The sequence below is a fragment of the Aeromonas sp. MTB genome (assembly GCF_056632455.1).
In genome coordinates this window covers 3,582,343-3,639,842 of sequence record NZ_CP147026.1, presented here as the reverse complement: position 1 = coordinate 3,639,842, position 57,500 = coordinate 3,582,343, and the positions used below count along the sequence as shown (strand labels likewise).

The 57,500-nt window shown below is 56.5% G+C and carries 52 protein-coding genes, 2 tRNA genes and 3 pseudogenes (2 of these 57 only partly in view); 28 read left to right on the top strand and 29 right to left on the bottom strand.

The window, feature by feature from the left end; genetic code table 11:
• The 12 genes from glmM to pnp form a co-directional block, all read left to right on the top strand.
• Nucleotides 1–89 carry the final stretch of a phosphoglucosamine mutase gene (gene glmM, locus WBR25_RS16545; protein ID WP_005338823.1) on the top strand. 1,246 nt of this gene lie to the left of the window's left edge, so the window shows 89 of its 1,335 coding nt (coding positions 1,247–1,335); the start codon falls outside the window, past its left edge; the stop codon is at nt 87–89.
• A gap of 131 nt (nt 90–220) precedes the next feature.
• A complete protein-coding gene (gene tpiA, locus WBR25_RS16540; RefSeq protein WP_139443145.1) occupies nt 221–985 on the top strand; it encodes a triose-phosphate isomerase in 765 nt (254 codons plus the stop codon).
• Nucleotides 986–1,312: a preprotein translocase subunit SecG gene (secG, locus tag WBR25_RS16535; protein ID WP_005338811.1), complete on the top strand. Its 327-nt coding sequence runs from the start codon at nt 986–988 to the stop codon at nt 1,310–1,312.
• A 7-nt stretch (nt 1,313–1,319) separates the two neighbouring features.
• A tRNA-Leu gene (locus tag WBR25_RS16530) sits at nt 1,320–1,404 on the top strand.
• 92 nt (nt 1,405–1,496) lie between these two features.
• Nucleotides 1,497–1,573, top strand: a tRNA-Met gene (locus tag WBR25_RS16525).
• Between the two features lie 166 nt (nt 1,574–1,739).
• Nucleotides 1,740–2,198 (top strand): ribosome maturation factor RimP, encoded by a 459-nt coding sequence (rimP, locus tag WBR25_RS16520; protein ID WP_005338809.1) that lies wholly within the window; start codon nt 1,740–1,742, stop codon nt 2,196–2,198.
• 14 nt (nt 2,199–2,212) lie between these two features.
• On the top strand, nt 2,213–3,715 hold the full coding sequence (gene nusA / locus WBR25_RS16515; RefSeq protein ID WP_005338808.1) for a transcription termination factor NusA: 1,503 nt from the start codon (nt 2,213–2,215) through the stop codon (nt 3,713–3,715).
• 20 nt (nt 3,716–3,735) lie between these two features.
• Nucleotides 3,736–6,429, top strand: a complete 2,694-nt coding sequence (gene infB / locus WBR25_RS16510) for a translation initiation factor IF-2 (RefSeq protein WP_005338806.1) — start codon at nt 3,736–3,738, stop codon at nt 6,427–6,429.
• A gap of 55 nt (nt 6,430–6,484) precedes the next feature.
• Complete coding sequence (gene rbfA / locus WBR25_RS16505; RefSeq protein WP_005338799.1) at nt 6,485–6,922, top strand: 30S ribosome-binding factor RbfA; 438 nt, start codon at nt 6,485–6,487, stop codon at nt 6,920–6,922.
• Between the two features lies 1 nt (nt 6,923).
• Nucleotides 6,924–7,874 (top strand): tRNA pseudouridine(55) synthase TruB, encoded by a 951-nt coding sequence (gene truB / locus WBR25_RS16500; RefSeq protein WP_005338798.1) that lies wholly within the window; start codon nt 6,924–6,926, stop codon nt 7,872–7,874.
• A gap of 144 nt (nt 7,875–8,018) precedes the next feature.
• On the top strand, nt 8,019–8,288 hold the full coding sequence (rpsO, locus tag WBR25_RS16495; RefSeq protein WP_005338797.1) for a 30S ribosomal protein S15: 270 nt from the start codon (nt 8,019–8,021) through the stop codon (nt 8,286–8,288).
• A 167-nt stretch (nt 8,289–8,455) separates the two neighbouring features.
• Entirely contained in the window at nt 8,456–10,603 is a 2,148-nt protein-coding gene (gene pnp, locus WBR25_RS16490; protein ID WP_005338796.1) for a polyribonucleotide nucleotidyltransferase, read from the top strand.
• A gap of 98 nt (nt 10,604–10,701) precedes the next feature.
• Here the strand turns inward: pnp and WBR25_RS16485 are convergent, their stop codons facing one another.
• The 11 genes from WBR25_RS16485 to WBR25_RS16435 all read right to left on the bottom strand — a co-directional run bounded on the left by WBR25_RS16485 (nt 10,702) and on the right by WBR25_RS16435 (nt 22,935).
• Complete coding sequence (locus tag WBR25_RS16485) at nt 10,702–11,760, bottom strand: protein-glutamate methylesterase/protein-glutamine glutaminase (RefSeq protein WP_005338795.1); 1,059 nt, start codon at nt 11,758–11,760, stop codon at nt 10,702–10,704.
• A complete protein-coding gene (cheD, locus tag WBR25_RS16480) occupies nt 11,757–12,248 on the bottom strand; it encodes a chemoreceptor glutamine deamidase CheD (protein WP_058059429.1) in 492 nt (163 codons plus the stop codon). The genes WBR25_RS16485 and cheD overlap by 4 nt, the downstream gene beginning before the upstream one ends.
• A gap of 3 nt (nt 12,249–12,251) precedes the next feature.
• A complete protein-coding gene (locus tag WBR25_RS16475; protein ID WP_479748645.1) occupies nt 12,252–13,055 on the bottom strand; it encodes a CheR family methyltransferase in 804 nt (267 codons plus the stop codon).
• A gap of 56 nt (nt 13,056–13,111) precedes the next feature.
• Nucleotides 13,112–14,866, bottom strand: coding sequence for a methyl-accepting chemotaxis protein (locus WBR25_RS16470; protein ID WP_479748643.1), 1,755 nt, complete (start codon nt 14,864–14,866; stop codon nt 13,112–13,114).
• A 43-nt stretch (nt 14,867–14,909) separates the two neighbouring features.
• Complete coding sequence (locus tag WBR25_RS16465; RefSeq protein WP_043822812.1) at nt 14,910–15,479, bottom strand: chemotaxis protein CheW; 570 nt, start codon at nt 15,477–15,479, stop codon at nt 14,910–14,912.
• A gap of 12 nt (nt 15,480–15,491) precedes the next feature.
• Nucleotides 15,492–17,417, bottom strand: coding sequence for a HAMP domain-containing methyl-accepting chemotaxis protein (locus WBR25_RS16460; protein WP_227095913.1), 1,926 nt, complete (start codon nt 17,415–17,417; stop codon nt 15,492–15,494).
• Between the two features lie 10 nt (nt 17,418–17,427).
• Nucleotides 17,428–19,638: a chemotaxis protein CheA gene (locus tag WBR25_RS16455; protein WP_479748640.1), complete on the bottom strand. Its 2,211-nt coding sequence runs from the start codon at nt 19,636–19,638 to the stop codon at nt 17,428–17,430.
• Nucleotides 19,639–19,660: 22 nt separating this feature from the next.
• Nucleotides 19,661–19,987, bottom strand: coding sequence for an STAS domain-containing protein (locus WBR25_RS16450; RefSeq protein ID WP_005349569.1), 327 nt, complete (start codon nt 19,985–19,987; stop codon nt 19,661–19,663).
• A 13-nt stretch (nt 19,988–20,000) separates the two neighbouring features.
• Nucleotides 20,001–20,369, bottom strand: coding sequence for a response regulator (locus WBR25_RS16445; protein WP_005338778.1), 369 nt, complete (start codon nt 20,367–20,369; stop codon nt 20,001–20,003).
• Between the two features lie 9 nt (nt 20,370–20,378).
• Nucleotides 20,379–21,593, bottom strand: a complete 1,215-nt coding sequence (locus WBR25_RS16440; protein ID WP_479748637.1) for a methyl-accepting chemotaxis protein — start codon at nt 21,591–21,593, stop codon at nt 20,379–20,381.
• Nucleotides 21,594–21,846: 253 nt separating this feature from the next.
• On the bottom strand, nt 21,847–22,935 hold the full coding sequence (locus WBR25_RS16435) for a ketoacyl-ACP synthase III (RefSeq protein ID WP_201937368.1): 1,089 nt from the start codon (nt 22,933–22,935) through the stop codon (nt 21,847–21,849).
• A gap of 226 nt (nt 22,936–23,161) precedes the next feature.
• On the opposite strand from WBR25_RS16435, the gene WBR25_RS16430 reads away from it, so the two are divergent.
• The 3 genes from WBR25_RS16430 (at nt 23,162) to WBR25_RS16420 (ending at nt 26,795) form a co-directional block, all read left to right on the top strand.
• Nucleotides 23,162–24,103 carry a LysR family transcriptional regulator gene (locus tag WBR25_RS16430; protein WP_479748636.1) on the top strand — a complete coding sequence of 314 codons (942 nt, stop codon included), beginning with the start codon at nt 23,162–23,164 and terminating at the stop codon, nt 24,101–24,103.
• 126 nt (nt 24,104–24,229) lie between these two features.
• Nucleotides 24,230–24,838, top strand: a complete 609-nt coding sequence (locus WBR25_RS16425) for a LysE family translocator (protein WP_041207998.1) — start codon at nt 24,230–24,232, stop codon at nt 24,836–24,838.
• Between the two features lie 97 nt (nt 24,839–24,935).
• On the top strand, nt 24,936–26,795 hold the full coding sequence (locus tag WBR25_RS16420; protein ID WP_479748634.1) for a peptidase U32 family protein: 1,860 nt from the start codon (nt 24,936–24,938) through the stop codon (nt 26,793–26,795).
• 66 nt (nt 26,796–26,861) lie between these two features.
• Here WBR25_RS16420 and WBR25_RS16415 read toward each other — a convergent pair whose 3' ends face one another.
• Both WBR25_RS16415 and WBR25_RS16410 read right to left on the bottom strand, forming a co-directional pair.
• Nucleotides 26,862–27,335: a methylated-DNA--[protein]-cysteine S-methyltransferase gene (locus WBR25_RS16415; RefSeq protein WP_259583976.1), complete on the bottom strand. Its 474-nt coding sequence runs from the start codon at nt 27,333–27,335 to the stop codon at nt 26,862–26,864.
• Complete coding sequence (locus WBR25_RS16410; protein ID WP_479748632.1) at nt 27,332–28,870, bottom strand: AlkA N-terminal domain-containing protein; 1,539 nt, start codon at nt 28,868–28,870, stop codon at nt 27,332–27,334. Before WBR25_RS16410 ends, WBR25_RS16415 begins: the two co-directional genes overlap by 4 nt.
• Before the next feature lie 408 nt (nt 28,871–29,278).
• Here WBR25_RS16410 and WBR25_RS16405 point away from each other — a divergent pair, with 408 nt between their 5' ends.
• The 5 genes from WBR25_RS16405 to WBR25_RS16385 are packed head-to-tail and all read left to right on the top strand — an operon-like array spanning nt 29,279 to nt 32,648.
• Nucleotides 29,279–29,668: a type IV pilin protein gene (locus WBR25_RS16405; protein WP_005343572.1), complete on the top strand. Its 390-nt coding sequence runs from the start codon at nt 29,279–29,281 to the stop codon at nt 29,666–29,668.
• Nucleotide 29,669: 1 nt separating this feature from the next.
• Complete coding sequence (locus tag WBR25_RS16400; RefSeq protein WP_106842326.1) at nt 29,670–30,089, top strand: GspH/FimT family pseudopilin; 420 nt, start codon at nt 29,670–29,672, stop codon at nt 30,087–30,089.
• A complete protein-coding gene (locus WBR25_RS16395) occupies nt 30,086–30,478 on the top strand; it encodes a type IV pilus modification PilV family protein (protein WP_120414906.1) in 393 nt (130 codons plus the stop codon). The genes WBR25_RS16400 and WBR25_RS16395 overlap by 4 nt, the downstream gene beginning before the upstream one ends.
• Entirely contained in the window at nt 30,472–31,032 is a 561-nt protein-coding gene (locus WBR25_RS16390; protein WP_064337178.1) for a PilW family protein, read from the top strand. Before WBR25_RS16395 ends, WBR25_RS16390 begins: the two co-directional genes overlap by 7 nt.
• A complete protein-coding gene (locus tag WBR25_RS16385; protein ID WP_479748629.1) occupies nt 31,029–32,648 on the top strand; it encodes a DUF7305 domain-containing protein in 1,620 nt (539 codons plus the stop codon). Before WBR25_RS16390 ends, WBR25_RS16385 begins: the two co-directional genes overlap by 4 nt.
• A 13-nt stretch (nt 32,649–32,661) precedes the next feature.
• Here the strand turns inward: WBR25_RS16385 and WBR25_RS16380 are convergent, their stop codons facing one another.
• Nucleotides 32,662–32,895, bottom strand: coding sequence for a hypothetical protein (locus WBR25_RS16380; RefSeq protein WP_479749923.1), 234 nt, complete (start codon nt 32,893–32,895; stop codon nt 32,662–32,664).
• On the opposite strand from WBR25_RS16380, the pseudogene WBR25_RS16375 reads away from it, so the two are divergent.
• Nucleotides 32,794–33,143: pseudogene (locus WBR25_RS16375) on the top strand (VOC family protein). The gene WBR25_RS16380 and the pseudogene WBR25_RS16375 sit on opposite strands and share 102 nt — an antisense overlap.
• 131 nt (nt 33,144–33,274) lie before the next feature.
• Here WBR25_RS16375 and WBR25_RS16370 read toward each other — a convergent pair.
• From WBR25_RS16370 to WBR25_RS16355, 4 genes and pseudogenes are all read right to left on the bottom strand, one after another.
• Nucleotides 33,275–34,753, bottom strand: coding sequence for a carboxypeptidase M32 (locus WBR25_RS16370; protein WP_479748627.1), 1,479 nt, complete (start codon nt 34,751–34,753; stop codon nt 33,275–33,277).
• Between the two features lie 138 nt (nt 34,754–34,891).
• Nucleotides 34,892–35,473, bottom strand: coding sequence for a DNA endonuclease SmrA (smrA, locus tag WBR25_RS16365; RefSeq protein WP_005338734.1), 582 nt, complete (start codon nt 35,471–35,473; stop codon nt 34,892–34,894).
• Between the two features lie 187 nt (nt 35,474–35,660).
• Entirely contained in the window at nt 35,661–35,840 is a 180-nt protein-coding gene (locus WBR25_RS16360) for a DUF3149 domain-containing protein (protein ID WP_005338733.1), read from the bottom strand.
• A 121-nt stretch (nt 35,841–35,961) separates the two neighbouring features.
• A pseudogene (locus WBR25_RS16355) lies at nt 35,962–36,863 on the bottom strand (TraB/GumN family protein).
• 88 nt (nt 36,864–36,951) lie between these two features.
• On the opposite strand from WBR25_RS16355, the gene WBR25_RS16350 reads away from it, so the two are divergent.
• Nucleotides 36,952–37,284: a DUF1904 family protein gene (locus WBR25_RS16350; protein ID WP_021230350.1), complete on the top strand. Its 333-nt coding sequence runs from the start codon at nt 36,952–36,954 to the stop codon at nt 37,282–37,284.
• A gap of 91 nt (nt 37,285–37,375) precedes the next feature.
• On the opposite strand, the gene WBR25_RS16345 is transcribed toward WBR25_RS16350, so the two are convergent.
• From WBR25_RS16345 to WBR25_RS16330, 4 genes are all read right to left on the bottom strand, one after another.
• Nucleotides 37,376–38,203, bottom strand: a complete 828-nt coding sequence (locus WBR25_RS16345) for an SDR family oxidoreductase (RefSeq protein ID WP_021230349.1) — start codon at nt 38,201–38,203, stop codon at nt 37,376–37,378.
• 141 nt (nt 38,204–38,344) lie between these two features.
• Entirely contained in the window at nt 38,345–39,793 is a 1,449-nt protein-coding gene (locus tag WBR25_RS16340; RefSeq protein WP_005338723.1) for an OprD family outer membrane porin, read from the bottom strand.
• A gap of 499 nt (nt 39,794–40,292) precedes the next feature.
• Nucleotides 40,293–42,230, bottom strand: coding sequence for a methyl-accepting chemotaxis protein (locus tag WBR25_RS16335; RefSeq protein ID WP_479748625.1), 1,938 nt, complete (start codon nt 42,228–42,230; stop codon nt 40,293–40,295).
• A 105-nt stretch (nt 42,231–42,335) separates the two neighbouring features.
• A complete protein-coding gene (locus WBR25_RS16330; RefSeq protein ID WP_479748623.1) occupies nt 42,336–43,220 on the bottom strand; it encodes a DMT family transporter in 885 nt (294 codons plus the stop codon).
• A 388-nt stretch (nt 43,221–43,608) separates the two neighbouring features.
• Between WBR25_RS16330 and WBR25_RS16325 the strand changes: the two genes are divergently transcribed.
• Complete coding sequence (locus tag WBR25_RS16325; RefSeq protein ID WP_081396153.1) at nt 43,609–44,934, top strand: tyrosine-type recombinase/integrase; 1,326 nt, start codon at nt 43,609–43,611, stop codon at nt 44,932–44,934.
• Between the two features lie 58 nt (nt 44,935–44,992).
• Here WBR25_RS16325 and WBR25_RS16320 read toward each other — a convergent pair whose 3' ends face one another.
• Complete coding sequence (locus tag WBR25_RS16320; RefSeq protein ID WP_144713878.1) at nt 44,993–45,961, bottom strand: hypothetical protein; 969 nt, start codon at nt 45,959–45,961, stop codon at nt 44,993–44,995.
• A gap of 296 nt (nt 45,962–46,257) precedes the next feature.
• On the opposite strand from WBR25_RS16320, the gene WBR25_RS16315 reads away from it, so the two are divergent.
• The 3 genes and pseudogenes from WBR25_RS16315 to WBR25_RS16305 form a co-directional block, all read left to right on the top strand.
• Nucleotides 46,258–46,434, top strand: coding sequence for a helix-turn-helix transcriptional regulator (locus tag WBR25_RS16315; RefSeq protein WP_076362302.1), 177 nt, complete (start codon nt 46,258–46,260; stop codon nt 46,432–46,434).
• A 496-nt stretch (nt 46,435–46,930) separates the two neighbouring features.
• On the top strand, nt 46,931–47,614 hold the full coding sequence (locus tag WBR25_RS16310) for an inovirus Gp2 family protein (protein WP_100654395.1): 684 nt from the start codon (nt 46,931–46,933) through the stop codon (nt 47,612–47,614).
• 693 nt (nt 47,615–48,307) lie between these two features.
• A pseudogene (locus tag WBR25_RS16305) lies at nt 48,308–48,558 on the top strand (transposase); the annotation flags it as partial.
• 302 nt (nt 48,559–48,860) lie between these two features.
• Here WBR25_RS16305 and galK read toward each other — a convergent pair.
• From galK to galE, 3 genes are read right to left on the bottom strand one after another with little or no spacing between them, the layout of a single operon-like run.
• Nucleotides 48,861–50,018: a galactokinase gene (galK, locus tag WBR25_RS16300; RefSeq protein ID WP_100654394.1), complete on the bottom strand. Its 1,158-nt coding sequence runs from the start codon at nt 50,016–50,018 to the stop codon at nt 48,861–48,863.
• A 9-nt stretch (nt 50,019–50,027) separates the two neighbouring features.
• Nucleotides 50,028–51,068, bottom strand: coding sequence for a galactose-1-phosphate uridylyltransferase (galT, locus tag WBR25_RS16295; RefSeq protein ID WP_100654393.1), 1,041 nt, complete (start codon nt 51,066–51,068; stop codon nt 50,028–50,030).
• A 26-nt stretch (nt 51,069–51,094) separates the two neighbouring features.
• A complete protein-coding gene (gene galE, locus WBR25_RS16290) occupies nt 51,095–52,114 on the bottom strand; it encodes a UDP-glucose 4-epimerase GalE (protein ID WP_041215920.1) in 1,020 nt (339 codons plus the stop codon).
• Between the two features lie 312 nt (nt 52,115–52,426).
• Here galE and galR point away from each other — a divergent pair, with 312 nt between their 5' ends.
• On the top strand, nt 52,427–53,428 hold the full coding sequence (gene galR, locus WBR25_RS16285) for an HTH-type transcriptional regulator GalR (RefSeq protein WP_100654392.1): 1,002 nt from the start codon (nt 52,427–52,429) through the stop codon (nt 53,426–53,428).
• Nucleotides 53,429–53,892: 464 nt separating this feature from the next.
• Nucleotides 53,893–55,179 carry a maltoporin gene (locus WBR25_RS16280; RefSeq protein ID WP_100654853.1) on the top strand — a complete coding sequence of 429 codons (1,287 nt, stop codon included), beginning with the start codon at nt 53,893–53,895 and terminating at the stop codon, nt 55,177–55,179.
• Nucleotides 55,180–55,489: 310 nt separating this feature from the next.
• On the opposite strand, the gene WBR25_RS16275 is transcribed toward WBR25_RS16280, so the two are convergent.
• The 3 genes from WBR25_RS16275 to WBR25_RS16265 form a co-directional block, all read right to left on the bottom strand.
• A complete protein-coding gene (locus tag WBR25_RS16275; RefSeq protein ID WP_100654391.1) occupies nt 55,490–56,494 on the bottom strand; it encodes a glycoside hydrolase family 53 protein in 1,005 nt (334 codons plus the stop codon).
• A 123-nt stretch (nt 56,495–56,617) separates the two neighbouring features.
• Entirely contained in the window at nt 56,618–57,037 is a 420-nt protein-coding gene (locus WBR25_RS16270; protein WP_041212954.1) for an early set domain-containing protein, read from the bottom strand.
• A gap of 25 nt (nt 57,038–57,062) precedes the next feature.
• Nucleotides 57,063–57,500, bottom strand: the final stretch of a protein-coding gene (locus WBR25_RS16265; RefSeq protein WP_100654390.1) for a methyl-accepting chemotaxis protein. The gene runs 1,605 nt beyond the window's last position; 438 of the gene's 2,043 nt are visible here — the last part of the coding sequence; its start codon lies beyond the right edge, outside the window; the stop codon is at nt 57,063–57,065.

Genomic DNA, 57,500 nt, shown 5'->3' with positions numbered 1-57,500 from the left:
TGATCCGGGTCATGGTCGAAGGGGAGCATGAACAGCAGGTGCGTGACATGGCTCAGCGCATAGCCAAGCAGGTCGAATCGGCGTTTTAATGAACAACCAGGGCGGCTTTTTAGCCGCCCTGGTTGTATCTTGTTCAAACGATTCAAAAATTTAAAAATAGCACTTGTCAGCTGAGCATCCTCTGGATATTATCAGCCCCGCTTTCGCAAGGGAGTTGCCGATGGGACATCGCAAGCCGTTTGTAGCAGCCAACTGGAAGTTGCACGGTAGTAGGTCGCAGTTAGAGCAGTTTACGAGTCAGTGCCTAAATGGCGTTGACGGAAAAGTAGATGTGGTTCTATGTCCTTCCCATGTGCATCTCGATTTTAGCGCTTTACTGCTCAATGAGCAGAAGGTAATAAAGTTGGGGGCTCAGAATGTGAGTCAGCACGCTACTGGCGCTTACACTGGAGAAATCTCGTGTCAGATGCTGGTTGAGGCAGGGTGTCGTTACGTATTGGTAGGGCACTCCGAGCGCAGGCGTCTCTTTGGTGAGACCAGTTTTATCGTCGCAGAGAAGTTTGCGGCAGCCAGAGCGGCAGGCTTGATTCCCATCCTCTGTTTAGGTGAATCAGGTGCGGCGAGGCAGGCGAGAAGAGCCTTCGAGGTGATCGCTGAAGAGCTGGATATCGTCATAGAGAAAAATGGCGCGATGGCTTTCGATAATGCTATCATCGCCTACGAGCCGATTTGGGCTGTAGGTACAGGTAAATGCGCCACACCCGAGCAGGCACAAGAGGTTCATTCCTTTATACGTGGTCGCTTGGCGGAGGATACTCCGGTAATAGGTGAGAAAGTTAGAATCATCTATGGTGGGAGCGTAACGCCGAGCAACGCGAGAGATTTGTTTGCACAGCCCGACATTGATGGCGGACTGATTGGCGGAGCAAGCCTCGATAGCGATGCGTTTTTAGGAATTGTTGAAGCGGCAAAGGGTGCAAGTTAAATGTACGAGATTCTTTTAGTCGTTTATCTGCTGGTTTCACTGGCTCTGATTGGTCTGGTGATGATTCAGCAAGGTAAAGGGGCTGATATGGGCGCCTCCTTCGGCGCAGGGGCATCGAACACAGTATTCGGCTCCGGTGGTTCAGGCAGTTTCTTGACCCGAACAACAGCAATTTTGGCTACTCTGTTTTTCGTTATCAGCCTGGTGCTTGGATCTATGTCCAGCAACAAGGTCAAGCAGGGTAGTGAATGGGAAAATCTGCAACAAACCCAACAGGTTGAGCAGACCAAAGCGCCAGTGAAGAAAGATACTGACGTTCCCGAGTAAGAGTTTTGCCGTGGTGGTGGAATTGGTAGACACGCTATCTTGAGGGGGTAGTGCTCTAGGGTGTGCGGGTTCGAGTCCCGCCCACGGCACCAATTAAGCAGTGAGCTCGGGAAACCGAGTGTATTATAGCCAGTCAGTCTTGTATCGAGAGAGTGAAGTGGCTATAATCTCGCACGATTTCGGACGCGGGGTGGAGCAGCATGGTAGCTCGTCGGGCTCATAACCCGAAGGTCGTCGGTTCAAATCCGGCCCCCGCAACCAAATTTCACGCATTTCCTACGCTCAGGAAGGCGGTCGCTGCGAGGCGACAATCAGGGTAAAGCGCCAAGCCCCGATTTGACATCGGGGCTTTTTGTTATGTGCAATTTACTCTGAATCGATATCTATCTGGGCTTTATGCCCTTTTTTTGTTTTTCGGAGGGTGACTTTGGCTACGTTGGAACAACGTTTGACCGATCTGCTCGAGGCTCCGGTCGTTGCCTTGGGTTTTGAACTTTGGGGTATTGAGTTTATCCGCGCGGGTAAACACTCCACCTTGCGTGTCTATATCGACGGCGAGCAGGGTGTGACTGTCGAGAACTGTGCTGAGGTCAGCCATCAGGTTGGCGCCATCATGGACGTCGAAGATCCCATCACCGAGGAGTATTACCTCGAGGTATCCTCCCCCGGCCTGGATCGTCCCCTGTTCAAGGTTGCCCATTTCGAAAAATACGTTGGCCAAGAGGCGGCGGTAACGCTTCGGATGGCAACAAACAACCGCCGCAAGTTCAAAGGCGTAATCAAAGCTGTGCAAGGCGACATGATCACCCTGACAGTAGATGGTAAGGACGACGTGTTGGCTTTCACCAATATCCAAAAAGCGAACATAGTGCCGAACTTTGGTTAACGAGGCTATCGGATATGAATAAAGAGATTTTGCTGGTCGTTGACGCTGTATCCAACGAGAAAGCGGTACCCCGTGAGAAGATCTTCCAGGCTCTGGAAACCGCGCTGGCGACTGCGACCAAGAAGAAATATGAAGGCGAGATTGAAGTTCGGGTCGAAATCGATCGCAAGACCGGTGACTACGACACTTATCGCCGCTGGGTAGTCATTGCGGATCAAGCCGCGATGGAGAACCCCTATGCTGAAATCACCCTGGAAGCGGCGCAGATCGATCAGCCGGAAATCCAGATCGGTGAGTATGTTGAAGACCAGATCGACTCTGTAACCTTCGACCGTATCACTACCCAGACCGCCAAGCAGGTTATCGTGCAAAAAGTGCGCGAAGCCGAGCGTTCACAAGTAGTTGATCAGTTTAAAGATAAAGAAGGCACCATCATCAGTGGTGTGGTCAAGAAGAGCAACCGCGACAACGTCATCCTGGATCTGGGCAGCAATGCTGAAGCCGTGATCTTCCGTGATGACATGCTGCCGCGTGAAACCTTCCGCCCGGGCGACCGTGTCCGTGGCCTGCTCTATGCAGTGCGTCCGGAAGCCCGTGGTTCCCAGCTGTTTGTCAGCCGTTCCAGCCCGGACTTCCTGAAAGAGCTGTTCCGTATCGAAGTACCGGAGATCGGTGAAGAGATGATCGAAATCATGGGCGCTGCCCGTGATCCGGGTTCCCGCGCCAAGATCGCGGTGAAGACCAATGATCGTCGTATCGACCCGATCGGTGCCTGTATCGGTATGCGTGGCGCCCGTGTGCAAGCTGTCTCCGCCGAGCTGAGCGGTGAGCGCGCCGACATCGTGCTGTACGATGACAACCCGGCCCAGTACGTGATCAATGCCATGGCACCTGCCGATGTGGCCTCCATCATCGTTGATGAAGACAACCACACCATGGATATCGCCGTGGAAGCTGCCAACCTGGCGCAGGCCATCGGTCGCAATGGTCAGAACGTGCGTCTGGCCTCCCAGCTGACCGGTTGGGAGCTGAACGTGATGACCGTTGAGGACATGCGTGCCAAGCACCAGGCCGAAAACGACCGCATCATGAACCTGTTCACCAGCACCCTGGATATCGATGACGATTTCGCCGGTCTGCTGATGGAAGAGGGCTTCTCTACCCTGGAAGAGATCGCCTTTGTACCGGTCAACGAGCTGCTGGCTATCGACGGTCTGGATGAAGACATGGTCGAAGAGCTGCGCAAGCGCGCCAAAGATGCCCTGACTACCAAGGCACTGGCCAAAGAAGAGTCTTTCGATGGCGTTGAGCCGTCCGAAGAGCTGCTCAATCTGAACGGTCTGAGCCGCGAACTGGCTTACGCTCTGGCGGGCCGTGGCGTGGGCACCCTGGAAGATTTGGCTGAGCAAGGTATCGATGACCTTGCTGATATTGAAGGGCTGACTGCCGAGAAGGCAGGTGAGCTCATTATGGCTGCTCGTAATATCTGTTGGTTCGGAGAAGAGCAGTCCGAGTAAGATCAAACGGAGGAAAATGAATGGCAGAAGTATCAGTCAAACAACTTGCCACTGACATCGACACACCGGTTGATCGTCTTCTCCAGCAGTTTGTCGATGCCGGTATCAGCAAGAGCAAGGCCGACGACATGGTCAGCGAGTCTGAGAAACAGGCTCTGCTGGCACACCTGAAGAAACAGCATGGAGGTGACGAGGTCGCCGCTCCTGCCCGCATGACCTTGCAGCGCAAGACCAAGAGCACCATCAGTGTTCAGGGGACTGGCGGCAAGAACAAGGAAGTGCAGGTAGAAGTGCGCAAGTCTCGCACCTATGTAAGACGCTCGGCGCTGGAAGATGAACAGCGTCAGGCGGAAGCCGAGGAAACAGCGCGTTTGGAAGCAGAAGAAAAAGCTCGTCGCGAGGCCGAAGAGAAGGCTCGCCTCGAAGCTGAAGAGAAGGCTCGCCGTGAGGCTGAGCAAGCTCGTCGTGAAGCTGAGGAAAAGGCGCGGATCGAGGCACAATCAAAGGCTCGACAGGCTTCACAGCCCGCCAAAGCAGCCAGTAGCACAGCTCAGCAAGAGGCAGAAAAGATGGCCAAGCGCGAAGCAGAAGAACTGAAGCGCCAACAGGAACAAACAGCTTTGAAAAAAGCTGAAGAACTCGCCGCGAAGAAAGCCGAAGAGGCTCGTCTCATGGCGGAACAGAACGCAGCCCGCTGGGCTGAAGAAGAGGCCGCTCGCGCCAAAGAGAGCAGCGACTACCATCTGACCACCAACAAGCATGCGCAAGCCGCAGAAGACGAGTTGGATCGGAAAGAAGAGACCAGCCGCCGCACTGCCGCAGCTGCCAAGGCACCGAAGAAAGCCGGTCGCCGTGAAGATGATCGCGACTCTCGCAACCCGCGTGCCCGCAAAGGCAAGCGCGGCAAGGTCGCCATGCCGAACGCCATGAAGCACGGCTTCAACAAGCCGGCTGCCGTGGTGAACCGCGACGTCGTCATCGGCGAGACCATCACTGTGGCCGAGCTGGCCAACAAGATGGCCGTCAAGGGCGTTGAAGTCATCAAGGTGATGATGAAGATGGGTGCCATGGCCACCATCAACCAGGTGATCGACCAGGAGACCGCTCAGCTGGTCGCCGAGGAGATGGGTCACAAGGTTGTGCTGCGTCGTGAGAACGAGCTGGAAGAGGCGGTACTGTCCGATCGTGACGAGACCTCCGAAGCCAAGCCGCGCGCACCGGTCGTTACCATCATGGGTCACGTTGACCACGGTAAGACCTCGCTGCTCGACTACATTCGTAAAGCCAAGGTTGCTGCTGGCGAAGCCGGTGGTATTACCCAGCATATCGGTGCTTACCACGTCCAGACTGACAGTGGCATGATCACCTTCCTAGATACTCCGGGTCACGCGGCGTTTACCTCCATGCGTGCTCGTGGTGCCAAGGCGACCGATATCGTTGTTCTGGTTGTTGCAGCTGACGACGGCGTGATGCCGCAAACCATCGAAGCTATCCAGCACGCCAAGGCTGCCGGTGTGCCGCTGGTTGTTGCGGTCAACAAGATCGACAAGCCGGAAGCGGATCCGGATCGCGTCAAGACCGAACTGGCCCGTTACAACGTCATGTCCGAAGATTGGGGTGGAGACTGCCAGTTCGTGCACGTATCCGCCAAGTCTGGCGAAGGCATCGACGACCTGCTGGAAGCCATCCTCATCCAGGCCGAAGTACTGGAGCTGAAAGCGGTAGTTGACGGCATGGCCAACGGCGTCGTGATCGAATCCTTCCTGGATAAAGGTCGTGGTCCGGTTGCTACCGTACTGGTACAAGAAGGTACTCTGCGTCAGGGCGACATCGTTCTGTGTGGTCTCGAGTACGGCCGTGTTCGCGCCATGCGTGACGAACTGGGTCGCGAGATCAAGGAAGCGGGTCCGTCCCTGCCGGTGGAAATTCTGGGTCTGTCCGGCGTTCCCTCTGCCGGTGACGAAGCCACCGTTGTCCGTGACGAGAAGAAAGCCCGTGAAGTGGCGCTCTATCGTCAGGGCAAGTTCCGCGAAGTCAAGCTGGCTCGCCAGCAGAAGGCCAAGCTGGAAAACATGTTCGCCAACATGACCGAGGGCGAAGTGTCCGAAGTGAACGTGGTGATCAAGGCCGACGTACAAGGTTCTGTGGAAGCGATCTGCGATGCGCTGGTCAAACTCTCCACCGACGAAGTGAAGGTGAAGATCGTGGGTTCCGGCGTAGGTGGTATCACCGAAACCGACGCGACCCTGGCTGCTGCTTCCAGCGCCATCCTGGTTGGTTTCAACGTCCGTGCCGACGCATCTGCGCGCAAGGTCATCGAATCCGAGAGCCTGGATCTGCGTTACTACTCCGTCATCTATGACCTGATCGACGAAGTGAAGCAGGCCATGAGCGGCAAGCTGGCCCCTGAGTATCGTCAGGAAATCATCGGTCTGGCTGAAGTGCGTAGCGTCTTCAAGTCTCCGAAGTTCGGCGCTGTTGCCGGCTGTATGGTTACCGAAGGTGTGGTCAAGCGTTCCAACCGTATCCGCGTTCTGCGTGACAACGTGGTTATCTATGAAGGCGAGCTGGAATCCCTGCGCCGCTTCAAGGATGACGTCAACGAAGTTCGCAACGGCTACGAGTGTGGTATCGCGGTCAAGAACTACAACGACGTGCGCGAAGGCGACCAGATCGAAGTTTACGAGACTGTTGAAATCCAACGGACTCTGTAAGCCGAGAGTTAGACAAAATAGGGGGCCGCGGCCCCCTTTTATCGCAGGATAGAATATGGCCAGAGAATTCAGCCGGACCCGTCGGGTCGGACAGCAGATCCAGCGTGAAATCGCGCTGATCCTGCAGCGCGAGGTGAAAGACCCGCGCATCGGCATGGTGACTGTTTCCGATGTGGAAGTGTCCCGTGACCTCAACTATGCCAAGATTTACGTCACCTTCTTGCAGCTGGAAAATGATGCCGAGCGCATCAAGGAAGGCTTGCAGGGACTGACCGAAGCAGCCGGATATATCCGTAGTCTGCTGGGCAGTGCCATGCGTCTGCGCGTGGTGCCCGAGCTGCGTTTCTACTACGACCAGACCCTGGTCGAGGGGATGCGTCTCTCCAACCTGGTGACCAACACTGTGCGTGAAGACAAGCGTCGCATGGCCGAATCCGGCCGTGATGAAGAAGCTGAATCCGCACCGGATGACACGACTGAGGATAAAGCCTGAGATGACCCGAAGACGTCGTTTCAAGGGCCGTGATGTGCACGGCATTCTGCTGCTGGACAAGCCGACCGGCCTGACCTCCAACGATGTGTTGCAGAAGGTCAAGCGCATCTACAACGCCGCCAAGGCCGGTCACACCGGCGCACTGGATCCGCTGGCGACCGGCATGCTGCCGATCTGCCTCGGCGAGGCCACCAAGTTCTCCCAGTATTTGCTGGAAGCGGACAAGCGCTATGAGGTGACCGCCAAACTGGGCGAGCGCACCAACACCAGCGACTCTGATGGTGAGGTGGTCTCCACCCGTCCGGTGAACGTGGCTGTCGGTACCCTGATCGAGGCGCTGGACCAGTTCCGCGGCCCCATCATGCAGGTGCCGTCCATGTACTCCGCGCTCAAGCACAACGGCCGTCCGCTCTACGAATATGCCCGCGAAGGCATCGAGATCGAGCGAGAAGCCCGTCCCATCACCGTATTCGAGCTCAAACTGCTGAGCTTTGAAGGTGATGAAGTACGCCTTGAAGTGCACTGCAGCAAGGGCACCTACATCCGCTCTCTGGTGGATGATCTGGGTGAAGTGCTGGGCTGTGGCGCCCACGTGACCCAGTTGCGCCGTACCCAGGTGGCCAGCTATCCGTACGAGCGGATGCTGACCCTGGAGCAACTCGAGTGCATCTTCGAGCAGGCCAAGGCCGAGAGCATCCCGCCGCGCGAGCAGCTGGATCCGCTGCTGCTGCCGATGGACACCGCCGTAGCAAGCTTGCCCGAGGTGAACATGCTGGCGGTTGTGGCTGCCTATGTGAATCAGGGCCAGGCCGTGCAGGTGGCAGGTGCGCCGCAAAGCGGTCAGGTTCGCATGACGGTCGGCCCGGAGCGCGAGTTCATCGGGGTTGGCGAGATTGATGATGATGGCCGCGTCGCTCCCAAGCGACTGGTGCGTTATCACGACGAGGAGTGATCCTCAGGCGGTATCAGCGCGTCTTTCCCGTTTCGCCTCTTTATCGTTGCGAAAAGGGGCGGGGACGATTATGATACCGCCCTCATTTCACGGCTGAATTAGAGATTGGCTGTGAACCTTTAAACACTCTACTGGAGTATTACCATGTCTCTAAATGCTGAGATCAAAGCTCAAATCGTTGCTGACAACGCTCGTTGCGCCAACGACACCGGTTCCCCCGAAGTGCAAGTTGCCCTGCTGACTGCCCAGATTAACCATCTGCAAGGTCACTTCAAAGAGCACTCCAAGGACCACCACGGTCGTCGCGGTCTGCTGCGCATGGTTTCCCAGCGTCGTAAGCTGCTGGACTACCTGAAGCGTAAAGATTCCGAGCGTTATGCAGCTCTGATCGCCAAGCTGGGTCTGCGTCGTTAATCGACCATCAGATTTCGCGAAAAAGGGGAACCGTCAGGTTCCCCTTTTTTATTGCTCTTCAAGCCGTTGCCTGCCTCACAGAATTTGCGTCGCCGCTTACCTTTTGCATCGAATCAAGTATACTTGTGCGCGAATTTAAAGAGCCAAATTGTAAAAAGGAAATTCACGTGAATCCTATTGTAAAGTCATTCCAGTACGGTCAACACACCGTCACTCTGGAAACCGGTGTGATGGCCCGTCAAGCCACTGCGGCCGTTATGGTCAGCATGGACGATACCTGCGTATTTGTGACCGTAGTCGGCAAGAAAGAGGCCGATCACGGCCGTGATTTCTTCCCGCTGACTGTCAACTACCAGGAGCGTACCTATGCTGCTGGTCGTATCCCGGGTGGTTTCTTCCGTCGTGAAGGCCGTCCGAGCGAAGGCGAGACCCTCATCTCCCGTCTGATCGACCGTCCTATTCGTCCGCTGTTCCCGGAAGGCTTCCTCAATGAGGTTCAGGTCGTTGCGACAGTAATGTCCGTGAATCCGGCCGTATCCCCCGACATCGTTGCCATGATCGGTGCCTCTGCTGCACTGGCCATCTCCGGTATCCCGTTTGGCGGCCCGATCGGTGCTGCTCGCGTGGGTTACATGAACGGTCAGTATGTGCTGAACCCGACCACCACCGAACTGCCGCAGAGCGATCTGGATCTGGTAGTTGCCGGTACTGCCAATGCCGTGCTGATGGTTGAGTCCGAAGCGGCCATCCTTTCCGAAGAAGTGATGCTGGGCGCCGTGGTATACGGTCACGAGCAGATGCAGACCGTGATCAATGCGATCAACGAGTTTGCCGCTGCCGTCGGCACCAAGCCGTGGGACTGGACTCCGCCTGCCGTCAACGAAGCGCTGAAAGCCAAGGTTGCCGAGCTGGCGAGCGCCGAGCTGGGTGAAGCCTACCGCATCACCGAGAAGGCTGTTCGTTACGAAACCATCGCGGCCATCAAGGGTCGTGTGGTTGAGCAAGTTATCGCTTCCGGTGTGGAAGAAGATGCCAAGAAGATCGGCGAAGAGTTCCACAGCCTGGAAAGCCGCATCGTTCGTGGTCGCGTAGTACGTGGTGAGCCGCGCATCGATGGTCGCGATCCGGAAATGATCCGCGCCCTGAGCGTAGGTACCGGTATTCTGCCCCGTGCCCACGGTTCTGCCCTGTTCACCCGTGGTGAAACTCAGGCCATCGTGGTCGCCACTCTGGGGACCGAGCGTGACGCCCAGAACATCGACGAGCTGACCGGTAACCGTGCAGATCGCTTCATGCTGCACTACAACTTCCCGCCATACTGCGTCGGTGAGACCGGCATGATGGGTAGCCCGAAGCGTCGTGAAATCGGTCACGGCCGTCTGGCCAAGCGCGGCGTTGCTGCCGTGATGCCGAGCGCCGCCGAGTTCCCGTACGTGGTGCGCGTGGTCTCTGAAATCACCGAATCCAACGGCTCCTCCTCCATGGCGTCTGTCTGTGGTTCCTCTCTGGCGCTGATGGATGCCGGTGTGCCGATCAAGGCCTCCGTTGCCGGTATCGCCATGGGTCTGGTGAAGGAAGAAGAAGGTTTCGTCGTGCTGTCCGACATCTTGGGTGACGAAGATCACCTGGGCGACATGGACTTCAAAGTAGCCGGTACCACCGAAGGTGTGACCGCGCTGCAGATGGACATCAAGATCGAAGGCATCACCAAAGAGATCATGGAGATTGCGCTGAAGCAAGCTCGTGGCGCTCGTCTGCACATCCTGAAAGTGATGGATGAAGCTATCCAGGCTCCCCGTGCCCAGATCTCCGATTTTGCACCGCGTATCCACACCATCAAGATCAATCCTGAGAAGATCAAGGACGTGATCGGTAAGGGTGGTTCCGTGATCCGTGCGCTGACCGAAGAGACCGGCACCAACATCGAGCTGGATGATGACGGTACTGTACGTATCTCCGCCGTGGCCAACGAAGCCGCCATGGAAGCGATCCGTCGCATCGAGGCCATCACCGCCGAGATCGAAGTGAACCGCATCTATGAAGGTAAAGTTGTTCGTCTGGCCGATTTCGGTGCATTCGTCAACATTCTGCCGGGCAAAGATGGTCTGGTACACATCTCCCAGATCACCGACGCTCGCGTGCAGAACGTGGCTGACCACCTGACCATCGGTGACGTGGTCAAGGTGAAGGTACTGGAAGTGGACCGTCAGGGCCGCGTACGTCTCTCCATCAAGGAAGCGAACGCCCCGACCGAAGCAGCTGCACCTGCTGCTGACGCCGCTCCGGCCGCAGAAGAAGCGCCTGCTGCAGAGTAATCTGCTCGCCTGATACCGGATAGGTTCCGGTTGATGTAAAAAATCCGGCTCCCCAATGGGAGCCGGATTTTTTTATGGTCAAAACGCGCAATAAGGGATTACTTGCCGAGGATGGCGTATTGCATCTCTTGCAAGGGGAGCACATGACGGGCAGCTCCCAGCTTGATCGCCTCCTTGGGCATGCCGAAGACCACGCAGGAAGCCTCATCCTGGGCATAGGTGTTGGCACCCGCATCCAGCATCTCGCGCAATCCCCGGGCTCCGTCATCCCCCATGCCGGTCATGATGATGCCGGTGGCATTCTTGCCGGCATATTTGGCGACGGAGCGAAACAGCACATCTACCGAGGGGCGATGGCGGTTGATAAGCGGCCCGTCGACTACCTCGACGTGATAGTAGGCACCGCTGCGTTTGAGCAGCATATGCTTGCCGCCGGGGGCAATCAGCGCCAACCCCGGTATCACCCTGTCATTGTTCCTCGCCTCCCGTACTTCTATTTGGCAGACCCCGTTCAGGCGTTCTGCAAACATGGCGGTAAATTTTTCCGGCATGTGCTGCACGATGACAATGCCGGGGCTGACCCGGGGCAAGGCAGTCAGCACGGCTTCCAGCGCCTGGGTGCCGCCGGTCGAGGTGCCGATGGCGATGAGCCGCTCGGTGGTTTGTGCCATGGCGTGCTGGTTGGGCGCCAGCATGGCATCCGCGTTGAGTTTGGTGCTGACTGGTACAGAGGAGGGCTTGCCCACGCGCTTGAGGTTGGCCTGGGCCGCTGCACGTACCGCCATGGCCAGGTCGTGGGCAGATTCTTGCAGAAAGCTTTTTATCCCCATGGTCGGCTTGGTGATGATATCCACCGCACCGGCAGCCATTGCCTGCAGGGTGGTCTCGGCCCCCTTTTCGGTGAGGGAGGAGCAGATCACCACCGGGGTGGGATGCTCTGCCATGATCTTGGTGAGAAAGGTTATGCCGTCCATACGGGGCATCTCCACATCAAGCACGATGACGTCAGGCCACTCTTTCTTCAGTTTTTCCTGGGCAAACAGGGGGTCTGATGCCGTTGCGATCACCCGGATATCGGGTTCCTGCTCCAGCACCGCTTGCAATACCTGTCTGACCACGGCGGAATCATCCACCAGCATGACCCGGATCTGCTTCATTCTCGCGACTCCCGTTGATGTGGCAGACGATGATGGCGGAGCCAGACACTGCCGTTGCTGAGCTCAAAGAGCAAGCTTCGGTGGCCGCTATGGCCAAGATGATGAGCCTTGATATCAAGGCCAAGGTGTCGGGTCAGCTGCCAGGCTGCCTGAATATTTTTGGTGGCGACATTGTTGTCGCTCTGTGCGTATTGAGGCTCGGTAAACATGTTGCCACCCCCGAACAACTTGGCCTCATATTCATGGATGGGGGCGGGATAGTGACTGGCCGCTTGCAGCAACAAGGCTAGGGCCTCATCGGCATAGCGCCCATCCAGCTTGGCAGAGGGATTGCGCCGACTTGGCAGCATGTAGTGACACATTCCCCCCTGCTTCTGCTCCGGATGCCACAAGGTGATGGCAATACAGGAGCCCAGTACGGTTCTGACCACCACATCCTCCTTGCCAAAGAAGAGCTCTCCCGGTTGCAGGATCACCTCCCGAGTCATGACTTATCTCTTCTGATAGATGGAAGGAGAGACAAGCTGCAGGCCGTGGTGCAGGCCATGCAGGCTCTCGGCGTGGCTCACCAGCAGGTAGCCACCGGGTTTGAGTCTGGGTACCAGCCGCTGCAATACTTGCCCTTTGGTCTCCTTGTTGAAGTAGATCATCACGTTTCTGATGAAGATGACGTCAAACATGCCGATGTCCGGTAGATCCTGATTGAGGTTGATCTGCATGAACTGCACTTTGTCCCGCAACTTGCGATCGATGATGAAGATGCCCTCCTGCAGGCCCACACCCTTGAGGCAATATTTCATCAAAAAGGGCAGTGGAATATTTTGCGCCCGCTCGATGGGGTAGCGTCCGCTCATCGCCTGCTCCAGCACTCGGGACGAGATATCGGAGGCCAGGATATCCCAGTTGAAGGTGCTGCGTTTTTCCGCGAGTGTCATGGCCAGGCTATAGGGCTCCTCGCCGGATGAGCTGGCAGCGCTCCAGACCCGCAGTGGTTGCTCGGGCGGGAGCGCTGAGACTATCTCCCGCGTCAGAAACTCGAAGTGTTTGGGCTCCCTAAAAAAGTAGGTTTCGTTGGTGGTAAGGAGATCAAGCGCCAACTGCAGTTCGCTGCTGCGATCGTTCATGATGAGCTGGAAGTAGTCGTCATAACTATCCAGCTCATAGTGGCAGAGGCGTTTCGCCAGGCGGCTGGCTACCAGCGCCTTCTTGGCTGGAGACAGCTCTATCCCCGCCGTTTGATGAAGCCAGCGTTGGAAACGGGAGAACTCATCATCATGCAGCTGGGTTTGATACAAAAACTATCCCTCTACCTGTGTTGTCGGAGATGGGAGAGGCAACGCCTCTCCCGTGACTAGAACCGGACAAAATCGCCATCGCCCGTGGGGCGTTGGACTGTGGCGGCTCGTTCCCGACTGTTGGCATTGCTCTCGTTCATGAAGCGACCTCGGGTATTGGGGTGAAGATGCGAGGTGGCTGCTTTACCTTCTTTGGTGTGGGCCTCCAGGGTAAAGAACTCCATGGCCAGCTGCAGTTGTTCAGCCTGGCTGCTCATCTCTTCTGCTGTGGCAGCCAGCTCTTCGCTGCAAGAAGCGTTCTGCTGGGTAACCTGACTCAGCTGGCTCATCGCAAGGTTGATCTGGCTAACGCCGGTAGACTGCTCATTAGATGCGGCACTGATCTCCTGCACCAGATCCGAGGTCTTGTTGATGGAAGGAACCATCTGATCCAGCAAACGACCGGCTTTTTCCGCCATCTCGACACTGCTGGAGGCCAGCTCGCCAATCTCCTGGGCTGCCACCTGGCTGCGTTCGGCCAGTTTGCGCACCTCCGCCGCCACTACGGCAAAGCCTTTGCCGTGATCGCCTGCCCGCGCCGCTTCGATAGCCGCGTTGAGCGCCAGCAGATTGGTCTGGTAGGCGATGTCATCGATGATGCCAATCCGTCTGGCGATCTGCTTCATGGCATCCACAGTCAGTTTGACCGCTTCTCCTCCCTCTACGGCCTCTTTGGCTGCCTTGCTGGCCATGCCATCGGTGACCTGGGCATTGTCGGTATTCTGGTTGATGCTGGCGCTCATCTGCTCGATGGAGGCGCTGGTCTCCTCCATGCTGGAGGCCTGTTCACTGCTGGATTGGCTGATCGACTGGGCGGTCGCGCTTACCTGCTCGGCGGCACTGGAGAGGTTGTCAGAGGCGCCGCGTACTTCGGTAACAATCTTGGTCAAGGAGGCGATGGTTGTATTGAGCGCATCCTTGGTGGTGCCAAACACGCCGGGGTAGTCCGCCTCAATCTGCTGGGTCAGATCCCCTTTTGCCAGACATTGCACGATCCGGATGACATCGTTGAGGGTACTGTCGATCACGTCGGCAATTTGATTGATCCCTTCTCCCATCGCCTGAAAGAAGCCGCTCTTGCCAGCAAGTTCCATCCTGCGGTGCAGCTCGCCATTGATCACGGCCTGCACAATGTCGGACATCTCTTTCTCTATCATTACCTCCTTGGTTCTGTCGGCCCATTCGACCACGGATCCCAACCGTTCTCCGGTATCGTTGAAGACCGGATTGGCGATCAGGGAGAAGGTGCGCCCCCCCAGCTGTATCTGGGTGCGGTAGGTGCTGTTGAGTTTGGCCAGCATGGCGCGCTGATGGCCGGGATTTTTATGAAAGCTGTCGATGTTGGCGCCCATCAGCTGATTGGCGTTGAAGCTGTATAGCTCTTTCTTGATGTCGGTCTCGGCCTGATTGAGCATGCCGGTCACTGCCTCGTTCATATAGATAATGTCGAGGTTGGTATCGGCAATCATCACGTTGGTGCTGGCGCAGTCGAGGGCTTTGCGAACCAGCTGGTTCTCATGGAGCAACACCTGGTTCTTTTTAATGTCGTTGCGGCTCTGTTCCAGCTTGTCACTGAGCAAGGTGACCACCTCGTTGATGGCATGCCCTACTTCACGCAAGGGGCTATCCATACCGGAAAGATCGAGTGGTGCTGGAACCTGCTCTGCCAGGACTGCGTGTTGCAGTTGGCCGATTGCGTCGAGTAACTGGGTCCGCTGCCTCACTTCGGTGGTATTGTCTCCGAAGAGTTTTCCTAAGAGTGATTGGGTCATGAGCGTTTCCTTATGCTGCATGTCGTGGAGTATGGAGGCCTGTTCAGGAGGGTTGCAGGTTGCCTTGTGGCAACCTTGCCTGTGGCTGGGCCAGTTCGTTGAGTTGAGCCATCTCATCGAGTGACAACACTTTCCCGGTATCGATGAGGATGACGAATTTGCCGTTGACCTTGCCCATGCCACTGATGAAATCGGCCCGGATGCGGGCACCAAAACTCGGTGGGGGCTCGATATCTGCTTGTGGGATACCCAGTACTTCCGATACGGAATCCACCACAACGCCAATATCCTGACCTACAGGTTCATCGCCCTGCGGGGCCATCCCCTCAATAATGACGATGCAACTGCGGCGAGTGATGACCGAAGGAGCATTGCCAAAACGGGCATTCAAGTCTACGACCGACACTACTGCTCCTCTGAGGTTGATTACGCCGCGAATAAAACCCGGCATCATCGGAACCGGAGTGATATTGCCGTATTCGATGATCTCTTTGACCCCCAGAATATTGATGGCGAACATCTCGTTGTTGATCAGAAATGTCAGGTACTGGGCATCGCCACTGCTCTCGTCAGCGGCCGCTGATGGCACCGTGATGTCGGTGGATGTATGCATGGTCGCCTCCGGTTAAAAGCGGACAAAATCCGCGTCATCAATGGAATGGGATGATGGTTGATTGGGCTGGCTGGCCCGTTGTGGGGGGGCGATGAAACTGCCTCTGGGAGGCATGCCCTTGTGGCCGGTTTCATTGGGCCTGGTGTTGAGCTGCGCACTTTTCTCCAGAGCAAAAAAGGCCATGGTTTGCTGCAGTTCGCTGGCTTGCGAGCTCATCTCTTCGGCCGTGGCCGCCAGCTCCTCGCTGCTGGCCGCATTCTGCTGTGTCACCTGATTAAGCTGGTTCATGGCCAGACTGATCTGGTTGGCTGCGCTGGCCTGTTCCCCGGAAGCAGCATTGATCTCTTGTACCAGATCAGAGGTTTTGCGAATGGAGGGAACGATCCTCTCCAGCAGGTTGCCAGCCCGCTCTGCCTTGCTTACGCTGTCGGAGGAGAGCTCGCCAATCTCCTGCGCTGCGATCTGGCTGCGCTCTGCCAGTTTTCTCACCTCGGCAGCAACCACCGCGAAGCCTTTGCCATGCTCTCCGGCGCGAGCCGCCTCAATGGCGGCGTTGAGGGCAAGCAGGTTGGTCTGGTAGGCAATGTCGTCGATGATGCTGACTTTCTTGGCGATTTGCTGCATGGCGGTCACCGTCTGTTGAACGGATTGGCCCCCTTCGGTGGCCTCCAGCACCGAGTTGCTGGCCATGCTGTCGGTGATCTTGGCGTTCTCGGTGTTCTGATTGATGCTGGCGCTCATCTGCTCGATAGAGGCGCTGGTCTCTTCAACGCTGGCTGCTTGCTCGCTGGTGGCCTGGCTCAATGCCTGCGCCGTATTGCTCACCTGATTGGAGGCATTGGTCAGGTTGTCGGCGGCGTTGCGTACCTCTTCGATGATATTGGTCAGCGCAGTGATGGTCCGATTTAGGCCGTCTTTGGTCTGGCCAAAAATTCCTGGATAGGGCTCATCGATCCGTTGGGTCAGGTCACCCTTGGAGAGCGCGGTGGCAATGCGCATCACATCTTCCAGGCTGGTATCTGTCACATGGGAGAGGCGATTCAGCAGCTCGGATACCCGCTTGATGTAGCCCTGACGATCCTCCAGCGCAATCTTGTGGCTGAAGTCGCCCTGTTCGACAGCGGCGGTGACCAGCGTCTCGATATCCGTGATCAATGCCCCCAGTTTCTTGACCATGTTATCCATCGCCATCAAGAGCTGACCCGCTTCATCGTTGGACTCTATCTGGATCGATACATCCAGATTGCCATCGGCCAGACTATTGGCCACGCGCAGAGCCTGTTCGATGGGGGTGATGATGCTTTTGATCAGCAGGGTGCCAAACCAGGCTGCGAGTCCGATGCCGACCGCGATAACCACCGCCATGGTTATCAGCATCACGTCATACCAGGATTGCGCAGCGGTATATTCCGACTTGGCCACATTGAGCTGCAGGTTGACCAGCTCGGTGATTTTGTTGCCTATCGGGTCGATGGAGCCATAGAGGGCACCGTCAAAAGTGTTCAGCATGCCAGTAATCATGCCGTGCTGGGTGGCGAGGTATTTCTCCAGCTTGCCAATATCAGTATCGGCCGCGTTGAACAGGGTTGTCGCCTCGGCTGACAAGCGCTGTTCATCCGGTGTGAGGGTGGTGGACTGGTAGTGATGCCACTCGTTTTTGATTGTCTGCTGTGCCTGTTGTATCTGCTTCAAAGCCTCTTCTGCCGAGATCAGCCCCGCATTGGCCTTGTTGAGGTTGTCGATGATCGAGACGGCATAGCTGTCGGAGATGGTCTTCAGCTGCTTGAGGGGAACTACCCTGTCGTTGTAAACGCGCTGCAACCCGGTATTGCTGCTCTGCATGTTGTATAACCCGAGGCTGCCAACGGCCAGCAGCAGCAGGCAGAGCATGCAGAGCAGTACAATAAGACGCAATTTGATGGTGGAATTTTTTAACATGATGGTCCCCTCAGTTGATGCTGGATTGAGGCAGGTTGCGCGACACTGTCAACCTGTTGAGCTGACAGGATTCCTGAGTGATTGCGTGCTGGATCAGCGAAGGAATGTCGAGGATCAGGGCGACCTCTCCCCCCCCCAGAATGGTTGAGCCACTGATGCCTTGCAGGCGCTGGAACAATTTCCCCAAAGGTTTGATGACGGTCTGGAATTCTCCCAGCAGTTCATCCACCACCAGTCCGGATTTTTTGCCTGCATGGCTGACCACGACAATGTTCTCGCGCCGCCCCTTGCTGCCATTGGTATCGAAGTAGTGTTGCAGGCGGATAAAGGGCAGCACCTCGCCACGCAAATTGATGTAATTGCGACCCTGGGTATCGGCCAGTGCACTCTGGGTCAATTCAACGCACTCGATCACCATATCGAGGGGAATGACGTAGTGGGTATCGCAGACTCGCACCAGGAAGCCGTCGATGATGGCAAGGGTAAGCGGCAGGCGGATCTGCACACGGGTTCCTTTTCCCGGGATGCTGTCCAGATCGACCGTGCCGCGCAGGGCAGTGATGTTGCGTTTGACGACATCCATGCCCACCCCGCGACCGGAGAGGTTGGTTATCGCCTCGGCGGTAGAGAATCCCGGCTCGAAGATCAGGTTGTATATCTCCTGATCCGTCAGCGTGGTGGTTGGGCTGATCAGACCGCGCTCGATGGCTTTTTGCTGGATCTTGGCTTTGTTGAGACCAGCTCCATCATCCCGAATTTCGATGACGATACTGTTGGAGTCGTGATAGGCATTGAGATTCAGGGTGCCACGGGGGGATTTGCCTGCCAGCAGCCGTTGCTCTGCCGATTCGATGCCGTGATCCATCGAGTTTCTGACCAGATGCATCAGCGGATCGCCGATCTTCTCTACCACCGATTTGTCCAGTTCAGTCTCGGCTCCTGAGATCACCAGAGTGATATCCTTGTTCAGTTCCTGACTGACATCGCGCACCACCCGCTGGAAGCGGTTGAAGGTATCGCCGATAGGCACCATTCGCAGGCGCAGTGCACTGTCGCGGATCTCTTCCACCAGCATGGCAATGACTGAGGTGGCTTCCTGCAACTGGCTTTCGCGGGTGCGTTGGGCCAGCAGATTGGCTCCAGAACTGGCGACTACCAACTCCCCGACCAGATTGATTAGATCGTCCAGCTTGTCGGCATGCACCCTGACGTAACGCCCCTCTTTGCTCTTGCTCTCCTTGGTCTGGTTCTGTTTTTTCAGGGCGGCATCGACGACGGCTTCGTTGACAGCACCCTGCGCAATCAGGATTTCTCCGAGTTTGGGCGCTTGTTCTGCCGGGGTCGCTTGTTGTGCCTGCAGACCGCTTGCTAACTCCTCTGCAGTCAGGGCGCCGGTGTTGACCAACAACTGCCCCAGCATGGCGCTATCTTCCGGCAGCGACTCGATCAGGTTGATGTACTCGGCGATCTTGCTGTGGGGTGGCAAGATGGTGATCTGGCAGTCATCTCTGACAAATTCAAAGACATCGTTGATGGCCGTCTTGTCTGCCTGCGAGTCGAAGTCTATCTCGTAGCCTAGGTAGCAATTCTCCGGATCGAACTGTTCCCAATCCGGTAGCGCCTGATGGATGGTCTCCACCGAGCATATGGTTCCGAGAGTGCCGAGATAGCGCAGAAATGCGGCTGGATCCATGCCATTGCGCAGCACATCGGGACCAAAACGCAGGGAGATATGCCACAGGGAGGCGGAGCTGGTAATTCCTCCCTCTTTTTCGATCTTGGGTTCCGGCGTATGCACAGTATCTGGCAGCGTGGCATGGGGGACGCACTGATGACGAGTGAGGGTGAGCCTCAGCCGTTCATCTTGGTTGGCATCGCCCTCGCTTAACGTGCTGCCCTGTTCTGCAACGACATTGATGAGCGTCTGGATATGGTCACAGCTCTCCAGCAGATCCTTAATAAGAGGAGAGGTGACGGTGAGCTGCTGATTGCGGATCTGGTCTAGCAGATCCTCGACAATATGGGTAAACCCGACGATGGGTTGCAGACCAAACAGGCCAGCCGACCCCTTGATGGTATGAGCAGCACGAAAGATGGCACCAATCAGCTCGCTATTGTCAGGGTCAGATTCCAGTGATAGAAGGGCTGACTCCATCTCTTCAAGCAACTCGCGTGCCTCGGCGATATAGGTTTGTAAAGCCTGATCAAGATCGATGCTCACGGTGACTCCTTGTCATGGTGGCTCAGGGCCGTTCGCCATGGGTGATGAGGGTGGGGTCGCCAAAAAAGGCCGAGAGCTGGCAGAGCTCCAGCAGTTCAAGCACAACATGGCTGTGCCAGACCAGCGCCAGGGAGGTGCCCTGCTGCAGAGCGGTCTTCTTCGCTGCCAGCAGCAGTTGCAGCCCGGCGCTGTCTATCTCGGATACCGCTGCCAGATTCAGCTCCAGTTCGTTCCCCTGATGCAATAAGGGCGAGAGAGCATCTTTCAGCTCGCTGACTGTATAAATGGTGATCTCGTCCGGCATGGTCACCACTACCTTGTTGTCGAGTAGCTCACTCTGTAGTTGCATGATGTGCTCCGGATCACGGCATGATGAGCTTGGCGACTGCGGCCAACATCTGTTCGGGCTGGAAGGGTTTGACCACCCAGGCTTTGGCTCCTGCGGCTTGTCCCTCCTGCTTCTTGCTGTCCTGAGACTCGGTGGTCAGCATGATGACAGGGGTAAATTTGTAGTTGGCCAGCTTTTTGGCCTCTTTGACGAAGGTGATGCCATCCATGTTCGGCATGTTGACGTCACTGATGATCAGGTTGATCTTCTTGCCATCTAGTTTGTTGAGCGCATCTTTGCCGTCAGAGGCTTCCATGACCTCATAACCGGCGCCCTTGAGGGTCATGCCCACGACTTGGCGAATAGTTGCCGAGTCATCCACGATCAGGATCGTTTTGCCCATATCTCTCTCCTAGAAAAATGTGATGTCGGCGCTACTTAGTTGCGCGTTGACAGAACGGGTGGTGCGACCATGGTGAATATTGCGCTGTTCGTCGGTGGCGTATGAGAGTTCCATCTCTGCCAGCCAGCGATTGGCATCGATCTGGATTGGCCCTGTCGCATTGCTGCTCTGCTCCGAAGCAACCAGATGGCTGGAGAGGCTCTCCATGTTTTGTCTGACGTGGCTGAGGATCTGGCTGACCCTGTCTTGAAATTGCAGCGAGACAATGACGCTGGAGATTTCGCGATGGATATCGGTGCTCTCGTTTTGCAGCAGGGAGGCGGATTCCGCCAGGCTATCGGTGGCATGGCGAAAACGGGCCAGTACCTGTTCGATTGTCTGCTCCGAATTGAGCGCCGAGGCTTGATCCCGTGCGGCAGCATTTTCGGCAATCTGGAAGGCGCGGCCGATAGCAGTATTGATGGTGTCTACCTTGTCGGTCATCTTCTGGGCGGTTTCGCTAGAGAGGCGGGAGAGGTTGCGCACTTCATCCGCGACCACAGCAAAGCCACGGCCTGCTTCCCCTGCACGAGCCGCTTCAATGGCGGCGTTGAGGGCCAGCAGGTTAGTCTGGGAGGCTATTTTGGCCACATCCATGGCCATGGTGTTGAGCTCTATGGTGTAGGTGGTCAGGCTTTTTATCTCACCCAGCATGGCGTCCCGATTGGCTTGGGCGGAGTGCAGGATGGCCACTACCTCATTGAGTTGCTGCTGGCTCTCGCTCAAGACTCCAGCCATGCCACGGGAATTGGCATCACCCAGTTCTCCGGCTGCCAGATGAGAAGCATTGACTGCTTCCTCTAGCTTGTTGGCCAAGCCGCTGAAGCGTTGGGTCAGGTCAATCATCGCGGCTTCGGTTTGTTGACGAGAGCTTTCAATTTGCTGGGACCAGATAGGTAGAGCCTTCTCGCACACCTGTTCGAGCCCGATGATGGAGTGGGCGAGAGGATCGGTCGCGATGGTTTGTTCCTCTCCTGCACGATGTCGGAGTGTGTGCTGGTGGAAGTGACTCGATGTCCAGAGCGCGGCGGCAATACCAACCAGCACATTGAGCAGCAGGTAGAGAGGTGACAGCGCATCGGCGAGCTGCAGCAACAGGCAGCTGAGCAGAGCAAGCCCGATGCAGCAAATCCAGCAAACCGGTTCCCAAAGCGGTGTGTTCACGCCACTTTTGTGTTGTGCCATACGTAGCTTATCCCTGTGCAATTATTTGGTAAGAGGTAAAGGCGCGGGACCGAAACAGTCATGGTGCCCCTTGACGCTCTTTTCTTTATTTATAGTTGGCACAATAAGGTTAGCGGAAAAAAATTAATTGGCTGCAAATCGGAGTTGTTTGTATCAGCGATTGCCGTATCAAGCGGCTTGCGAAATGGGGGGAAGAGCCAGGTGGGGATGAAAAGGAGAGAAGGAGCCTGAGGATTCAGGCTCCTGATGAGGATCAAGCCTCGTTGGCGTGGGCCTTCTGGCAACCTTCCACGGCGTGGGCAATCAGTTCCAGCGCGCTCTTGTCACACGGGGGCAGTTCGGCATCGCACGCCTTGATAGGGGTGACGCGATCGCCCCACTTGATGATGGCGGCCCCCCAGGTCAGGCCGGCACCGAAAGCGGCGGTCAGCAGATAAGAGTTCGGCTTGACGCGGCCCTGCTCCAGCGCTTCGCACAGGGCGATGGGCACAGTGGCTGCGGAGGTGTTGCCGTAGTTTTCGATGTTGACCATCACCTTCTCCATCGGCGCATTCATCCGCTTGGCGAGGGTCTCGATGATGCGGATATTGGCCTGATGGGGAACGATCAAGTCGACCTGCTCCGGCGCGATACCGGCCTGAGCCAGCACAGTGTTGGTGGCTTCACCCATGCCGCGCACGGCGCGTTTGAAGATCTCCGGCCCTTCGAAGTTGAAGGTGAACAGCCCATCGATGTCGGCAAAACGCACCCGATCGGTACCGAAGTTCGGTACGTGCAGGATCTCCCGCGCTTCGCTGTCGCAGCCCAGCTTGTTGGCGATCAGGCCACACTCCTGCTCGCTTGCCTCGATCACCACGGCTCCGGCACCATCGCCAAACAGCACGGCGGTATCGCGGCGCGCCCAATCCAGCAAGTAGGTGAGGCGTTCGGCGCCGATCACCAGCACCTTCTTCATCATGCCGGTCTGCACCAGCGAGGTGGCGACCGAGAGAGAGTAGACGAAACCGGTGCAGGCCGCGTTGAGGTCAAACACGGCGGCATTGACGGCGCCCAGCTTCTTCTGCACGGCAGAGGCGGCACTTGGCAGCAGGTTGTCCGGGGTGGCGGTCGCCAGGATGATGCCATCGAGATCGCTCGCTTCCAGACCTGCGCAGGCCAGTGCACGGCGACCGGCCAGGGTGGCGAGATCCGAGGTGCTGACATGGGAGATCCGGCGGGCCTTGATGCCGGTGCGCGGATAGATCCACTCGTCTGACGTATCCATGATGGTGCTGAGGTCATCGTTGGTCAGCACGGAGGGAGGCAGGCATTTGCCCCAGCCGGTGATATTGGCGTATTTCATCTTGTTACCGCTTCTCAAAGTGGATCGCCCGCGGGCGGAAAATCGTGCAATTATGCCGTACGAGACAACCACTGTCATCTTGTGGTCATGGTTATGTGCGGGGGGCTCAGCTGTGCCATCTGGTCGCAAAGGGCTGCCACGTGCTGAACATGGTAGGAAATTTTGCTTAAAACGCGGGACTCCTCTGCCCTAAGATAGGCGTTTCGCCACCGATTAGGGTATCTCCTTGCTTAGAGCCAATCTCAACTTGTTGCCCACCCTCAAGGTGCTGCTGGAGACCCGTAATATCAGCCGCGCCGCCGAGCTGCTGCACCTGAGTCAGCCCTCCATCAGCAAGCAGCTTGCCCAGTTGCGCAGCGAGTTTGATGATGAGTTGCTGGTGCGGGAGGGGCAACGCTGGCTGCTGACGCCACGGGCCGAAGTGCTGGCCGCTCAACTGGCGGATTCTCTCGGTGCGCTTGAGCGGCTCTACGAGGCGCCCGGATTTGACCCGAGCCGCTGCGAGCGGGTATTTCGGCTCGCCTCTTCTGATTATGTTGCCCAGCATATCCTGCCTGATATCTGTGCCGCGCTCGCCAAAGAGGCGCCGTTGGCGGCGCTGGAGTACAGCCTGTGGGACAAGCGTCAGCTGCCGCAGCTGTGGCAGTCCGAGCTCGATCTGGTCTCTACCATCACCGAGCTGGTACCGGATCAGATCCGTGGTTTGCATCAGGGGGAAGATCGGCTGGCGGTGTTGATGGGACGTCATCACCCGCTGGCGGGCAAGGCGCTGAGTCTCGATGACTATCTCGCCTGGCCTCACCTGCAGGTGAGTGGCGGTGGCGACAAGGACAGCCCGGTGGAGCAGGTGTTGGCGCCGCAGGGACTGAGTCGGCGCTGGTTTGCCAGAGTTCCCTTTTTTCAGGCGGCTGTGGAGGTGTTGCTGCGCACCGATTGCCTGATGACCACCCCTGCTCATATCGCCTGGCAGCTCTCCTGCGGCCATGAGCTCACCTTTGTCGATCTGCCCTTTGCTACCCGCGACCAGCAGTATCATCTGCTGTGGCATCAGCGTCACCATCAGGATCCGGCCCACCGCTGGTTTCGCGAGCTGGCCTACCCCTTCCTGCGGGATCACCTGCAACGCACCGTCGGCGAGAGTCACAAGCTGCTCGATCTTGGCGGTTAGCCCCGGTCAGTTGTGTGGCGTTATAGCCATGGGTTATGGGTTCTATTCATAACTTTCACTACTGGCATAATGGCTCAGCCCGTACCCTGAATGCAGGTCATCATATCGAGCACAAAAGAGGAAAGCATGGAACTGACGAGTTGGCTGGCACTGGCCGCAATCTGCGTGATGGGCGCCATCAGCCCGGGGCCGAGTCTGGCGCTGATTATCCGCAACACGGTGCAGGGCGGGCAGGGGCATGGCGTCGCCACTGCGCTTGGCCACGGCCTCGGGGTTGGTATCTATGCGCTGGTTACCGCGCTTGGCCTCTCCATCCTGATCACCCAGACCCCGATCCTGTTTGATCTGATCCGCTACGGCGGTGCTGCGTTTCTTGCCTGGCTTGGGGTGAAAGCCCTGCTGGCAAAACCAGCCAGTGGTGAAGCGAGTGAAGAGGTGCACCAGCTGCGTGGTCGGCAGGGAGCCTTTGAAGGTTTTATGGTGGCCTTCCTCAATCCCCAGCTGGCGGTCTTCTTCATCGCCCTGTTCAGCCAGTTTGTGCGGGCCGATACCGGCTGGAGCGAAGGGGGCATCATGATGCTCACCGCTGGCGGGATCGATGCAGTCTGGTACGTGCTGGTGGCGCTGGTACTCTCGCGCGGGCCTGTACTGGCGTGGCTTAAAGCCAAATCCTTTGTGATCGATAAGGTGAGTGGCTTGGTGCTGCTGGGACTGGCACTCAAGGTGGTTATCTAATCCTGCATTTTGCGGATACCTTAAGCGGGATCAAGGCATGCGGGTGGTGAATGGGCTAGAGTAGCGCCCATTTGCTGTCCGCCCTGATCCCGAGACCATGCACCAGAACAAGCACCCGTTAAGCAACAACAACCGGTTGGAGCTGTTGGCTCCGGCCAAGAACCTCGCCTACGGCATCGAAGCCATCAACCATGGCGCCGATGCCGTCTACATTGGTGGCCCTGCCTTTGGCGCCCGCAGTGTGGCGGGCAACTCCATCGAGGATATCGAAGCGCTGGCGCGCCACGCCCACCGTTTCGGCGCCCAGGTCTTTGTCGCCTTCAACACTCTGCTGCACGATCACGAGCTGGAGCAGGCCCGGCGGCTGACCCACCAGATCTACGCAGCCGGTGCCGATGCGCTCATCGTACAGGATATGGGACTGCTGGCGCTGGATTTGCCTCCCATCGCGCTCCATGCCAGTACCCAGACCGACAACCGCACGCCGGAGAAGGTGAAGTTTCTGCAGGATGTGGGTTTCTCTCAGGTGGTGCTGGCGCGCGAACTGTCCCTTGCGCAGATCCGCGAGATCAGCGCGGCGACCAATGTGCAGCTGGAGTTCTTTATCCACGGTGCGCTCTGTGTCTCCTACAGCGGCCAGTGCAACATCAGCCATGCCCGTACCGGCCGCAGTGCCAACCGTGGCGAGTGTGCCCAGCTCTGCCGTCTGCCCTGCTCGCTGCAAAAGCCTGACGGCGAAGTGCTGGTGGCCGACAGCCATCTGCTGTCTCTCAAGGATATGGATCAGACAGACAACCTGGAGACCTTGATCGAGGCGGGGATCCGCTCCTTCAAGATTGAAGGGCGCCTCAAGGGGCTCGACTACGTCAAGAACGTCACCGCCTGGTATCGCCAGAAGCTGGACGCCATTTTGGATAGCCGCTCCGATCTGGTGGCTGCCTCTGCAGGCCGTTGCAGCTACAGCTTCACGCCTGACCCCAAGAAAAGTTTCAACCGCGGCAGCACAGACTACTTCCTCCATGGCCGCCAGCAGGGGATCGACTCCACCAAGAGCCCGAAATATGTGGGTGAACCGCTCGGGCGTGTCACCAAGGTGACCCGTGACGGTATCGAGATTGACGGCAAACAGGTCACCCTCAACAACGGTGACGGTTTGGGCTTCTTCAAGCCGAACAACGAGCTGGTGGGGATGCGCCTCAACAAGGTTGAAGGTAAGCAGTTACTCCTGTCAGAACGCATGCCGGGGCTAAAGGTGGGGACCGAAATCTACCGCAACCACGATCAGGCGTTCAGCAAGATGCTGGAGAAGGCGAGCGCGGATCGCCGCATCCGGGTCGATATGGTGCTGGCAGAGTGCGATGAGGGCGTGATCCTCATGCTCACCGACGAGCAGGGCATCAGTGCCGCAGTGACCCTGCCTTGCGACAAACAGCCTGCCGACAACCCGGAGCGGGCGCTGCAACAGGCGCGGGATCAGCTTGGCAAACTCGGCAATACCCTGTTTGTGGCGCGCAAGATTGAGTTGGCATTCACTCACCCGCTATTTATCGCCGCATCACAGCTCAACGGTTTGCGCCGGGATGGCATCGCTGCGCTGGAGGCCGCACGCGTGGTCAGCTACCAGCGCCCCGAGCGACGCATTGCCCTGCGGGATATCAACTATCCCCAGCACCGTCTCTCCTACCTTGGCAATGTGCTGAACAGCGCGGCCGAGCAGTTCTTCCGCGAACACGGGGTGGAGCGGATTGCTCCCGCCTATGAGGCGAACAAGGAGGAGCGGGAAGTGGTGCTGATGATCACCAAGCATTGCATACGCTATAGCCAGAACCTCTGTCCGAACGAGGTGCCCGGTCTCAAGGCCGAGCCACTGGAACTCAAGATGGGTAAAGATACCTTCCGCCTGCGTTTTGACTGTAACCGCTGCGAAATGCATGTGATGGGCAGCCTGAAACGCTGATCAATGAGCCCCTTTCTCCATCCGGAAAGGGGCAATTTTTATCGCAGGTTCTCTGCCTACCCTCCTTTAATTACCCCTCTCCAGCGCCAGCAGCGTTTTTTTAATCTCCAATCCCCCCGCATAGCCAGTCAGGCTGCCGTTTTGGCCGATCACCCGATGGCAGGGGACGATGATCGAGAGCGGATTGCGGCCATTCGCCGCGCCCACTGCCCGCACCGCATCGGGTTTGCCGATGGTGCGAGCGATATCGCTGTAGCTGCGGGTCTCGCCGTAGGGGATGTCGCACAACGCTTGCCATACCGCCTGCTGAAAGGCGGTGCCACGGGCTGCAAGGGGCAGGGAGAAGCGCTGCAAGCGACCGGCAAAATAGGCGTCAAATTCGGCGAGGAAGGGAGCCAGCGCTTCGTGATCTTGCTGCCAGCCACTCATATCGGGCAGTGCCCGCAGGCCCGCCACAAAGTCCACGTGCACCAGACCGGATTCATTGATGGCAACCAGCAGCTCGCCGCAGCGGGTCGGCAGGATATCGTAGCGGATCATGGGGTTATCTCCTGTTGTTGGGTATCTGGCTGTTGTTCGTTGCCGGTGGCACGGAGCAGCAAATCGGGCGCTTCACTCATGGCGTGCCACAGCCAGCTGGCCGCATAGCTGCGCCACGGCTGCCATGCTGCGCTTTGCGCCAACACCTCTTTTACCGGCAGCTTGGTGCCGCCGCCGAGAGCCTTTTGCAGCACCAGATCGGAAGCGGGGAAAGCATCGGTATCCAGCCCGCAGCGCAGCCGCCAGTAAGAGACCGTCCACGGGCCTATGCCCGGCAGCGCCAGCAACTGCTCGTCACTGGCTGTCGTGAGGGTCAGCTCGCCGCTGGCCAGTGCCTTCGCCACTCCCCGCAGGGTGCGAATGCGGCTGCCGGGCATGCCGATACCGTCGAGATCGAGTTCGCACAACTGGGCGGGGGTCGGTAGTTGCGCCATCCCGAATTGCGCCTCGGTACGGGCTACCAGTCGCCCGAGTATGGTGATGGCTCCCTTGACCGAGACCTGCTGGCCGACGATGGCGCGCAGCATCACCTCGTATTCGTCCCAGCCTCCCGGCAGCCGTACGCCGGGCCAGCGCGCCAGCAAGCGGGCGAGCAGCGGGTCCTGACCGAGCAGATCACCGATCCGCTGCATGTCGGCATCGAGATCCCACATCCTGCGCACCCGATAGAGCAGGTCGGGCAGCGCAGCGAGCGGCAGATCATGGACGGTAAGCTGCAGGCTATGCCCCTTGCCCTGCGCGATACGCACCAACGCGACCTGATCACCGACCCGGTAGCGCCGCTCATACACCTCACCATCCACCTGCTCCAGCCCGGGGATCGCCCGCAGCCGATAGAACGCCAGCATGGCCGCCACGTCATATGGGGGGTGGTAGGGCAGTTGCAGTGTCAGGGTTGCGCCGCGGGGCTGCGCGCTCATGTGCTCTGGCGCATGATCCTCTTGTTGGCGCAGGGTGCGCGGGGCCAGTCCGTAGGCGTTCAGCCAGGCGTCATTGAAGCGACGGATGCTGGCAAAGCCGGCGGCAAACGCGATGTCGGTAATGGGCAGCCCAGTTTCAGTCAGCAGCCGTTTCGCGAGCAGCAGGCGGCGCGTCTGCTCCACCTGTTTTGGTGAGGCGCCGAGATGTTGCTCGAACTGGCGGCGTAGCGTGCGTTCGCTGATCCCGGCCTCAGTGGCGAGTTCAGCGAGCGTGCCCTCCGCCAGCTCGCCGCGATCGATGCGTGCCAGCAGCCGTGTCAGTTCAACCGGCAGATCGCCACGGGCGGCGGGGGCCAGCTCAGGGCGGCAGCGCAGGCAGGGTCGCAGCCCATACTGCTCGGCGGCCGCGGCGCTTTGGAAGTAGCGCACATTGTGCTCGTGCGGTGGCCGTGCCGGGCAGACAGGCCGGCAGTAGATGCCGGTCGAGAGCACGCCGGTAAAGAAGCGGCCATCAAAACGAGCGTCGCGGGCGAGCCGTGCGGCGTGACACTGTTCGCGGCTGAGGGTGTTGATCACCTCATCCGGTGACGACTCTGGGCTGGGCTTTGCATTCATGGTGTTGGCGGCTTTGCTGGAATAGATGGCAAGAGAGTAAGGGGGCTCGGGGGCCGTGACTAGCCAGAAACGGACAGGGATAGCAAAAATTGGCCAGAGGTTTTTTTGCTCTTTCATTGCACGGCCGGGTTTCACTCTTCGTCACGCTGTTATTCATATGTCGCGGCTCGACAGAAGGGGGCATAACGGACGGGTCGGAGGTACGATTGGCCTAGCTTTATTTGCTTAGCGAGATTAGTGGCGGCGAAAACTGCTTAAAAATTAATAACAGATCACATAACTATCTTTTTTACATTGAGTGTGGCGATTTTGTGTTGTTCAATCGAGTCAGTTAATTTTTGATGATTATTAAGTCATCGCATTTGCGGCCCAGGGCCGACCAATAACAACACTTGCCAAGGATGATAAGTGAACGACTGTAAGGCATGGCCCCATTGCCGTGGGTTTAGTCTGATCGAGTTGTTGATCGCCATGACGGTTGTCAGCATTCTCGCGGCCATCGCGTTGCCAGCGTATCAGGGTTATCTGCAACAGGGACGTCGTTACGAAGCGCAGCAACAATTGCTGGAGCAGGCGCTCGCCCTTGAACGTATCTATACCCAACAGGGCCGTTATCCAGACACGTTTGCCACCCCTTCCAACACGGATTTCTACCAGTTCAGCTACAGCCAGCAAGATGCTGGCGACTACCTGCTCAAAGCCATTCCAACGACGCGACAACAGGATGAATGCGGCACTCTGACCCTCGATCAGACCGGTTATCGCGCGGCCAATCGCCATGACTGCTGGGGATCATAAGATGAACGTGCGCGGATTTACTCTGATTGAGTTGATGATCACGGTCGGTATAGCCGCCATCTTGCTATTGGTCGGGTTGCCCTCCATGAGTCAGCGCCTCGCGGCCGAACGGCTCGATCGCAGCGCGACCGAGCTCGCGTCTGCCTACCGTTTTGCCCGCAGCGAAGCGGTCAAGCTGACCCTGCCGGTGGTGCTGCAGGGCACCGATAACGGTGGCTGGGAGGTGATGGCTGACAGCAAGTTGCTGCGTCAGGCGGCAGCACCTGCTGGCGGAGTGGTGATCAAGCCGTTTGACCCCATCCAGATCGCGCCAACCGGCAGCAGCAGCCACGCCGAGATCATTCTGGCCAATCGCCTCGGTGAGCAGCGGGTGCTCTGCGTGGCCCCGAGCGGCCAGCTGCTGCAAGGGAGCTGCTCATGAGACACGCCGCACTTGCCCGCCAGCAGGGCTTCAATCTGGTGGAGATCATGGTTTCCATGGTGTTGGCGGTGATGGTGTTTCTCGGTCTCGCCAAGGGGCAGGTAGTCTCGTTGCAGCAGGCGCATTACAGCTTGCAGAGCACGCTGGCCACGATCGAGGCGAGCAACAGCGTGGAGCAGATCTGGAGCTCGCTGTGTGAAGTGCAGCGCAAGCCTGAGCGGTTCACCCAGGCTGATTTTCTTGCCCGCTTCACCCTGCACGAGGGCCACCGGCTGGTGCTGCCGAACCGTTATAGCGACAACTTTGTGGTCGCTATCGAGTGGCAGGATGAGCGGGTCTCCGGCGCCAAGCGAGTGGAGCTGAACGCAGGATTTCCGCCTTTATGCTGAGTGTCCCCTCACGGCAACGAGGCGTCAGTCTCGTCGAGCTGATGATCTCCATGGTGCTCGGTCTGATGCTGATGCTGGCGATTTTTGCCGGTTACGCCCCGATCAAGAGTACGGTCGAGCAGAGCAAGGCGCTGGAGCAGGCGAACGAAGTGCTGCGCTTTGCCACTCTCACCTTTACCAACAGCATCAAGCAGGCGGATCAGCTGATAGCGGTCACCCCTGATCGCCTGACGCTGGCCTTCAAGGTAGAGGGGGGCAATCAGGTGCTCTCCTGCCTTGGCAACCAGAAAACCGCCGATTTTACCGAGCAGTACCGCTTCACGCCGCCGGTACTCAGTTGCGATGACGGAGATGGCCCGCGCCTGTTGCTGGCCCATCTTCAGGATCTTGAATTCGGCCAGCAGGGTGCACTGGTCAATATCCGCATCTTGCCCGAAGGGCTGCCGAGCTATCTGGCACCGGGAGTAGAGGTGCAGGTGGCCCGTCGCAAGGCGGTCTGGGCAGCAGCGTTGGCCACATCCGGTGCCAACGCCACAGCAGGGGGAGCGGGATGAACAAGGGATTACAGGGGCAGCGAGGAGCCGTACTGCTGGTGGTACTGGTGGTGAGCCTGCTGTCGAGTCTGCTGGTGTTTACCAGCATTCAGGAGAACCAGTTGCAGACTCGCCTGAGCGGCAATTTTCACAAGAAGATCAATGCGCAGCTCAGTGCCGAGCAGGGGATGAACGAGAGTTATCGTGCCCTGCATCAGGCGCTTGGCGCCGAACCGCGGATAGAGTGGGAGCAACTGGTGCAGAAGGTGCCTGGCAAGGGGGAAGGGGCCATGGCGGGCAGCCGCTTTAGCATCGAACAGCTGGGTGCCTCCGCCGGCAGCAAGCTGGCGTTGCAGAGCCATGGCCGCTATCTGGAGGGGAATGCCAGCCTCAACGCCCTGTTTACCCTCAAGCGCGAGCCCGGCAATCTCATCTTTCAGGATTCGGTGGTGGCATGCGAAGGGCTAAGCCTCTCCGGTAGCGGTTTTATCGACAGCTACGACTCGCGCAAGGGCAAATATGGCGGCACCAACATTAACCAGAATGCCAAGGTGGCGACCGTCAGTGACAAGGCCAATGTAGTGCTCGACGGCAATTCGCCAATTTGGGGCGATGTACGGGCGACCGGCTCCGTGACCCTGAACGGATCTTCTCCCATCTCCGGCAACGTGAATGCCGGGAGCGACGTCATTATCTCCCCCTCTTCGGACAAGATTGTCCGGGTCTCCGGCAATGTGAAAGGGGGCGGCAGTTTGACCCTGAAAGGGGGGCGCATCGGTGGTCAGGTGGCGGTCAATGGCAATGTCTCCATGGACTGGGGTACCAGTATCGACAGCGACAAACTCAGTTATGGTGGTGCTGGCTTTTTTAAAGATCAGGCGAACCAGAAGTATCTGGATCCCGAGTATCGCAATGATCCCAAGCTGCCACCTGTGGCCGGGCAGGTGTGTGACCCGCTCAATGTGGCCGCGCTGCCCAAATCGTTCCCCCCTGCAACGCTGCCCATCAATGGCCCGCTGACGCTCGGGGCCACCCAGCAGATGGTGCTGACCACGGATCCCGCCACTGGCTCGGTCACCAGCAGCAACCAGCACAAGCCCGGGCTGCCGCTACCCGGCAAGGGGGAGCTGTTTGGCAAGGATCAGACCATTTATCAGCTCGACAGTCTCAATATGGGGGCCGATGCCACACTCACCATCAAGGGGGATGTGGTGCTGCTGATCGACAAGGATTTCACCATGACAGGCAGTAACCAGTTGACGGTGAGCGAGGGGAGCAGTCTGACCCTGATCGTCAGTGGCAAGGTTGATCTCGGGGCCGGTGCCGAGGTGACGGCAGTCAAGCAGGGGCTGACCGCTGGCGGTACGCCCGCTATCTCCATCTATTCCGCGTATAGCGGCAAGGATGGGGTCAAGCTGTCGGGCAATACGCCGCTCTATGCTGCTCTCTATGCCCCGCTGACCGAGATGAAGATCAGCGGAAGTGGCGGTCTGTACGGGGCGGTGCGGGCAAAACACTTGACCGAGAGTGGCGCGGGTGGTGTGCACTATGACGAGGCGCTGGGCATGGCAGATCTGGGGGACGAGCAGGGGCCGCCTCCGACGCTGGCACTGCGGCAGTGGCACTTTGTGCAGTGAGGCTGGCGAGCCGCTAAAAAGGTTCGAATGGGGCACGCAACTGTGAGAAGGTGGAGATCTGTCCACCCAGCAGTTCACTGTTGAGGAGGGCTCCATGCCAGGCCCCGCTCGCGCCGGTGCCCTGATCTATGCCAAGGATCCGGGCCTGCTGACCCACTTTTACCGTACATTGCTGCAGATGGTGGTCTGCAGTCAGGATGAGCAGTTGGTGGTGCTGGAAAACAGCGATATCCAGCTGCTGATCCATGCCATTCCAGAGCCCTATGCCGGGCAAGTCGTTATCAAGCGGCCGCCAGCACTGCGGGAAGAGGGGCCATCAAGCTGTTCTTCACCGTATCCAGCCTCGCCTGGGCGGAAGCGAAGGCGGCGGATCTCGGCGGCGGCCTGCTGCCACAGCAGTGGACAGGGCCTGGCTTTGTGGTGCGCAACGCCTTCGACCCGGAGGGCAATATCCTGCAACTGCGCGAGTTGCTGGGCTCCCCTGATCCTCTCTGAATTTTCTCTTTTTACAGCATGGTGGTGGCGTGCTGTGCCATGCACCGCCATAAAAATGAACCGCCATAAAAACGGGGCCCTGTAGTGGTCAACTAAAAAGGCCCCGTTCTGCTGTTAGCTTACTGCGCTCATTACTTCAGGTAGCGTTGTTCCAGATGCTGGCGCAGCCAGTGCGGGTTGAGCGCTTCACCGGTGGCACGGCGCACCAGCTCGTCGGTGCTGTGCAGGCTCCCCTGTGACCAGATGTTGCGTCCGAGCCAGCCGAAGATCTCCGGCAGGCGGCCCGCCGCGATCACCTCACCCATGCTGCCCAGCTCTTTTTCGAGGGCAAAACGCAGCTGGGCGGCATACATGGCGCCCAGGGTGTAGCTCGGGAAGTAGCCAAACGAGCCGTCGGTCCAGTGAATATCTTGCATGCAGCCATTGCGGTAGTTGCCCTTGGTGGAGAGCCCCAGCCACTGCTGCATCTTGGCATCCCACAGCTCGGGGATGTCGGCCACCTCGATCTTCCCTTCCACCAGATCGCGCTCCAGCTCGTAGCGCAGAATAACGTGGGCCGGATAGGTCACCTCGTCCGCATCGACCCGGATAAAGCCCGGCTCGACCCGGCTGTAGAGCTTGGTCAGATTGTCCGGCGCAAACGCCGCCTGTTCGCCGAAGTGGTGACGAATACGTGGCGCCAGCAGCGCGAGGAAGGATGGATGATGCCCCAGCTGCATTTCACAAAACAGGCTCTGGCTCTCGTGGATCGCCATGGAGCGCGCTTCGGCCACCGGCTGACCCAGCAGATGGCGCGGCAGCCCCTGCTCGTAACGGGCGTGACCGGTCTCGTGCACTATGCCCATCAGGCTGGAGACAAACTCCTGCTCGTTATAGCGGGTGGTGATCCGCACGTCGGTCGGCACGCCGCCGCAGAAGGGGTGGCTGCTCACATCGAGGCGGCCGTGGGCGAAATCAAAGCCGAGCAGTCCCATCACCTCCTGACCGAGCGCTTGCTGGGTCGGTATGGGGAAGGGGCCTTGCGGCAGCAGCAGGGCATCGCCCTTCTGCTGTTCACTCACGGTCTGGATAAGAGCCGGCAGCCAGCTGGCGAGATCGCCGAAGATCTGATCGAGCCGTGCGCTGGTCATGCCCGGCTCATAGAGGGCCAGCATGGCGTCGTAGGGGCGCACGTCAAGCGCATCGGACCGCAGTTGCGCTACTTCACGGGAGAGTTTCACCACCTCCTCGAGATTTGGGGCAAAACCGGCCCAGTCGTTGTTCTTGCGCTGGTTGCGCCAGGCGTGCTCGCACTTGCTGCCAGCGAGCGATAGCGCTTCGACCAGCTCACCGGGCAGCAGGCTGGCATCTTGCCACTGGCGCTTGATCTCGCCGAGGTTGGCCCGTTGCACTTCATCCAGCGGCTCGCTCTCGGCCTTGGCAATCCAGTCGCCCAGCTCGGGAGCGGTGCGCTTCTGGTGGATCAGCAGACCGAGTTCTGCCATCGCTTCGGCGCGGGCATCGTTGCCCCCTTCCGGCATCATGGCCGCCTGATCCCAGCCGCAGATGGCGGCGAGGTGGCTAAAGCGGTGGATCTGCTGCTGATGTTGTTCAAGCTTTTGATATGACATGGGATTGTCCTTGTTATCGTCCCTGATGGTATGCCGCCCCGTACCTGGCATGATCGGGGCCGTTCGATGCTAACACCGCCGCCGCATCGTTGACCACCATCATGCAGGTGGGCCAAAGGCGTAGTGGCGAGAGGCGGGTTAGCCGAGCCGCTTCTGGTGCCGCTCGCGGTTTTCCGCTTTTTTGCGTTCGCTTTTGCGCAGCAGCACATAGAGGGCACCGCTGCCGCCGTGGCGACGCTCGGCACTGTGGATCGCCATGACGGCGGGCAGTTGCGGCAACCAGGCGCTCACATAGCTTTTCAGCAGGGCACGCGGGGTGCTGCGCTCCCCCTTGCCGTGCAGGATCAGCAGGCAGCGGATATCCCGGACTTCACAATCCGCAATGAACTGCACCAGCGTCTGACGTGCCTCATTGAGGGTTTTCTGGTGCAAGTCCAGGCTGGCCTGCAGCTCGTATTTGCCGAGCCGCAGCTTCTTGTAGACCCCCTCCTGCACCCCATCACGCTTGAAGCCGACGATTTCGTGCGGATCGCGCATCTCGATGGCCTCCATGGTGAGGTGGTCGAGGGCGAGTTGCTCGGCGGTGGCAGCCTGACGGCGAGCGAGCTGCGCCTCGGTCGGGGCGGATTTGGCCGCATGGGGATGGATATTGTCGCTGCGAATGGGCCGCACGTCGGCCACTTCATTCATGAATAGCGAGAGTTCGTCGTTATGAGACACGGCAGGCTCCCCATAAAAAAAAGTGGGGGCCATTATAACGGCCGCAACCGGCACAGAAAACGGGGAAAGGGGGAGGGGATAAGGGGCGCCCGGCATGGACACTGGTGCTGCCTGGCCCGGGAAGCACAGTCGCGAACCATAAAACAGCACAGGCGGTCAGTGTGAGCTGCCGCCTGTGGTCAGAGGATTATTTTCCCTCTTTGGGCTGTTGAGAATGGGGTTGCTGTGAATGAGGCGGTTGCGAGTGCATCACCTTGTAGATGAAGTAGGCCGCGTAAGAGCTGATGAGCAAGAAGGTGCCGATAATCACCAGCATCGACATCAATCCCACGCTGTTGCCAAACATCAGGTCCAGCCAAAAATCCATTTTATTGCTCCTGTCACCCGGTTGATGACAGGTATGATAAATACCTCTTTGCCCCGTCCGGGATGATCCCGATCAACTCCCTTGCAGGTTGTTTAATAACCAGCGCGATCTGTGATCGTTCTCACTGGACTCCTTGCGACCGAGCCTGCACAGGACCCGGTGTGGTGAGCGGGGTAATGCGCCACCCCTGCTGCTCCAGCAACGCCAGCAACCCCTGTTCGCCGTAAAGGTGCAGGGCGCCTACCACGATAAAGCTCTCGTTGGGCAGGGTGGACCATTTTTTTAGCCAGTTATGGTTGCGCTCGGCCAGCAGGGTCTGCTCCATCCAGCTTTGTAGCGCGGGCGGGGCCATCTCCTCCTTGAGCAGATTGATGAGCGTCGCCTCATCCCCCTGCTGCCACGCCTTCATCACGGCGGCGAAACCACTCTCCAGCATCGGTAGCTCATCCAGGGTGCTGGCGAGCATCAGGGTCTGGTTGTCACCCACGCTGGCCAGATAACCGAGCTGCTCCAGCAGGGTTTCAAAACCCACTACCGGTTTGCCCTCTTTGGCGGCCCGGACGGCAAAGTGCTGGTCTATCCCGAGTTCACTCTTGAAGTCGGAGCGGGCATGGCGGCCTGGGTCAGGGTAATGGCGGCAAACCATGGGCGCAGGGTGGCGAGGGTCGCCTCGTCGATGCCATAGCGGGCGCCCGCCATCAGGGTGCGTTGATAGAGCTCGGCAGGCAGATGATCCTTGAGCGGTTTGCCATCCACCAGTCGGGTGAGGGAGCTGGTCTGTTGCCACTGATCCGGCGTGATGCTGTTCATGTCCACCTCCATCACCAGTGCGCGACTCTGCAGCCAGGCACGCTCCACCGGCTCGGGCAGAGGATAGAGGGCTGGTTTACCTGCATGGATGGAGCCCAGCAGCCAGTGTTGCTGGTTGCCCTTGCTCACCCGATAGAAGGCGGGATCGGCAAAGGCGTGCAGCGGTAGCAGCAGGCAGAGCAGGAAGGCAAAGAGGGTGCGATGAAATCTCATGGGAATCCTTAATATGCGCCTGGTGACTTCTCTTGCTGACAATAACTCCTATGATAAGTCCTCATTTCAGATAACCAAGAGGTTTGCCATGCCCCATCTTCGTTTTCGCGCCGTGGCGCTCGAGACCCTGCAACAGGTGAGCGGCCCGCTGCTGGCCGAGCTTTGCGAGTTGACCGGCGGCAAGCCGGAGTTTGTCACCATGGAGCGGGTGGAGAGCTGCTGGATCCGCAACGGCGAGCCAGAGGCGGGATTTCCGTTTGTCGAGTTGCACTGGTTCGAACGGCCGCAGGAGATGCAGGACGCTGCCGCGCGCCTTATCACGCGCCATTTGAAACGGGTGCTGGGGGAGCAGACCTATGTGGTGGTGCAGGTAGTCCCCTTGGTCAAGAGCGCCTACTATAGCAATGGCGAGCACTATTGAAGAGAGGGACAAACCAGGTTGGCGGGACGGGTGATGCCGCTACCCGGCTAACGCCACTTGGGCGGCAGGATGCTTGTCGCCCATCACGGGATCAGGCCGATTTGGCCAGCAGTTTATCGAGCCAGCGAGTGGGCAATACCCGTCGCAGGAAGGCAAACAGCCGGGTCGGCGTGGTCACCGGATAGCGCGCCTTGGGATGGGCGTGGGTCAGTGCATGGAGCAGTGGCGGGATGCAGGCGTCGCTTGGGAGGGTAAAGCTGCTGGTGGCCCCCTCTTTTTCCAGCCGTGTCAGGGTTTGGCGGTAGGCCGACTGATGACGGCTCTGGGCCGGATCGATGTGCCGCAAGAAGGCGCTGCGGGCATTGGCACGAAAACGGGTATCGATGGGGCCCGGTTCAATCAGGCTGATATGTACCCCGCTACCCGCCAGTTCGAGGCGCAGGGTGTCGCTATAACCTTCCAGCGCAAATTTGCTGGCGTTGTAGGCGCCGCGATACTTCATGGCAACCAGTCCCAGAACCGAGCTGTTCTGCACTATCCGTCCCTCTTTGGCCTCCAGCATCGGCGGCAGCACCTGACGGATCAGATGGTGCCAGCCAAACAGGTTGGTATTGAATTGTTCCCTGAGCGCCTCGGTGGGCAGATCTTCCAGCGCCCCGGGTTGGCCATAAGCGCCATTGTTGAACAGGCCATAGAGGCGCCCGCCCGCCAGATGGAGCGCCGCACTGGCACCCAGCTCGATGGAAGCAGGGTCCGCCAGATCCAGCTGTACCGCCAGCAATCCCTGTTGCTGCAAACGGGCCACATCTTCCGCCTTGCGTGCCGAGGCGATCACGGTAAAACCGTGCTGCCCCAGCGCCTGTGCGGCGGCGAGGCCAATACCGCTGGAACAACCGGTGATCAGAACAAAACGGGGCATGATGGCGTCCTTGTGACTGCTGACAAAAGCGTGTGGGCAGGTGAGCGGGTAAAATTCTTATCCGGCTCGCATGTTAGCTTGCCAACCGGCAAAAAGAAAACCGGGCCAAGTGGCCCGGTTTTCTGACATCGTATTGCCTGATTACATGAAGGTAAGCGGCATGATGATATGGAACTTGACGTCGTGCTCGGAGGCGAAGATGTTGGGGTAATCGGTCCAACCGCCGCCCTGGCTGATGTCGTTGTTGTAGTCGGTGTAGTGCAGTTTGAACAGGGTGCCTTTCAGCTTGCCATCCTGCACGGTATAGGTGACATCGAAGTTGGCTGCCCATTCGGTATCTTCACCGTTGGCTGCTTTCTTGCCTTGACCGGTTTCGATATCCCAACCGTAAGCACCGGATACACCGACGGACCAGCCAGGCGCACCAACCAGGTCATCCAGAGAACGGGTCACGCCGAAGAACAGCGCTTTCTCGTTGTTGGCGTTCCAGTCAGAGCGGGAGTCCCACCAAATTTCGTTGGCACCCTGGGAGTTGGCGTAGCCACGGGTCAGACGGGGCAGGTAGTTGCCTTCCGCACCTTCAGCCTTGGTCCACAGACCTTCCAGACGGAAGCCGTACGGGCCCATGCCCCAGGCAGCTGTCAGAGCTTGTTGCCATGCCAGACCGTCATAAGTCTCGATCTGGGAAGCGCCCTTGGTGTAGGTCTCGGTCTCGGAACCGTAGAACTGGTAGCTGGTGGAGAGGCCGCCCAGTACGTCAAACTTGTGAGCCAGTTTGAAGTGGTAGCTGTCCATGTAGCCTTCGGACTGACCGAAAGAACCGGTCACTGCAGTGCCATTTTCGAAGGTGTAACGGGCTGCGATACCGTGGATGTAGTCGATGACGTTTTCATCAGCGAACGGATCCATCCACGCTTTGGCACGGGAGAAGACCTGAGTCTCTTTGTACCAGGGGGCCTTGTACTCGTCAGCGATGGCGTAGGTCAGGTAGAGGCCACCGAAGTTACCTTCAACTTGACCACCACGATAGGTACCCGGCTGATAAGACCAGTTAACACCGATTTGGCCAGGGACATACAGCTGGGTATAACCACCCTTGGCAGTGATGCCGCCGTCCAGGAATTTCAGCTTCATCGCTGCGTTGGAGAGGCTGAAACCACCTTCAGGGGAGCCATCTTTGGCGTTGTTGCCCCAAGAACGGCCAGCGAAGGAGAATTCGTTTTCCTGGTTGACCGGGTGATTTTCGGTAACGGCCAGGTCATAGGCACCGAAGCCGCCCAGATCCAGACCTACGGTGTCCCAGGCATAACCGGAGTTGAAGTTGAGAGCGGCTTGAACGGTGGAATGGCTCAGGTTGGACTGGTATTTGCCTTCTTTCTTGGCTGCAGTCGGGTCACCATCGATGCGCTGACGATCACGCTGGAAGTAGAACAGACCGCCGGTCAGTTTGGAGTCTTTAACGAAGGTTTCATAGGACTGGCCGTATTCCGGGCTCATCATATCCTGAGCTGCCAACGCCATACCGGGGGCGACCAGAGCGGCTACCACAGCGGCACTCAAAGCGGCGCGCTTGAAGATCACTTTTTCCATTTTTATTGCTCCTGATTTTATGGACTTAGCTTTTTTCCGGCAGTTGGCATCGGCTCACCGCTCGGTATTGGCATTGCAATCAAAACCCCGAAGGGCAAAAAATCTTGTCTTGGCTACCTGCAAACCCGGATGTCTTGGCACATCTGTAGTTGGCAGTCCTGATCATCACATGTTGTTTTTTTATGTTCCGATTCTTGGCTATCGGACAACCTCAAGAGTACGTTCGCGGTGCGAAATATCAATGAAAAGTTCCCTCAACGTTTCAAAAGTATGACCGAGTGCAAATAATCATGGGCAAGGTCGTAAACAGCCTCATGGCAGGTATCACGGTGATGAGAGCGTTTTCTTGAGGCTGCGGGCAGCGCCAGTGCGGGTTTTCATCCGGTACGGGGGACGAGGTGTCAGTTAACCTGCCGATAACAGATAATTTTGTGCTACAAAAAAACTTTCCCTCTGGTCGAGGGAAAGTGATCTGGTGAGGATGCGGGGCGAATAGGGGTCAGCCTTGCTGGCCGAGGATGCGGGGGATCTGCTGCGCCTGATGGTGGATATGGGAGGAGACCTGCACCGAGAGCTGACTCACCTGACGGGCATGCTGATGGATACGGGCGATCAGATCGGCAAAACTGGCCAGCTTGTGTTCCTGACTTTTGGCGTTGTCGGCCCCCTGCAGGGCGATCACTGCGGTGTTGCGGGCGATCTCCCGCACTGCCTGGGTGGTCTGGCGCAGTTGTTCCGCCTGCGCCCGCTGGCGGCTTGATTCGCTGGTGATCCGGTTCAGTACAGTGCCAAGCTGTTCACCGGATTGGGTCAGACGTCCCAGAATATCGGTGATCTGGTTGAGGGATTGCTGGGTATTGGCCGAGAGGTGGCGCACTTCATCGGCAACCACGGCAAAACCGCGTCCCTGTTCCCCTGCGCGGGCCGCTTCGATGGCGGCGTTGAGGGCCAGCAAGTTGGTCTGCTGAGCGATATGACCGATCACATCGACAATGGCCGTCACATCGGCAACCGAGCGGGTGAGGGCTTGCAGCGCCTCATCGCTCTCGTCAATCGCCAGTCCGGTCTGATGAGTGGCATGCAGCATGCTCCCCACCAGATCTTCGCTCTGGCTCATCGCCTGTTCGTTATGGTGGGCATGCTGGGCGATGTCGGCGGCGACCTGATGGACCTCTCCGGCCAGCTGGTTCAGCTCATCCATCATCTGGCCGCTCTCGTCGACCACCTGTTCGGTGGTGCGGGTGCTGTGGTGGATCTCGTCAACCTGACTGACCATCCCTTGCAGACTGAGGGATACCGCTGACAGCTGCCCCTCTTTTTGTTGTTGGTCCAGTTGCAGGCGACCGATCAGCCGATTGTAGCTGGCAACAATATCGGCCAGCTCGTTGCGATCGCGCCCGGCAGGCAACGGCTCGGCCTGCCCCGTCTGATCGAGTTGCATAAAAGCTCCGCGCAGTCGCAACAAGGGGATGAGCAGCCAACGTCGTTGCACCAGCGCAAACAGCAGGGCGACTATCACCAGACAGAGCGCTAGCGTGCCGAGGATGGTGGCCAGCTCCTGATTGACGGCTTGCCGTTCGCGGGCAAGTTGTTCCCCCATCTGTCTGGTCGCTTGCAACATGGCCATGATGTCTTGCTGCACGGTCTGGCGGCCAGCCTGTTGCTGTTGTAGCGCCGTGCGGCTGTTGGCCAGCTCCTGCGGATAGCGGCCCAGCAGTGAGCGTAATTCGCTGCGCGGTTGATCTCCCAGCTCCTTGCGTACCGGCTCCCCCAGCGTGAACTCATCGGCGGGAGCCTCTTCATACAGGCCGAGCAGCGGCAAGGCTTGCAGCGCTTGGGCCTGTTTTTGCAGCGCCTCCAGCTCGAAGCGGATCCCTTCGAGCAACTTCTCATTGCCCTGCTCCATATAGCTTTGGCGCAAATGGGCGAGGCGCGGCAGGCCCGCCAGGATCTCGGCTGCGCCGCTGCGATATTGCTGTGCCGCGGCAGATTGTTCCGTGCTGGCGCCTTGCTCCCCATAGCGGATCAGCGCCATGGCCTGGCTGCCCAGCTCACTCTCGGCATTTTGTAGCAGCAGCTGGCTGTTGCCCGAGAGCTTGCCTGCGGCCTGATAGTCGTGTGCGATGCGCTGCGCCATCTGTTCGAGTTGCTGTCTGAGCGGGGCAGCCACGGCATCATCTTGAGCGGCCAGCGAGGAGAGCGCTTGCTGGCGGATCTTCTCCGCCGCGGTCAGTTGCTGTGGATCGCCGCTGTTGAGGTAGTCACGCAGACTGTTTTGCAGGGTCACTGTCACCAGTTGTTGCAGCGTCTCGTGCTGATGCTGGGCCTGATTGGTACGGGCAAGCTGCTGCCAGCCGTGGTAGAGGGCCAGCGCCTGTCCTCCCGCGACCAGTAACAAAACAAGGGAGGAGAGGGTGGCGTAATGGGCGATTTTCACGGGGTAATTCCTGTCAGCACAGACCATGGGGGAGCGTGGCCCGAGCCTAAACAGGGATGATGGCGTTTTTATGACAGCATGGTCAGGTGGCCCTATTTTACCGACTTAACTGGCTGGAGATGCCAGTGCTCTGTTGCGTTGGCCCAGCATACCGAGCAGGGCGCCGCCCATGATAAGTGCACCGGCCAGCAGATGGCTCGAGGTCAGCTCTTCTCCGTTCAATGCCACTAACAGCAAAGTACTCAGCAGCGGTGTCAGGTAGGCAAGGGCACCGATCCGGCGTGGATCGCCGTCTCGCAGTGCCAGATACCAGGTCACAAAGGCCGCCCCCATCGGGCCTAGCGCCAGCCCGATGATGAGGCTCCAGTCACTGGTGGGGATCTGCGCGAGCGGCAGGGGCCCCTCCAGCAGACGGGCAAGCAGCAGCGCCAGCAAACCTGCGGGCAGGCAGGCTGCCGCAGTGACCACGGCGGGGGCTGGCGGCAGACGGCGTGATAGCACCGAATAGGCCCCCCAGACGACAGCTGCACCGAGTGCCAACAGGTATCCCGGCAGATAGGCCTGCTGCAGTTGCAGCTCGCCGTTGACCATCACCAGCATGGAACCCGCCAGACCAAAGGCGCCAGCCAGCAGGTGACGGGCATGGAGTGGATGGCCGGGCAAAAACAGCGGGGTAAACAGAATGATGCAGAGCGGCCAGAGGTAGTTGATGAGGTTGGCCTCCAGCACCGGGGCATGGCGAAAGCTCATAAAGAGCAGCAGATGGTAGAGCAGCAATGCCGTAACCGTCACCAGCCAGGTAATCGGGCGAGCGCGCCATTGGCGCCAAAACGGCAAAGCCCCGACCCCGCAGAACAACAGCACCAGCCCGACCAGCACCAGTGGTGACAAGCTGGTGACCCGTGACGTCAGCGCCGCCAGCGAGGCCCACAGCACAATGGTCAGCAAGGCAAAACCGGTGGATCTATCCCACCAGGAACATCCGGACATCCAACACTCCTTTGCAAGATGAAACAGGGCTTGGCCTCAAAGACAAGCCAAATAGAAGCAGTCTATCAGAGAGATCGCATGCTCTGAACGCAGAAAGGAGAGGGTCATTACGGTTGGATGGTCGGATTCATTGTCGCCCAAGACGACCAAGGGGTTGGCACCATGATGATGCCAACCCCTTGTTTTGTATGGCGCTCCCGACTGGAGTCGAACCAGTGGCCTGTCCCTTAGGAGTCCAGAAATTATTAGTTTCATATAGAATCAGTTGGTTTTATATGAAATGTTTTTTTGATTAAAAACAGTTGTTTACATAAAATATCTGTACCAAGTGGTTTCATAAAGTCTCACTCCAATGCACTGCGCTGGAGGGGTACGGGGAGGGGTACGGATGGCGATAAGTAAAGACTTGGAGATCTCGTCACTCAAGCCAGTCGAAGGGGTTAAAGTGAAACGCTATGCGATTCAATCGAAGCATGGTGGTGGACTCAAAATAGAAATCCGTGAAAGTGGCCTCAAGCGTTTTGTATATCGCTTCAAGATTGGTGGTAGTGAAGGCGAATTGTTGCTGGGGAGTTATCCTGCCCTGACTCTGGCTAAAGCCAGAGAGGAGCATGGGAAAGCGGTGCTGCTTGTGAAGCGGGGCATTGATCCCACCAAGTTTGCGGCTCAAGAAAAGGCTAAAAATGAAACGGCCCTGACGATGGATGAGTTGCTTGGACGATGGCTCGATGCACAGCGTGTTGCTCAGGTCGTCAAACCCAAAACCCTCCAATGCCATCAGGATCGTTGGAATCGTCATCTCAAGAAGACTCTAGGCAACATTCGCTTAATCGATCTGACTCGTGCCCACTTGGCACAAGCGTTAGAGATAACCAGGCGTGCAACAAAAGATGAAACCCGTAAAGGGTTGGGAACGCTGAACCAGATGTTAGATTATGCAGTGGTTCACTGTCTGCTTGAGGCCAACCCTGCGAGACTGTTGCGCCCAAAAGATTTTGGTGCCAGTGCTGGCTCGCCAAGAGAGCGATGGTTGACCGTCCCCGAATTGCGCAGGTTATGGAAGGCGATAGATGAGGATCTTGGGAGTGGTGGTAGCTTGGCGGCCGGAGGGCGTGGTGTTTCTCGCCATGCAACGATTTCTATACCTGCTGCGAATGCGATTAAGTTATTAATACTGACCGGATGTCGTAGAGGTGAAGTCGCTAATATGCGTTTTTCACAGATAAAAGATGATATATGGACTATACCTGAAACCAAAAATGGTAGAGCTCATACTGTCTTTATTTCCCCTCAGGCGAAATCGGTCATTGAAGAGCAGGCGCAGTATGCCAATGGTGATTTAGTATTCGAATCTGATCGTCCAAAAACAGATGAAATCGAGCCAATTTTAGTTGATTCCATTACTCGGGCTCTAAGGCGATTCATCGCACGATGTTTACCTGATATGGACCCATTTACTGTCCATGATTTGCGGCGTAGTGCGGCTACTAACTGGGCTGAAAGGCTAGATGTTGAGGAAAGAGTTATTGAGCTTTGCTTGAATCACACCCCCATTAACAAACTTATTAGAACTTATCACCGTTCACGTCACACCGAGAAAACCCGACTTGTCTGGATTAATTGGGGGAGACTGGTAGCTGATGAGGTGATGCAAGATCCTGTTACTGAAGCAGCAGTTAATAACGTTGTGAAGGTGAGCTTTAATAGAAAGTAAATGTGGCTATGATGATTTTTAGTGATGGACTGAATGATTTAATCATTCAGTCCACTTTTTATATTGCGCACCGTTTTGCGTATGCCTCTCTAATCAACTCTTCTATGATGGTGTTTTTATTTTTCTGTTCCATTTGGCTTAGTTTGTCAAGAATATTACCTATATCTTTACTCATGTTAATGCTGTATTGTTTCTTTTCTATATTTTTATCACGATATACTTTTTGGCTCCATGCTTTCTTGATGTTGGAAACTAAAAGTTTATATCTATCAATATTAGTGATGCTTAATACATCTAAAAATGAAACAAGATCATCTTTTTGAGCTGATGTACCATTTAAAACTAATGGGACATAATCTATTTCTTTATGCTCAAGATATTTGTGTAGCCATGTTGTTTTTTCCTTGTTTTGTTTGTTAAGCCAAAACTTAACATCATCATTTTTCATTGCTGATTCAGCAGATTTGGATATAGCTCGTACTAATTTTTCCTTTTCTATTTTGTTGCAAGGTAGTCTGTTGATAAGTGCAGTTATATCCTGTGTGCTTATTTCAGTATTCCATTTTTTATTAGTGTGTGTGTGCGTTTTTATGTTTTCATCGAGTATTGATGGGCTCAATAAAAACACGCACTTATGTTCTAGTTGTTGGTCTTTTTTTTCTATGGATATACCTAAGTGACTCAAAAATCTCCATGTGAAGTAATGCAGTCTCGTATTTTTATTATCTAGCCAGTAATAATATTTTTCTGTAAGGCATCTTGTGTGAAATTCATCCAGTAAAGTGTCAATCCATTTTTCAAGTCCATTAGGTCGTTCATTTCTTACATTGTAATTATGCATAAAAGCAAAAGCACTAGCAGTATTGCAGGCATCTTTTAAATTCTTGATTAGTATATGGCGAGGTGGTGTATCTACAGCTTGAGCTTGATTGATTTGACCTGTTCTATACCAGAGGTAGTCCACAAAAACAGGGTCATCTAATTTCTTATAAACTTGCACATCCACACCATTATCATGAATTGCCATAATACCACCTCCCTTAATCTACATTGTAGTGTTTTGTGTTGATTTATAGTTGTGTTTAGTGTGTTATTTTTCATGGTATTTTTCAAGCTTTTATTGTTGCTTATGTTGGCGGGCTGACCTGTGAATGCATGGCTCAGGCTCTGCAATCTAACCTACTTAGTGGCATTGAAGCACTCTGGGATAACTAGTGATTGTTTCTTCTGCATAGCTAATCGGCTTAGGGGCAATGTGAGAAGCTATAAACGTAAATATTAACATTGTTGGTCCAGCTATGGAAAAATAGTCGGATCCAAAAAATGAAACTAATCAAACTCAAAGAAGTCACGGAAATGACGACGCTATCCAAAGCGACAATTTATCGTTTGATGAGCAAAGGGGAGTTCCCTGGTGTCGTTCGCTTAGGGCCTAGAGCGGTCGCTTGGATGCAGAGTGAAGTAATAGAATGGATTGATTCGAAGGCATCTGCTAGATAGGAGAGGGCAAGCTAAGTTCAGAGTAATTTTCTTGCTTTAATAACCGGTATTACTGGGGTTTTATTTAAAATAATTACGTATTCCCCGGTGATTTAGGAGGTCGCTAAGTTCGGTAATAGTAATATATACACCCAGGTGTATAACAAGGTAGAGGGTGTAGGAGATATATCGAGAGAGTGATACACCGTCAGAGTGTATCACAGAGTATACCAACGAGAACATGTGATATATACACGAAGTGTATACCAATCAGATATACATCGGGCTTGTACGTCAGATACAAGCCATTAGCCGTATACATCGGCATAGCGCAGCATATGCAAAGCACAGAGTGCTAAATGCAGGTTGGTATATCAACCTAGTGGTTTAATAAGAGAGCAAGGTATCAGTTGACCGTAAAGTTTTACGCAGCGGTCCTCATTAATGACGATGAGTACTGTCACCTGAGCATCTAACCAACTTGCATGGGTATTCCATGTAAATCATAGGGCCGTATATGAAATCAAATGGCGGGTATTGTTTAATAGGCAACGAGCTAGGCAACTTACGAGTTGTGGCTGAGGCCAAGTATGGTGAAATATCCTTTGAACAGTTGAAAACATCCGTGGAGGTGATCGCCAGCTTTTTGAATAAACATCCGCGAGTGTTTACTGTACGTGTTGATCTACGCTTTCCCCAGATACCAGTTATGGATGATCCGGACATGCCGACAGGCTTTCCACCGGAGGTAGAAGAGGAAAAGGTTATTACGCGCTTTATTGCTTCACTAAAAAGCCAGATACATGCGTTACGTCACCGTAAGGGTAAAACTGGTAAACGATTCTTCTTGGGTTATATCTGGGCAAAGGAGCAGGTAACAAGCCAGTACCCTCATTATCACGTGGTGCTACTATTTAACCGAGATGATTACGGTTATCTTGGTGACTACGCTAATTTTGATGCGGATAACATGGCTACGCGTATTCGTAAAGCTTGGTGCAGAGCATTGAGGCTTGCATACCCTGATTATGCGTCTTTGGTGCATTTCCCTCCTGACGCAGAGTATCGATTTGATCGCAGAGATGCAGATCTGCAGAATGAGAATTTTTATAAATTCTTGGTGAGGATCGGGTATTTATTTAAATTGCGTTCGAAAGTACGAGGTGAGCGTAATTTCGGGCATAGTGAACGGATAAGGTAATGTTCACTCTTAATTCACTGGCCCTAGTGGGGATGCTTGGACATTCAAATTCAATTCGGGAGTTTCTACTCCCGGATCTGTTAAGCTAATCCCTCATTTGTTATCGCATCAGTTGGAGTAACCCATGGCAGCCTATTCCCCTTCCTTCACCCATGACCCATGCCATGTTGAGTCGAGTTGCGGATATCGCTGAGTTGCTGCGGCTGTAGCGGTTTGCTCAGAGCTCTCAGGTTCTTATGTTGCGTCGAGAGAACCGGATCCGCACCATCCAAGCTTCGCTAGCTACTGAGCACAATACTCTGAGTGTTGAGCAGGTGACGGCAGTGATTGAGGGGAAGACGGTACTTGGGCTTCCACGGGAAATCCAAGAGGTCCGTAATGCGTTTGCGGCCTATGAGGCAATGCCTAATAGGGATCCAGCTTCAGCGGAAGATTTACTTGGTGCTCACGGACTACTGATGCGTGGACTCTGTGATGATGCGGGTCACTGGCGTAGGTATTTATCGAGGCGAGCAGTTAGTGCATATGGCTCCCCCTGCGAACCAGGTCCCTCGTCTGATGGGACAGCTATTGACTTGGCTGGCTGAGAACGAGGCTCATCCGCTGCCATATAAAGGGGTTTGGTCGGTGTGAATTGCCCCTAGTTCCCTAGAGACCTAACTGCCTTAAAATGAGGCCAGCATTGGAGGTGCCATGGTCCGTCAGCGTTATCCAGAAACTTTCAAAATCGAAGCTGTTAAACAAGTTACTGAGCGTGAGATGCCTGTGGCTGACGTTGCACGAGCCCTTGGGGTATCCAGCCACATTCTGTATGCCTAGCTCAAGCCGTACGGCAAGCCTGCAGAGCAGCAACACGAAGAGTCTGCCTTGCAAGCCGAGATACACTGCTTGAAAACCGATCTGCGTCAATTAACCGAGGAGAGCGCAACATCTTAAAGGAGGGTGGGATTCAATCGGGTGTGTCACGGCCATGTGAAAACATGCAGTTGCGGAGGATTGTTGAATGCAACGAACATTTACAGCAAAGGAAAAGGGGACTGCCGAAGCAGTCCCTGAGTTAGGCTCATTGCGATAACACATGTCTGAAGTTTGGTTCAATTGTATTATCTACATGTTAACCACAGCTGCTCACAGAGAGCGTTGTTTAACTCAACTAAGTCGAGCGTTCACCGTCTAGCAGGGCGGCTATACCATGACCAGTCTGGAAATACGTGACCATTACAATATTGAGGTGTCAGCGAACATATCAGAGTGGGCCGGCTCCGGCGGAGGGCTTACAGATATAGATGCTCGGGGCCAGACCGCTCACTTGGGGATAACGAATATTAACCTGTTCGCACACTGCTGCTGTCAGTGACTGTGGAACCAATGCAACCACACAGCCACCAAACCCGCCACCAGTCATCCTCACACCACCACGACTGCCGATGATCTCTTTGATCATGTCGACCAAGGCGTCGATAGCAGGCACTGTGATGGCAAAATCATCACGCATCGAGGCATGGGACCGCGCCATTAATTCGGCCATCATGACCATGTCTTCATTCGCAAGCGCATCGGCTGCTGCCAGCGTTCGTTCATTCTCGGAGATGACGTGGCGTGCACGGCTCGCGACGACAGGATCCAGTTCGTTGGCTCGCTCGGTGAACTGGGTCATCGTCAGATCGCGCAGTGCCTTGACCCCAAAATGCCGTGCGGCCTCTTCACACTGTGCCCTGCGGGTATTGTATTCGCTATCCACCAGGCCCCGACGTACGTTCGAGTTGATAATGACCACATCAATGTCGGCTGGCATGCTCACAGGACAGGTATTCAGACTGCGGCAATCGATCAGCAGAGCATGATCTTGCTGACCCAGAGCCGAGATGAACTGATCCATGATGCCGCAGTTGCAACCGACGAACCTGTTTTCCGCCAGTTGTCCATTCAGGGCGATATCTGCTTGGCTGATGTCGAGGTGATTCATCTCTTTGAAGATCTGTCCTACTGCCACTTCCAGAGAGGCGGAAGAGCTCAGGCCTGCTCCCTGAGGTACATTGCCACTGATTACCAGGTCTGCCCCTGTCAGTTGACAGCCTCGTAATAGCAAATATTTGACGACGCCTCGCACATAGTTGGCCCACAGGTATTCCGGGCGCGCCTCTATGGGGTGGCGTAAGTCAAATTCATCCAGTTGGTTGTGATAGTCGGCAGCGATAACCCTGATCAGACTATCTTGGCGGGGGGCAGCACTGATCACGGTCTGATAATCGATGGCGCAGGGTAGCACGAAGCCATCGTTATAGTCCGTGTGTTCCCCAATGAGGTTAACACGCCCAGGTGCCTGAATGGCGAGGGTCGGGCGATAACCATACTGAGTGTAAAAGGTATGTTCAGTCACGCTGTGTGGCGATTCAATACTCATATCTCAACCTCAAACCTGTTCACGAAAATGGATATCGCTGACGGAACGCAGGCGTTCGGCCGCCTGTTCTGCCGTCAGGTCACGTTGTGTTTCTGCCAGCATTTCATAGCCCACCATAAACTTGCGTACGCTCGCAGAGCGCAGCAGGGGCGGGTAGAAGTGGGCATGCAACTGCCAGTGATCATTCTCTTCGCCATTGAATGGCGCACCATGCCATCCCATCGAATAGGGGAAGGAGCACTGAAACAGGTTGTCATAGCGGCTGGTTAGTTTTTTGAGCGCCAGTGCGAGGTCTGCACGCTGTTGCGGTGTCAGTGTCGGTAGACGTGTTACCGCAAACTTGGGAAGCAACAGGGTTTCGAAGGGCCAGGCAGCCCAATAAGGCACTACTGCCAGCCAGTGTTCCGTTTCCACTACGGTGCGGCTGCCGTCAGCCTGCTCGCGTTCCGCATAATCGAGCAACATGGCTCGACCATGTTTGGCAAAATACTCCCGTTGGGCGACATCTTCCCGCGCGGCTTCGTTGGGCAAGAAGTCGTTGGCCCATATCTGCCCATGGGGATGGGGATTGGAGCACCCCATCATGGTGCCCTTGTTTTCGAATACTTGGATCCAGCGGTATTCGCGCCCCAGCTCTGCAGTTTGTTCACACCAGGTGTTGACCACGGCAGTGAGGGAGGGGATAGACAACTCGGGCAAGGTCTTGCTGTGATCCGGTGAGAAGCAGATTACCCTGCTGGTGCCGCGTGCACTCTCTAGCTGGAAGAGGGGGTCCTCGCTGGTTGGGGCCATAGGTGTATCAACCATCAGTGCCGCAAAGTCGTTGGCAAAAACGAAGGTCGACGGATAATCCGGATTTTTGTCACCAGTGACGCGAGTATTGCCGGCGCAGAGGAAACAATCCGGATCGTGAGGGGAGCGCTGGGTACGATCGGGTTCATCCTGCTGGCCCTGCCAAGGGCGTTTCGCCCTGTGGGGAGAAACGAGAACCCACTGTTGGATCAATGGGTTGTAACGACGGTGAGGGTGGTCGGTCGGTTCGAATTGCATAGTAAGGTCTGTCTCGTTCTGTATATTCATGGAAGGGGGTAACCGTTTGGATTTTGGGATTGCCAGCGCCAGGTATCAGCCGTCATCTCATCAAGCGTGCGATAAGCCTTCCACCCCAGCTCGTTATAGGCTCGTGTTGGATCTGCCCAACACTGTGCTATGTCCCCAGCGCGGCGCGGCACGATCTCATAAGGCAGTTCGCGGCCACAGGCCTTGGAGAAGGCGGCATGAATGTCCAGGACACTGTAGCCATGCCCAGTGCCCAGGTTGTACACATGGACGCCAGCTTGCCCAAGCGCATGTTTCAAGGCTGCGACGTGGCCATCGGCTAGATCCATGACATGAATGTAATCCCGCACACCGGTACCATCTGGTGTCGGGTAGTCATCACCAAAGATGGCGAGTTTGGCACGGCGGCCCACTGCCACCTGGGCAATATAGGGCATCAGGTTATTGGGAATGCCCTGGGGATCCTCGCCCATCAGGCCGCTGGGATGGGCGCCCACCGGATTGAAATAGCGCAACAGGGTCAATGACCAGTCGGGGGCTGAGTGTGCAAAGTCCTTGATGAGGCGCTCCACCATCAGCTTGCTTTGACCATAAGGGTTGGTGGCGTGAAAGGTGGGCGACTCCTCGGTGATGGGCATGATCTCCGGCTCGCCATAGACGGTGGCAGATGAGCTGAACAGCAGGGTCTTGACCCCGGCGCGTCGCATTGCCTGCAGCAACACCAGGGTGCCGCTGACATTGTTGTCATAGTACTCGAGAGGCTTTTGTACCGATTCCCCTACGGCCTTGAGGCCTGCGAAATGGATCACGGCATCTATCTGCTGGTCTGCAAACACACGATCCAGCAGGTCGGCATCCCGCACATCACCGTGATAGTGCTGGGGGCGCAGTCCGCTGAGGCTGTGGATACGTTCGAGGACGCTCTCTTTGCTGTTAACCAGATTGTCCAACAAGATGGGGGTCATCCCGGCAGCGATAAGCTGCAAGCAGGTATGACTACCTATGTAACCAGTTCCACCTGTCACGAGTATCTTCAACATTAATCGCTCCTTGGTGCTCGTTTTCATTGGGTTTTATTTGGTGTAATCGCTTTCCCTTATTCTGCGCTTGTGAACAAGGTCCTGGAAGATGCATCTCCATTTGATGTGATTTTTGTCACATTTTTCACCGCGATGAGCATGAGAATGGATAAGGGTGTATGTAAATGGATTACACAGCGAGACGCTCGTATTGATAGAATGCTCCCGCTTTTGACATGAAAGCCGTGTCAGGTATTGGAAATGTCGGTAGTATCTTGACCCTATAAAGCACTGGTTTTTATTTATACCGTTCACCGGAAAAGCTAATTCATGGCAACCATCAAAGATGTAGCACTCCTGTCAGGCGTATCCGTCGCCACAGTCTCACGTGTCATCAATAATTCGCCAAAGGCAAGTCAGGCGTCACGCGATGCCGTCTTCAAGGCGATGCATGAACTCAACTACCACCCCAACGCGAATGCGAGAGCCTTGGCCCATCAGAACAACGAAACGCTGGGGTTGATTGTTGCCGATGTGTCTGACCCCTTCTTTGGCACCATGGTTAAAGCAGTTGAGCAGGTGGCGCAGGCTACGGGGAATTTTCTGCTCATCGGAAATGGCTACCACGACGCAGCCAAAGAGAAGCACGTAATAGAGCAGTTGATAGGGCATCGCTGCTCTGGCTTGGTGGTTCATGCCAAAATGCTGCCAGATGAAGAGCTGATCCAGATGATGAGCTATGTTCCCGGCATGGTGCTAATCAACCGTATCGTTCCAGGGTTCGAGTCCCGTTGTGTGGCGCTGGACGATCGCTATGGTTCCTGGCTTGCAACTCGTCACCTGATCCAGGAAGGGCACAAGAAGATAGGGTTTCTGTGTTCAAATCATCTGATCTCTGACTCTCAGGATCGCATGCAGGGGTATCTGGATGCGCTGCAAGAGCACAATATCCCGGTCGATGAGCGCCTGATCTCCCGTGGCAGTCCGGATGAGCTGGGAGGTGAAGCCGCGATGACTGAGTTGTTGAGCCGGGGGCAACAGATGACGGCGGTCGTCTGTTATAACGATTCGATGGCGGCAGGAGCTTTGTCCGTGCTTAGCGACAACGGGGTCGAGGTTCCCCAGGAGCTATCTCTGGTGGGGTTTGATGATGTACTGATATCCCGCTACTTGCGCCCTCGTCTGACTACGGTGCGTTATCCCATCATCGCCATGGCGACCCAGGCCGCCGAGCTGGCCATTGCTCTGGCAAAAGGTGGGCCCTTGCCCCAGACGACACATATGTTCAGCCCGACTCTGGTACGCCGTCATTCAGTCCGCAGTATCGATTGATCGACGATTTGGCAACCTGAATTCATCGGCCATCAGGCAAGGTTACCCGTCAGGGGCCTTGCCTTTTTAGTGCCTCATCTTCTTCCTCTCTCTTTTGTCGCTCACTCCTGTGGGGTCGGGAAGGTCTCACGGTGCCTTCCTATGCCCTGCACGAGGAGGTCATGTCTGCTGCGATGAGTCTGGTCGAGTCATGGTTCTCAGGTGTAGATATTACCATTACGAGTGTAATCGATAACACATGATTTGTTATCAAATACCCCTTTAATTTCAATTGCTTGAGTTTGCCTTGTGGCTTTATCAAGCGTTTTTATAGCAGTGTTTATGTAATAATTACAGTTTTGTGAGTTTTGTCATGTCAATGATGGCACAGTTATTCCTATAATCTCCATCGGACAGTGAAAGCGCTTTCCCTATGGGTTGGTAAGCGGTTCATCAAGATAACAATGCAACAGTGGATTAAAGGAATAACTATGAAAGTGAAACTACTGACGACATCCGTTGCCCTCGCTCTGTCAATGACTGCATTGAATGCTAATGCTGTTGATTTTACAGGCTATTTCCGCTCTGGCGTAGGTGTATCCCAAGACGGTGATATGCAAACCGGTCGACAGAACTTTGTCGGTCGTTTGGGTAACGAAAGCGATACCTATACCGAAATTGGTATTGGTCAGGAGGTTTACAACAAGGATGGCAAGACTTTCTATGTAGACAGCATGTTCAGCATGCAGAGCGATGGCTCCAATGACTATGAAAGTACCACCACTGTGTGTAACTTCGATCAAAAGGAGTGCAAGGACGATGCAACATTTGCCCTGCGCCAATTCAATGTTAAGGCCAAGGGGCTGATTTCCGCTGCGCCCGATGCTGTGGTGTGGGCTGGCAAGCGCTTCTATCAGCGTCACGACCTTCACATCATCGATACCAAATACTGGAATATCTCGGGAGCCGGTGCCGGTATTGAGAACCTCAAGGCAGGTCCAGGCGCCTTCTCACTGGCGTGGATCCGGTCTGATGGTAACGATATCGATAACTCGATTGTCAACAATGACCTCAACGTTAACTTCCTGGACCTGCGCTATGCCGGCTGGGCTCCTTGGGAAGGGGCTTGGACTGAAGCGGGTGTCAGCTATGCCATGCCCAATCCGACCGATGAGCAGGAGAAAGCTGGTAATCTCTATGATCCCAAAAATGGTGTCATGTTGACCGCAGAAATGAGTCAATACTTTGCCGATAGCCGCATCTACGAGAAGTTGGTGCTGCAATATGCTGATAAAGGGCTGGCCCAGAACATGATCTCCCAAGGGGGCGGTTGGTATGATGTTTGGCATCTGACCGATGATGCCAAGGGATACCGTGTGATTCTGACTGGTGACATTCCCATGGGAGAGAAATTCAGTGTGAACCATGTATTCACTTACGGTAAGGGTGAGAAACTTGAAGCATGGCATGACAACACCGAACTGTTCAGCGCTGTCGCGCGAGGCGGTTATGCGTGGACTGACATCATGAAGACGCTGGTTGAAGCCGGTACTTATGAGAGCACCAAGACCTGGACAAGCGGCTCTGAAGAAAAATCGAGTGGTCAAAAATATACCTTGGCTCAAGCTTGGTCAGCTGGTTCCAGCATGTTTGCCCGCCCGGAGATCCGGGTTTTTGCCAGCTATCTGAAAGATGGCGAAGGCAAATCCTTCAACGGCGGTGAGGATGATAATACTTGGAACTTCGGCGTGCAGGCTGAAGCCTGGTGGTAAATCCCGACTCGTCACCCCGCAGGGAGCCCGCTTGGGCTCCCTTTTTTATTTTGCATTGAACGCGCGCCTTGTCGTGCTGACGTCGTCATCGGGGCTCCATCGTTGCGAATCCCGGCGACGAAGGTGTCGTCCGCGAGTCTGCCTCGGGGAGAGGGTGGCCATGTTTTGGTGATGGTGCCGGAGGGCGCGGAGCGGTGGAGGCGGGATGATAAGCGATGGCGAGAAAGGGCGAAGAGACGGGCTAAGTCATGTCCAGGCGGCAGATGGAAGAGGCGCACGACTCACCGCGCCTCTGTGTAACGTTACATCTTTATTGCAACAGGAAGGCATCCAGCGCATAGGTGGGTTTGCCGCTGTTGTCCATCAGACCCAGGCTGTAGCCCTGCCAGTTCTTGTAGCTCTGTGGTTCCCAGTAGAGCACGCCGAGTCCCTTGCCGTCAGGGATCCACGTCATCTTGTTGAGCAGGTCGGCAATGGTGTCGTAACTGTTTTTCGGGTCATCCCACGGCATGCCCACCTCGACGATCATCACCTCCTTGCCATAGCGGGTCACCATGTCGAAGAGGTTGTCGTAGCAGAGATTGTCTAGGGTGAACCAGTCACCGTTGCCGCTCTGGGTCGGGTAGAGGGAGGCGCCTATCACATCCCACTTGGCCCCGTTGCTCTTCAGCCCGTCAAACATCCAGCGATAGAGGCTGTTGTTCTCGCAGTTGGCCAGATGGACGATCACCTTGGTGCCGCTGTTGACCGCCTTGACCGCGTCATAGCCGCTGTTGATGAGCCAGGCAAAGTTCTTCATGTTGACCGAGGCTCGCCCCTCTTCCCACAGCATGCCATTGTTGGTCTCGTTGCCCACCTGTACCCACTTGGGGGTAATGCCGGCATTTTTCAGGGCCACCAGGGCGTTATAGGTGTGCCACCAGACGTTCGACATCAACTGCTCGAAGGTGTAGCTCTGCCAGGCCGCCGGCTTGGTCTGCTTGCCCGGATCGGCCCAGCTGTCGCTGTAGTGGAAGTCAATCAGCAGATCGAAACCGGCCGCCTTGGCCCGCTTGGCCTTGGCGATGACGTCACTGATGTTGTTCCAGCCATCGGCAGGATTGACCCATACCCTGAGCCGGATGGTGTTCATACCGTGCTCTTTCAGGGTCTTGAACAGATCCTGCTGCTGGCCGGCGTCGTTATAGAACTTGTACCCGGCTTTCTCCATCTGGGTCAGCCAGCTGACGTCAGCTCCCTTGACCATGGCCTCTCCCTGGCCATGAAACAGCAGGGCGCCGCCAAGCAGCAGGGTGGTAAGCAGATGCCTCTTCATTGTTGTTATCTCCTGTCTGGATGTGTGTAGGGTGGCGACAGGGAGGCAGTCCCGCGCCGGGATGGCGTCGCCGTGCGGCGCCATCCCGGCGGAGGCTGGGGCCGCCTTACGGCGGCCCTAGGATCACCCGGCGGGGGAGACGGTGACCTGGATGTGTTGGGGATCGCGGCGATCCAGGGTGATGCGATACTGGCCGTCGCTGGGCGGGGTGAACTTCATGTCGCTCCACTGCCAGCCGGCCTTGACTACCACCGGCTTGTCCGACTCGACCTTGGCGGCGGGGTCGAACTGGCCATAGGTGGTGTCGGCCTTCCACTTCTCGTCGGCAATTTTGAACTTGTAGGCGCCGTGACTGGCCTGCAAGGCCACCTGGACCGACAGCAAGTCCCCTTGCTGGGTAACCAGTTGCTGGTCTGCCGGGGCCTCCCAGTTGTTCATCTCGCCGCGCAGGAACAGCGGGCGGGCCAGGGGATCCTCCTCGTTGGCCAGCGCGGGCTGGAGGCAGGCGATCAGGGTAGTCAGCAACAGTGTCTTCTTGAACATGGATGGTCCTCTCTGTGGTGTGTGATCAGGCGCTCTGCAGGGTGAAGCGGCGGGTCAGCGACAGTTGCTGCTGCGATAGCTGCTGCAACTGGTCGCTGGTCTGTGCCACCTTGGCCAGGGCGCCCTGGTTGTCGTCGGCAATCCGGGCGATGTTGGTAATGTTGCGGGCGATCTCGGCGCTGGTCTGCTGTTGCTGCAGGGTCGCGCTGGCGATACGGCTGCTCTGCTCGGCCACCTGCTGCAGCGCCTGGGATAGCTCGGCTAGGGTGGCGCAACCCGCGTCGCTGTCGGTGCGACTCTGGGCCATGGCGTCGTGGCAGCGCAGCATGGTGGCGACCGCACCGCGGGTGCTTTGCTGCAGATCGTCGATGATCCCCTGGATGCGGGTGGTGGAGTCTGCTGTGTGGTGCGCCAACTGACGCACCTCGTCGGCCACCACGGCAAAGCCACGCCCCTGTTCTCC

Bases quoted from the DNA above. Each gene is read 5' to 3' on its own strand.
- tpiA (WP_139443145.1), top strand. From the start codon at position 221: ATGGGACATCGCAAGCCGTTTGTAGCAGCCAACTGGAAGTTGCACGGT.
- secG (WP_005338811.1), top strand. From the start codon at position 986: ATGTACGAGATTCTTTTAGTCGTTTATCTGCTGGTTTCACTGGCTCTG.
- nusA (WP_005338808.1), top strand. From the start codon at position 2,213: ATGAATAAAGAGATTTTGCTGGTCGTTGACGCTGTATCCAACGAGAAA.
- infB (WP_005338806.1), top strand. From the start codon at position 3,736: ATGGCAGAAGTATCAGTCAAACAACTTGCCACTGACATCGACACACCG.
- rbfA (WP_005338799.1), top strand. From the start codon at position 6,485: ATGGCCAGAGAATTCAGCCGGACCCGTCGGGTCGGACAGCAGATCCAG.
- truB (WP_005338798.1), top strand. From the start codon at position 6,924: ATGACCCGAAGACGTCGTTTCAAGGGCCGTGATGTGCACGGCATTCTG.
- rpsO (WP_005338797.1), top strand. From the start codon at position 8,019: ATGTCTCTAAATGCTGAGATCAAAGCTCAAATCGTTGCTGACAACGCT.
- WBR25_RS16485 (WP_005338795.1), bottom strand. From the start codon at position 11,760: ATGAAGCAGATCCGGGTCATGCTGGTGGATGATTCCGCCGTGGTCAGA.
- cheD (WP_058059429.1), bottom strand. From the start codon at position 12,248: ATGACTCGGGAGGTGATCCTGCAACCGGGAGAGCTCTTCTTTGGCAAG.
- WBR25_RS16470 (WP_479748643.1), bottom strand. From the start codon at position 14,866: ATGACCCAATCACTCTTAGGAAAACTCTTCGGAGACAATACCACCGAA.
- WBR25_RS16465 (WP_043822812.1), bottom strand. From the start codon at position 15,479: ATGCATACATCCACCGACATCACGGTGCCATCAGCGGCCGCTGACGAG.
- WBR25_RS16460 (WP_227095913.1), bottom strand. From the start codon at position 17,417: ATGTTAAAAAATTCCACCATCAAATTGCGTCTTATTGTACTGCTCTGC.
- WBR25_RS16450 (WP_005349569.1), bottom strand. From the start codon at position 19,987: ATGCAACTACAGAGTGAGCTACTCGACAACAAGGTAGTGGTGACCATG.
- WBR25_RS16445 (WP_005338778.1), bottom strand. From the start codon at position 20,369: ATGGGCAAAACGATCCTGATCGTGGATGACTCGGCAACTATTCGCCAA.
- WBR25_RS16440 (WP_479748637.1), bottom strand. From the start codon at position 21,593: ATGGCACAACACAAAAGTGGCGTGAACACACCGCTTTGGGAACCGGTT.
- WBR25_RS16435 (WP_201937368.1), bottom strand. From the start codon at position 22,935: ATGAAATACGCCAATATCACCGGCTGGGGCAAATGCCTGCCTCCCTCC.
- WBR25_RS16425 (WP_041207998.1), top strand. From the start codon at position 24,230: ATGGAACTGACGAGTTGGCTGGCACTGGCCGCAATCTGCGTGATGGGC.
- WBR25_RS16420 (WP_479748634.1), top strand. From the start codon at position 24,936: ATGCACCAGAACAAGCACCCGTTAAGCAACAACAACCGGTTGGAGCTG.
- WBR25_RS16415 (WP_259583976.1), bottom strand. From the start codon at position 27,335: ATGATCCGCTACGATATCCTGCCGACCCGCTGCGGCGAGCTGCTGGTT.
- WBR25_RS16410 (WP_479748632.1), bottom strand. From the start codon at position 28,870: ATGAATGCAAAGCCCAGCCCAGAGTCGTCACCGGATGAGGTGATCAAC.
- WBR25_RS16400 (WP_106842326.1), top strand. From the start codon at position 29,670: ATGAACGTGCGCGGATTTACTCTGATTGAGTTGATGATCACGGTCGGT.
- WBR25_RS16395 (WP_120414906.1), top strand. From the start codon at position 30,086: ATGAGACACGCCGCACTTGCCCGCCAGCAGGGCTTCAATCTGGTGGAG.
- WBR25_RS16390 (WP_064337178.1), top strand. From the start codon at position 30,472: ATGCTGAGTGTCCCCTCACGGCAACGAGGCGTCAGTCTCGTCGAGCTG.
- WBR25_RS16385 (WP_479748629.1), top strand. From the start codon at position 31,029: ATGAACAAGGGATTACAGGGGCAGCGAGGAGCCGTACTGCTGGTGGTA.
- WBR25_RS16380 (WP_479749923.1), bottom strand. From the start codon at position 32,895: ATGGATCAGCAGCTGGATATCGCTGTTTTCCAGCACCACCAACTGCTC.
- WBR25_RS16370 (WP_479748627.1), bottom strand. From the start codon at position 34,753: ATGTCATATCAAAAGCTTGAACAACATCAGCAGCAGATCCACCGCTTT.
- WBR25_RS16360 (WP_005338733.1), bottom strand. From the start codon at position 35,840: ATGGATTTTTGGCTGGACCTGATGTTTGGCAACAGCGTGGGATTGATG.
- WBR25_RS16350 (WP_021230350.1), top strand. From the start codon at position 36,952: ATGCCCCATCTTCGTTTTCGCGCCGTGGCGCTCGAGACCCTGCAACAG.
- WBR25_RS16345 (WP_021230349.1), bottom strand. From the start codon at position 38,203: ATGCCCCGTTTTGTTCTGATCACCGGTTGTTCCAGCGGTATTGGCCTC.
- WBR25_RS16340 (WP_005338723.1), bottom strand. From the start codon at position 39,793: ATGGAAAAAGTGATCTTCAAGCGCGCCGCTTTGAGTGCCGCTGTGGTA.
- WBR25_RS16330 (WP_479748623.1), bottom strand. From the start codon at position 43,220: ATGTCCGGATGTTCCTGGTGGGATAGATCCACCGGTTTTGCCTTGCTG.
- WBR25_RS16325 (WP_081396153.1), top strand. From the start codon at position 43,609: ATGGCGATAAGTAAAGACTTGGAGATCTCGTCACTCAAGCCAGTCGAA.
- WBR25_RS16320 (WP_144713878.1), bottom strand. From the start codon at position 45,961: ATGGCAATTCATGATAATGGTGTGGATGTGCAAGTTTATAAGAAATTA.
- WBR25_RS16315 (WP_076362302.1), top strand. From the start codon at position 46,258: ATGAAACTAATCAAACTCAAAGAAGTCACGGAAATGACGACGCTATCC.
- WBR25_RS16310 (WP_100654395.1), top strand. From the start codon at position 46,931: ATGAAATCAAATGGCGGGTATTGTTTAATAGGCAACGAGCTAGGCAAC.
- galK (WP_100654394.1), bottom strand. From the start codon at position 50,018: ATGAGTATTGAATCGCCACACAGCGTGACTGAACATACCTTTTACACT.
- galT (WP_100654393.1), bottom strand. From the start codon at position 51,068: ATGCAATTCGAACCGACCGACCACCCTCACCGTCGTTACAACCCATTG.
- galR (WP_100654392.1), top strand. From the start codon at position 52,427: ATGGCAACCATCAAAGATGTAGCACTCCTGTCAGGCGTATCCGTCGCC.
- WBR25_RS16275 (WP_100654391.1), bottom strand. From the start codon at position 56,494: ATGAAGAGGCATCTGCTTACCACCCTGCTGCTTGGCGGCGCCCTGCTG.
- WBR25_RS16270 (WP_041212954.1), bottom strand. From the start codon at position 57,037: ATGTTCAAGAAGACACTGTTGCTGACTACCCTGATCGCCTGCCTCCAG.